Here is a 56,557-nt window from a genome sequence, read left to right as displayed (position 1 = left end):
CGGGGAATGAGACGGGGCGGCGAATGGTTGAACCACAAACCGTTTCCCCCTGAACCCGGAGAGAAGAAGGATCATGCGCGTCGAAATCTGGAGCGACATCGCTTGTCCCTGGTGCTACATCGGAAAGGCCCGTTTCGCCAAGGGCCTCGCCGAGTTCGCGCACCGCGACGAGGTGGAGGTCGTCTTCCGGTCCTTCGAACTCGACCCGGGCGGGGCGAAGGGCGTCACCACTCCCGTCGTGGAGATGCTCGCCAAGAAGTACGGCCGCACCCGCGACGAGGCGCGCGGCATGGAGGAGCACGTCGCCGCCAGCGCCCGCGCGGAGGGGCTCACCTACCGGACCGAGGGTCGCGACCACGGCAACACCTTCGACATCCACCGGCTGCTCCACCTGGCCGCCGCCCGCGGCCGGCAGGAGCAGCTGCTCGACCTCGCCTACCGGGCCAACTTCGGCGAGGAGCGCTCCGTCTTCGACCCCGAAGTTCTGATCGAGCTCGCCGTCGAGGCCGGACTCGACGGGGCCGAGGCCCGCGCCGTCCTCGCCGACGACTCCGCCTACGCCGAGGCGGTCCGGGCCGACGAGCGCGAAGCCGCCGAGCTGGGAGCGAACGCCGTGCCGTTCTTCGTCCTCGACCGCCGCTACGGGATCTCCGGCGGACAGCTGGCAGAGGTGTTCACCCGGGCCCTGGAGCAGGCGTGGGCCGGGCGCGAGGCCCTGGAACCGGCCCCCGCCGCCGAGGCCTGCGAGCCCGACGGCGCGTGCGCGGTCCCCCAGGCATAAGGACCGCTCGGGGAGAGCCGGGGGCCTCAGGGGTCTCGGGGGCCTCAGGGGTCTTGAGGTCTCAGGGGTCTCGGCGATGGACTGTGGGCGTGGTCTGGCGCACAGTTGAAGGCATGGATCTTCTGCTCGCCGAAGCGACCCGTGCCGAGTTCGCCCACTCCACCACCTACCTCAACACCGCCAATTGCGGGGTCGTCCCGCGTTCCGCCGTCGCAGCCGTACGGGAGCTGGCCGAGGCGGCGGGGGCAGGGCTCCCCACCGGCTTCGGCGACTTCGACCGCGTGAACGGGGCCCGGGCGGCCTTCGCCCGCCTGGTCGGGGTGGACACCGACCGGGTGTCCACCGGCTCGGCCGTCTCCACCCACGTCGGCCTCGTCGCCGCCTCGCTCCCGCCGGGCGCCGAAGTGCTGTGTCCCGAGGGCGAGTTCTCCTCAGTGATCAACCCCTTCGTGGCGCGCGGCGACCTCAAGGTGCGCTTCGCCCCGCTCGAAGCCGTCGCCGAGGCCGTGGGCCCCGGTACCGCTCTGGTCTCGCTGAGCGTCGTGCAGTCCGCGGACGGCCGCAAGGCCGACCTGGCGGCGGTGCGCGCCGCGGCGACCGCGCACGGGGCCCGGATGCTCGTGGACGCGACCCAGGCGGTCGGCTGGCTCCCCTTCGACGCCTCGCCGTACGAGTACACGGTCGCCGGCGGCTTCAAATGGCTGCTCGGCGTGCGCGGAGCCTCGTACCTGACGGTGTCGCCGCAGGCCCAGCACACGCTGACCCCGCTGCACGCCGGATGGGTTCCGGCGGTGGCCGAAGGGGGCGCCACCTACGGGCCGATGGCGGAACTCGCCCACGGAGCGCGGCGGTTCGACGAGTCCCCGGCCTTCCTCGCCTACCACGCGTCCGAGCCGGCGCTGGCCCTGCTGGAGCGGATCGGCATCGAGGCCGTCCACGCCCACGACACCGCCCTGGCCGCCCGCTACCGGGCCGGGCTCGCGCGCCTGGGCCACGAACCCGTCCCCGGGGACTCCGCCATCGTCTCCGTACCGGGCCTCGCCGACCGGCAGCCCGTCCTGGAGGCGGCCGGCATCGTCACATCGGCGCGCGCGGGCCTCCTGCGGGCCTCGTTCCACCTCTACAACACGGAGGCGGACGTGGACCGGCTGCTGGACGCCCTCTCCGCCTCCTGAAGCGGCGGGGCCCGTGCGTACAGTGCCGCCATGAGCGATGTGAGCGGTGTGAACCAGGCAGGCGATGTGCGCGACGGGCGCGATGTGCTGCACGTCAAGGGGCGGGTGCTGATCGGGCCCGACGAGGTGCGCGACGAGCTGTGGGTGGTCGGCGGGCGGATCTCCTACGAGCGCCCGCCCGGCGCCCGCGAGATCACCACGGTGACCGGCTGGGCCCTACCCGGACTGGTCGACGCGCACTGCCACGTGGGCCTGGACGCCCACGGCCCGGTCGACGCCGAGACCGCCGAGCGCCAGGCCCTCACCGACCGCGACGCCGGCACCCTCCTCATCCGGGACGCCGGTTCGCCCTCCGACACCCGCTGGATCGACGACCGCGAGGACCTGCCGAAGATCATCCGGGCCGGGCGGCACATCGCGCGCACCCGCCGCTACATCCGCAACTACGCCCACGAGATCGAACCCGCCGACCTCGTCGATTACGTCGGCCGCGAGGCGCTGCGCGGTGACGGCTGGGTCAAGCTCGTAGGAGACTGGATCGAACGCGAGGCCGGGGACCTCACGGCCTGCTGGCCGCGCGCCGAGGTCGAGGCGGCCATTGCCGAGGCGCATCGGCTCGGCGCCCGCGTCACCGCGCACTGCTTCGCCGAGGACTCGCTGCGCGACCTGGTCGAGGCGGGCATCGACTGCATCGAACACGCCACCGGCCTCACCGAGGACACCATCCCGCTGTTCGCGGACCGCGGGGTCGCGATCGTCCCGACGCTCGTGAACATCGCGACCTTCCCGAAGCTGGCGGCGGGCGGCGATGCGAAGTTCCCCCGCTGGTCGGCGCACATGCTGCGGCTCCACGAACGGCGCTACGACACCGTCCGCTCCGCCTACGACGCGGGCATCGACGTCTTCGTCGGCACCGACGCGGGAGGCTCCCTGCCGCACGGCCTGGTCGCGGCGGAGGTCGCGGAACTGGTCAAAGCCGGTATCCCGCCGATCGACGCCCTCTCCGCGACGACCTGGGCGGCCCGCGAGTGGCTCGGCAGGCCGGGGCTGACCGAGGGGGCGCCCGCCGACCTCGTGGTGTACGCCGCCGACCCGCGGGCCGACGTACGCGTGCTCGCGCAGCCGCTGCGGGTCGTCGTGAACGGCAGGGTCCGGGCCTGAGCCCCGCGTTGGCGCCCGGTTGACGCCGCGTGACATCGGGGACCCATCGGTCGTTGAAAGAGACCGCACGGGGCGAGCCTCCGTGAAAGGAGGGAACTCGCGTTCTTCATGGGGCGCGACGATTCGAATATGCTCCCGGAAACCACCCTTTGGGGTGAACTCGCATCAGGTTGACCCTCGTTCACCCACAGTGCGTAAAGATTCCGGAGTCGAGTCCGTCGGCGCCCGCGATGTCCCCCATCGGCGGCGCGACGGCACCCAACTCCCCGGGGGGTTCCACCACTGTGAACAGCCATACCTTCCGCAGGCCCGCGGCCGTCCTCCTCGCCACGGGAGCGATGGCCCTGCTCGCCGCTCCGCCCGCCTTCGCCACGGGAGGCGGCGCGGCCGGGGGAGAGGGCAAGGCCGGCGCCGTCGTCCTGCGCGCCGCACTGGACGTGGGCCTGCTCAACACGACCGTGCACGTCCCGCTGAAGACGACCCTGAACGAGGTCAGCGCCCCGGCGACGGCCGAGAAGACCGCGTTGACCGTCACCGTGGACGGGGCCGAGGGGAACAATCCGGTCAGCGTGCTGCGCGCTGACGTGGCCACCTCCAAGGCCACCGCCGACAAGACCCGGGCCGAGGCGGAGGCGAACCTCGCCAAGGCCTCCGTCCACGTGCCCGGACTGCCGTTGCTCTCCCTCATCGAGGTGGAGAAGGTCACTTCCAAGGCCGTCTGCGAGGCGGGCAAGAAGCCGGTGGCCAGTGCGAACGCCCTCGGGAAGGTGACCGCGCTCGGCAAGAAGGTCACGCTGTCGGCGGGCGGCCCCACCAAGATCGAGGTCCCCGGAGTGGGTCAGATCGACCTGGAGCTGTCCGGTACGGAGACCACCTCCACCACGGCCGCCGCGGCCGCGCTCCGCCTGAAGGTGGCGATCAACCCGCTGAACTTGAACGTGGCGAAGGTCGACGGTGAGATCGTGCTCGCCGAGGCGCACTGCGAGTCCCCGACGGGCGCGGCGCCGGCGTCGAACCCGCCCGCGAACCCGGACATCAAGCCCCAGGCGGCGACGGGGACGGGCTCCGGTTCCGCCGTGTCCGGCGGCACCGCCGGCAATTCCGGCACCACCGGTGCCAACCTCGCCGAGACCGGCGGCGGTTCACTGACTCCCTACGTCGCCGGCGGGGCCCTGACCCTGCTCGCCATCGGTGGGGGCGCGCTCCTGATCACCCGGCGGGGCAGGGCCTCGTAGGGCGGCCGGGAGCCCCGGGCCGCCGCCCGGCGCGCCCGCCCCGAGGAGCGCACGGAGGGGAGCGCTCAACGGGTGACGGGCGAGGACGGGCGGCGTGCCCGGCGACGCACGGGCCTGCGGGTACCGGTGGCCTGCGGGCCCCGGTGGCCGCGGGCTCGACGGCCGGCTCGGCGCGCGATGCGCTCGGCGCGCGACACGTTCGGCGCGTGGCGTGCTCAGCGGGCGGCGTGCTCCAGGCCCTGTCCACCCGCGCCACGTGACATCACGGCCTCGGTGACCTGCCGGTCGATCCGCTCGTACTCGCTCCGCTTCGCGGCCGGGAGCGAGGTGTCCGAGGCCGCGCAGGAGGCGCAGACGACGCGGAACGGCGGCCCCATGTCCGAGTACTGCGTGAGGTATTCGGCCTTCACCACCTCCCAGCGGCCCGGATGGCCCGCTGCCGGGGAGAAGGTGAAGCGGGGGATCGAGGACTGGTTGCCGCGCAGTTTGTCGGCCGGTACGAAGCTGGCGACCTGGTCGCCCATCCCGAAGACCACCCAGGTGCCGTTGATCTTCTCGTAGGGCTGCGGCACGTGGTTGTGCGTGCCGATGATCAGATCGATGTCGGGGAGTCCGTCGGCCGAGCGGGCGGCGGTCAGCGCCTGCGCCAGTGCCTTCTGCTGGTCATCGGGCGCTGTCTGCCACTCGGTGCCCCAGTGGACGCTGAGCACCACCACGTTCGCGCCCCCCGCCCGAGCGGCCCGGGCGTCGGCGATGATCCGGTCCTCGTCGATCAGATTGACGGCCCACGGCTTGCCCGGGGGAAGCGGGATGCCGTTCGTGCCGTACGTGTAGGAGAGCTGGGCGACCTTCGCCCCGCCCGCCGCGAGCAGCGCCGGGGCCTTGGCCTCCTCCGCGCTGCGGGCCGAGCCGACGTGCGGGATGCCGACCCGGTCGAGGTGGTCCAGAGTGCGGGCGAGGCCCTCGTAGCCGTCGTCCAGGGTGTGGTTCGAGGCGGTGGAACAGCTGTCGTACCCGGCGTCCCCCAGGGCGTCCGCCAACTGGTGCGGGGCCTTGAAGGTGGGATAGCCGGTGTAGGGGCCGCCCGGGCGGCCGTACGGTATCTCGTGGTGGCATATCGCCAGGTCGGCGGCGGAGACCAGGGGTTTGACCCCGGCGAGTATCTTCCGGAAGTCGTACTCTCCGGCCTTGCCCGCGTCCTGCGCCGACCGTTGGACGATCGACGGGTACGGGATGATGTCGCCGGTCGCCACCAGCGTGAACGGCTTGCCGGCGGCGGCGCCGGCGGGCGCGTCCGTCTTGTCCCGGCCCGGCTCGCCCTGGAACCGCTGCCCGGTGGCGGGCCCCCCGCCGTTGTTCAACAGCTGCGGTACGGCGTAGATCCCGCCGCCCACGACCGCCAGCACGGCCAGAGCCGTGCCCATCTTCGCGGATGAATTCATTCCCTACCCCCGGTGTCATGCACTGATGCGGGGATCCTCACTCGGCCCCGCCCCCGAGGCCAGCGTACGGAGCCGTACGGGTGACTGCACCGTCGGCGCTCCGTAAGGACCGCAGGTCGGACGGGTGTCGTGGAGGTCGGAACGGCCGGTTCGCGCTCAGCGCGCGCTCAGCTGGCGCTCGGTCCGCGCTCGGTCCGCGCTCGGTCCGCGCTCGGCTCAAGCTCAGCGCGCGGCCAGTGCGAGGGCGTGGTCCAGTGCTTGGAGCAGCCGGCCCGTCGTCGCCCGGTCGCGCACCGCCAGTCGGAGCCAGGAGTGGTCCAGCCCCGGGAAGGTGTCCCCGCGGCGGACGGCGAAGCCGAGGGCGCGCAGCCGGGTGCGGACCTCGGCCCCGCCGGCCACCCGGATCAGGACGAACGGCCCCTCCGCCACCCCGACGGCCGTCACCTCGTCGAACTCCGCGAGCCCGGCCAGCAGGTGCGCCCGGTCCACCGCGATCCGCCGGGCCGCCTCCTCCGCCTCGGCGAGCGCCGCCGGAGCCACACAGGCCTCGGCCGCCACCAGCGCCGGGGTCGACACCGGCCACAACGGCTGCGCGGCCGCCAGCTTCGCGATCACCTCGGGCTCGGCCAGCACGTAGCCGATCCGCAGCCCCGCCAGCCCCCACGTCTTGGTCAGGCTCCGCAGCACCACCAGCCCGGGCAGGTCCATCCGTCCGGCCAGGGCCTCCCGCTCGCCCGGGACCGCGTCCATGAACGCCTCGTCCACGACCAGGATCCGGCCCGGCCGGGCCAGCGCGGAGAGGCTTCCCGCGGGGTGCAGCACGGACGTCGGGTTGGTCGGATTGCCGATCACCACCAGGTCCGCGTCCTCCGGCACGGCCGCCGGGTCCAGCCGGAAGCCGTCCGACGCCCGCAGCACCACGCGCTCGACCTGGTGCCCCGCGTCCCGCAGGGCCGCTTCCGGCTCGGTGAACTGCGGATGCACCACGACCGGCCGTTCGGCTCCCAGGGCCCGGGCGATCAGTACGAAGGCCTCCGCGGCCCCGGCCGTCAACAGCACCCGTTCGACCGGCAGCTCGTGCCGGGCCGCCACCGCCGCGCGGGCGCGCCGCCCGTCGGGATATGCGGCGAGGTCCCCGAGCGAGGCGGCGATCCGCTGCTTGAGCCAGTCCGGCGGGGTGTCCGCACGTACGTTGACCGCCAGGTCCACCAGCGCGGAGCCCGCGTCGATCACCTCGGCGTCCCCGTGGTGGCGCAGGTCGTGCGCGGCGGCCGTGGCCACGGCGCAGGTCGCCGAAACCGACCGCCGCTTGGGCACGAGGAGTTCCCCGCCGCCCGCGAGGGCCGCGGCCTCCGCCACCGAGGGGGTTCCGGTGGCGGTGCGCGCCGCCTCCGAGGGGTGCGGCACGGCGATGGCGGCCAGCTGGTCGGCGGGGTAGCTCACCAAGGGCACGCCGAATCGTTCCGCCGCGCCCGTGATCCCGGCCTCGCCCGCCTTGGACTCCACCGTGGCCAGCGCCGTCACCGCCCCCACGGTCAGCCCGGCCCCGCGCAGCGTCTCCTCGACCAGGGCGCAGACCTCCGCGACGGAAACCCCCGCGCGTCCGCCGACACCGACCACCACCTGCGTCGCGTACTCGCCCACCGGGGGCCATCCCTCCGTAGTCACCGTCACCGGCCCATCACCGGCCCGTCACCGGCACATGCCCGGCCGGTCGGCCGTCAACACTCCGCCACCCGCCACTCGCGCGCGGACGTGCGCTCGGGGCGAGGAGTCTGTATTCAGGGGCGCATGGCCGTGATCGTGGCGTTGGGCGCGTTCCTGATGACCCTGGCGGGCGGATGGGCGGCGCAGCGCGTCACCGACCGCCGCCACCTCGTGCTGGGCCTGGCCGGCGGGCTGATGCTCGGCGTCGTGGGCCTCGACCTGCTCCCGGAGGCCCTCCACGCGGCGGGCGAGGAGGTGTTCGGCGTCCCGCTCGCCCTGCTGCTCTTCGTGGCCGGATTCCTGATCGCGCACGTCGTGGAACGGCTGCTGGCGGTTCGCCAGGCCGCGCACGGCGCCGAGGACGGCGCCCGCGTCCCCCAGGTCGGGCTCACCGCGGCCGCGGCCATGGTCGGCCACAGCCTCGCCGACGGGGTGGCCCTGGGTGCGGCCTTCCAGGTCGGCGGGGGGATGGGCGTGGCCGTGGCGCTGGCCGTCATCACCCACGACTTCGCCGACGGGTTCAACACGTACACGCTCACCAGCCTCTACGGGAACGACCGCCGCAAGGCCCTGATGATGCTCTTCGCGGACGCCGTCGCCCCGGTCGTGGGCGCGGCGTCCACCTTGCTGTTCACCCTTCCGGAGGAACCCCTCGGCGCGTACCTCGGCTTCTTCGGAGGAGTCCTGCTGTACCTCGCGTCCGCCGAGATCCTGCCCGAAGCGCACCACAAGCACCCCGCCCTGTCCACGCTGATGTGCACGGTGGGCGGGGTGGCCGGGATCTGGCTGGTGGTGGGCATCGCGGACTGAGCGCCGGCCGGGGACGGAGGTCACGACCGTGCTGCCGCGGCTTCCGTGAAACGGCGCGCGACGGACGGCTCCGCCGCCCAGTGCGTGTGCAGGTAGCTGGCGTGCACACCCTGCTGCACGAAGCCCTCGACCCGGCGCTCCGGGTGGGTGAACCCCCAGGCCGGGGCCGTTCCGGCGCCCGGCTCGATCACCGTCCGGTGGAACTCGTGCCCGCGCAGCCGGGTCCCGGCCCGCGCGAGCGCGCTGTCGGACACCGCCACCGCCTCGCGGTAGCCGAGGGTGAGGCGCTCCGACATCCGCGCATCGGCGTCGAGCACCCCGCACATGGGCTTCCCGTCCAGCGACCGGCCGAGGTACAGCAGCCCGGCGCACTCGGCGGCGATCGGGCCGCCGGCCGCGGCGAAGGCGGCGACGGCCGCCCGCAGCGGTTCGTTGGCGGACAGCTCGGGCGCGTACACCTCCGGGAATCCGCCGCCGATCACCAGGCCGGTGGTGCCGGGCGGGAGCGCCTCGTCCCGGAGCGGGTCGAAGGTGACGACCTCCGCTCCGGCGGCGGTGAGCAGCTCCGTGTGCTCGGCGTAGGAGAAGGTGAAAGCGGCGCCGCCGGCGACGGCGACGACCGGTGCGGCGCCGCTGCCCGGGGCTCCGTCGAGGTCCGCGGGGGCGGCGCCGTTGCCGGCGGCGCAGCCCCCGGACTCCCGCGCCTCGATCGCCGGCGGGGCTTGACGGGGCGACCACGGCTCGCAGTGCAGCGGTGGGGCCGTGCGGGCCAGGGCCATCAGGGCGTCCAGGTCGCAGCCCGCGCGGACCTGCGCGGCCAGCGCCGCCACCGAGGCCAGCGCGTCGGTGTGCCGCTCGGCCACCGGGACCAGACCCAGGTGGCGCGAGGGAGTGGCCACCTGCGGAGCCCGCCGCAGGACACCGAGGACCGGCATCCCTGCCTCCTCCAGGGCCTCCCGCAGCATCACCTCGTGCCGGTCGGAGCCGACCTTGTTCAAGATCACGCCCCCCAGCCGCACCTGCGGGTCGAAGGACGCGAAGCCGTGCACCAGCGCCGCCACCGAACGCGACTGCGAGGAGGCGTCGACCACCAGCACCACCGGCGCCCGCAGCAACTTCGCGACCTGCGCCGTGGACGCCAGTTCGCCCCGCCCCGCGGCGCCGTCGTAGAGCCCCATGACGCCTTCGACGACGGCCAGGTCACACCCGACCGCCCCGTGTGCGAACAGCGGAGCGACCAGCTCCGGCCCGCACATGAAGGCGTCGAGGTTGCGCCCCGGCCGGCCGGTGGCCAGCGCGTGGTAGCCGGGGTCGATGTAGTCGGGCCCGGCCTTGTGCGGGGACACGGCGAGGCCGCGCTCCGAAAAGGCCGCCATCAGGCCCGTGGCCACGGTGGTCTTGCCGCTGCCCGAGGAGGGAGCGGCTATGACCAGCCGGGGCACGTTGAACGGGTACGAAGTCACCACTCGATGCCCTTCTGGCCCTTCTGTCCCGTGTCCATCGGGTGCTTGACCTTGGTCATCTCGGTGACGAGGTCCGCGAACTCCACCAGCTTCTCCGGCGCGTTGCGGCCCGTGATCACCACGTGCTGCGTGCCGGGACGGCCCCGCAGCACCTCGATGACCTCGTCGACGTCGATCCAGCCCCAGTGCATCGGGTAGGCGAACTCGTCGAGCACGTACAGCTTGTGCGTCTCGGCGGCCAGATCGCGCTTGACCTGCTCCCAGCCCTCCTTGGCCGCCTGCTCGTTGTCGAGCTGCGCGTCCCGCTGGACCCAGGACCAGCCCTCGCCCATCTTGTGCCAGACGACGGAGCCGCCCTCGCCGGAGGCGCCGAGCACCTTCAGCGCGTTCTCCTCGCCGACCTTCCACTTCGCCGACTTGACGAACTGGAACACCCCGATCGGCCAGCCCTGGTTCCAGGCGCGCAGCGCCAGCCCGAAGGCCGCCGTGGACTTGCCCTTGCCGGGGCCGGTGTGGACGAAGACCAGCGGACGGTTGCGGCGCTGGCGCGTCGTGAGCCCGTCGTCCGGAACGACGGACGGCTGTCCCTGAGGCATTACGCGGCCCTCCTGTTGCTGCTGTGGGGTGAAGCGGTGGACGTCACCGCGGTACGTACGTTCTTCACGAGCCCGGCCAGCGAGTCGGCCCGCAGCCCGTCGAGCGTGACGGCGGGCCCGCCGAGGTCGCGGGCCAGTACGCCGGCCAGTCCCAGCCGGACCGGCCCGGACTCGCAGTCCACGACCACCGAGGCGACGCCCCCGGCCTGCAGCAGCCGCGCGCTGTGCCCCGCGAGCTCCCGCGGGCTGCTGTCCGTACGGCCCCCGGCGTTCCCGGCCGAGGTGGCCCGCCCGTCGGTGACGACCACGAGCAGCGGCCGGCGCGAGGGATCCCGCAGCCGCTCGATCCGCAGCACCTCGTGGGCCTTCAGCAGCCCGGCCGCCAGCGGGGTGCGGCCGCCCGTCGGCAGCTGCTCCAGCCGGGCCGCAGCCGCGTCCACCGAGGAGGTCGGCGGCAGGGCCAGGTCGGCCGTGGACCCCCGGAAGGTGATCAGACCGACCTTGTCCCGGCGCTGGTAGGCGTCCAGGAGCAGGGACAACACGGCGCCCTTGACCGCGCTCATGCGCTGCCGGGCGGCCATGGAGCCGGAGGCGTCGACGACGAAGAGGACGAGGTTGCCCTCGCGCCCCTCCCGCGCGGCCTGGCGCAGATCGTCCTTGCGGATCACGAGGCCGCGCCCGTCGCGCCCGCGCGCCTTCTGGTGCGGGGCGGCGGCCTGGATGGTGGCGGTCAGGTGCAGTTTCGTCAGGTGTCCGCGCGGGCGCTGGGCGCCGGTGGTACGGCCGTGGGAGGTACGGGCGCGGGAACGGCGGCCCGACGCGCCCTCGCCGAGGCCGGGCACGCTGAGCATCTTGGTCCGGAACGGCTCGGCGGCACCTACCGCGGCCTGCTCGGGCCCGGTGCCCTCCTGGGCGGCGGGCTGCGGGGCCTCCGGGGCTTCCGCCGGCGCCTCGCCGCTTTCGGGGGTCTCGGGGGCCTCGACCGAGGGACCCGGGTCCTGGGGTCCGCCGTCCTGCGGGGGCGTGCCGCCCGGGCCGCCGTCGGGTCCGCCGTCCCCGGGCCCGTCGTCGTCGGGGCCCTCGGGCTCCGGCTCGGGCTCCGGCTCCTCGTCGGGGAACCCGTCCAGGATCCGGTCGAGCAGGTCCTCGTCCAGTCCCGGCGCGTCGAACGGGTTGCGGCGGCGCCGGTGGGGGAGCGCCAGCAGGGCGGCCTGCCGGACGTCCTCCTTGCGCACGTCGGTCCGCCCGGCCCAGGCGGCCAGCGCGGTCGCGGTCCGGGCCATCACGATGTCGGCACGCATCCCGTCGACCTCGAACCCGGCGCAGGTCGCCGCGATCTGCAGGAGCGCGGTGTCGCCGAGCGAGACCTTCGGGAGCAGCGCCCGCGCGGCCACCACCCGGGCGCGGACCTCGTGCTCCTCCCCGGCCCAGCGGTTCGCGAAGCCCGCCGGGTCGTCCTCGTAGGCGAGCCGGCGCCGGACCACCTCGACGCGCTGGGCGGGCTCGCGGGAGGCGGCCACCTCGACGGTGAGTCCGAACCGGTCGAGGAGCTGCGGCCGCAGCTCGCCCTCCTCCGGGTTCATCGTGCCGACGAGCAGGAAGCGGGCGGCGTGCCGGACGGAGACGCCCTCGCGCTCCACGTACGAGGCGCCCATCGCGGCGGCGTCCAGCAGCACGTCCACCAAGTGGTCGTGGAGGAGGTTCACTTCGTCGACGTAGAGGATCCCGCGATGCGCGTCGGCCAGCAGGCCGGGCTCGAAGGCCTTCACCCCCTCGGCGAGGGCGCGTTCGATGTCCAGAGCACCGACCAGCCGGTCTTCGGAGGCGCCGACGGGCAGCTCCACCATGCGCGCGGGCCGCAGGGCGCCGGGCCCGGACTCGTGCGGGCCGTCCGGGCACGACGGGTCGGGCGCGGCCGGCGCGCAGGAGAACCGGCAGCCGGGAACGACGTCGACCTGCGGCAGCAGCGCCGACAGCGCGCGCACGGCGGTGGACTTGGCGGTCCCCTTCTCGCCGCGCACGAGCACCCCGCCGACCGCCGGGCTCACGGCGTTGAGGAGCAGGGCCAGGCGCAGGTCGCCCTGGCCCACCACCGCCGTGAAGGGGAAGGGGATGCTCATGTGTTGCTCACTCCTTGGAAGGTGAGGACCGTTGCCGGGTGCGGCGCCGCTGCCGGGGCTCCGCCCCGGACCCCGCGCCTCAATCGCCGGCGGGGCTTGATTCGGCTGGTGCCGTGCGCCCGGTGCGGTGGGAATGCGCGGGTCTGGGCGGAGCCCCGTTCCGGGAAGGGACGGGGCGGGGGAGAGCCCCGCAGGGCCCGGGCGCCCGTCACGGCGCGCCCGGCGGGAGGAAGGGGAGTCCTGCCGGGGCGCCGCCCTCGATCAGCCGAAGCAGCGCAACGGTGTCCGCGTGCTGCTCGATCAGGTCGCCCAGCAGGTCCAGCTGCTCCTCCCGCAGCGCGGCGAACGAGGTGTCCGGCGCCGGGACGAAACGGCGGCCGGCGGCCGCGGCCACCTCCCGCAGGAACGCCCGGCGGAAGCCGTCCGACTCCAGCGAGCCGTGCCAGTGGGTGCCCCACACCGACCCGACCCGGCAGCCGTCCAGGAAGGCCTCGCCGCCCAGCACCTCGGCCACGCCGTGGTGGATCTCGTAGCCCGCGACCTCCTCGCCCAGCGCCGAGCCCACGGGGCGGGCCAGGGTCTTCTCCCGCTCGAAGCGGACCCGTACGGGGAGCAGGCCGAGGCCGTCGACCTCGCCCGCCTTCGATTCGACCTCGTCCGAGATCCGCTCGCCCAGCGCCTGGAACCCGCCGCAGATGCCCAGCACCGGCCGCCCCTCGGCGGCCCGCCGCAGCAGCGCGTCCGCGAGCCCGCGCTCGCGCAGCCACTGGAGGGCCTTCACCGTGCCCCGGGTGCCGGGTACGACGACCAGGTCCGCGTCGGCCAGTTCCTCGGCCCGGTCCACGAACCGCACGACGACCCCCGGCTCCGCCGCGAGCGCGTCGACGTCCGTGAAGTTCGACATCAGCGGCACCGCGCACACGGCGACCCGCAGCACGTCCTCGCCCACCGGGGGCGCGACCACGGACTCGCGCACCGCTCCGCGCAGGGAGACCCGCAGGCCGTCCTCCTCGTCGATGCCCAGGCCGTGCTGGAACGGCAGCACCCCGTACGTGGCCCGGCCCGTCAGGCCGCGGAGCATCTCCATGCCGGGCTCCAGCAGCGACACGTCGCCGCGGAACTTGTTGACCACGTAGCCGGCGATCAAGGACTGGTCCTCGGGGGAGAGCAGCGCCGTCGTCCCGAAGAAGGACGCGAAGACGCCGCCGCGGTCGATGTCCCCGACCACGACCACCGGGAACCGCGCGGCCCGCGCGATCCCCATGTTCACGATGTCGGTCCGGCGCAGGTTGATCTCGGCCGGGCTTCCCGCCCCCTCGCAGATCACGGCGTCATACGTGCCCCGCAACTGCTCCAGGCAGTCCGTGACGATGCCGAGCAGCTGCTCCTGGCGCCCGCCGTGGTAGCCGCGGGCGCTCATCTCGCCCACCGGCTTGCCCAGCAGCACCACTTGACTGCTGCGGTCGCTGCCCGGCTTGAGCAGCACCGGGTTCATCAGTGCCGTCGGCTCCACGCGGGCCGCCTGGGCCTGCATCGCCTGGGCGCGCCCGATCTCGGCGCCCTCCAGCGTCACGAAGGAGTTCAGCGACATGTTCTGCGCCTTGAAGGGCGCGACCTTCACGCCCTGTCTGGCCAGCCAGCGGCAGATGCCCGCCGTGACCACGCTCTTGCCCGCGTCCGACGTGGTGCCCGCGACCAGCAGACCGCCGCCGCGCTTCGCGCCGCTCATGCGCGTCCCCCTCGTACTCGTGTCACGAGCAGCCGGGCGGCCACGCAGGCGCCGAGGGCCAGCCAGGTCACCTGCCGCGACAGCCGTACCGCACGCTCGATGTCCGCGACCTCCACCGGCCGCCCCGCCCCGCCGTTCAGTACGGCCCGGTGCTCGACCCGGCCGCCGTACGCGAGGGTGCCGCCCAGTCTGACGCCCAGCGCCCCGGCGAAGGAGGCCTCGACGGGTCCAGCGTTCGGGCTCGGGTGCGCGGCGGCGTCCGCGCGCCAGGCCCGTACGGCGCCCCGCCGGTCGGGGCCGGCCAGTACGGCGGCGACCGCCGTCAGCCGGGCTCCCGGCCAGCCGGCCAGGTCGTCGAGCCGGGCGGAGGCCCAGCCGTAGCGCAGGTAGCGGGGGGACTTGTGGCCGACCATCGCGTCCAGGGTGTTCACGGCGCGGAAGGCCAGCAGTCCGGGGACTCCGGCGACGGCGCCCCACACGAGGGCGCCGACCACCGCGTCGGAGGTGTTCTCGGCGACGGACTCCACGACGGCGCGGGCCATCTGCTGCCCGTCCAGGGCCTGCGGGTCGCGTCCGCACAGGTGGGGCAGCCGCTCCCGGGCCACCTCGGCGTCCCCGGCGGCGAGCGCGCCGCCGATGGCGCGGGCCTCCCGGCCCAGGGAGGTGCCGCCCACGACGGCCCAGGTGGCGGCGGCGGTCAGGGCGATACGGGCGGCCGCGGGCCGGGAGCGCACGGCTCGGGCGCCCAGCACTCCGACGGCGGCCGCGCCCCCGGCGCACACCAGGGTGTGCAGGAGGCCCCGGGCGCGGTCGTCGCGCCACAGGGAGCGTTCGACGGCGGTGGCGGCCCGTCCGAAGGCGGCCACGGGGTGCCCTCGGCGCGGATCCCCGAGGATCCGGTCGCCGATCAGGCCCGCCGTGGCGCCGTACGCAAAGACGCGATCGGCACGCATGGTGGCAGGTATGTCCTCACTCAGGGTCCGCGCCCTGGTTCGACGTGTCCGGCGGCGAGAGTTCCTGGCTCCCGGGACGCACGCACGGCGTGCGGTTCCGGTGACAGTGGCGGGACCGCGCCGGATTCGCACCGGACTTCCTCTCCATGCCGCCGTATTGGCTCCGGCAGTCCACCACGCACGTCGAAGGCCCGTCAACTCGCCGTTGACCTGCGGCGCGGCAGGGGCACGGGATGCGAAAAGCTCCCTCCGGGACAAACCCGGAGGGAGCCTTCACGCCCGGTCGGCCGCGGGGCGGCGGATCAGGCGACGATCAGGTAGATCCCGTAGCCCACGGCCGCCGCGATGACGGCGAAGCAGGCGTACGCGCCGCTGCGGGCGAGGGTGGCGGTGCCGCCCTGCTCGGTGGCGGTCTCGTGCTTGGACAGGCCCACCAGGCCCAGGGTGAAGAGGGTCACGAGGGCGACGGTGGCGAAGAGGCTGACCCCGAAGACGGAGCCGAGCGCTTCCCAGTCGATCTTCATACTGCCGCTTTCTGAATGTCCGGGTCTGTGTCTCTGTCTCGGTCAGACCGCGGCGGCCGGAGCCGCCGGGGTCTGCGTCGCGGCCGGGATGGTGGCCTTGAGGGCTTCGTCCGTGACCTCGGCGGTCGTTGCCGCGGCGGTGGTGGTGCCGGCGGCGGCGACGGTCGGCGGGACGGTGACCGCGGCGATCGCCGTGGTGACGACACCCGGCTCCTCGGCGCGGGCCTGCTCCACCTCGTTGACGTTGTTGTGGTCGACGACCTGGCGGCGCGAGATGAGCCAGATGGCCAGGCAGGAGCCGACCAGGAAGACCGTGACCGCGGCGATGCCGACGTCACCGATGCGCATGACCAGCTCGGCACCGGCCGAGACCAGCGCGGCGGCCGGCAGGGTCAGGCCCCAGGCGACGAACATGCGGGTCGCGGTGGACCAGCGGACCACACCGCCCTTGCGGCCCAGGCCCGCACCCATGACCGCACCGGAGCACGAGTGGGTGGTGGAGAGCGAGAAGCCCAGGTTCGAGGAGGCGAGGATGACGGACGCGGCCGAGGTCTGGGCGGCGAAGCCCTGCTGCGGGTGCAGGTCGGTCAGGCCGCTGCCCATGGTGCGGATGATGCGCCAGCCGCCCAGGTAGGTGCCCATCGCGATGGCCATACCGGCGGAGACGATGACCCAGACCGGCGGGTTCGCGTCGGGCGCGATCGCGCCGCCGGCGATGAGGGCCAGGGTGATGATGCCCATCGTCTTCTGCGCGTCGTTGGTGCCGTGCGCGAGGGAGACGAGACCGGCCGAGGCGATCTGGCCGGCGCGGTATCCCTTGGCGGAGGTCTTCTCGCCGACCTTGTTCCCCAGCTTGTACGTGACCTTGGCGGCCAGGTACGCGGCGATGCCGGCCACCAGCGGGGCGGCGATCGCGGGGATGAGGACCTTGGTGATGACGACGCTGCCGTTGACCGCGCCGATGCCGGCGGAGGCGACCGCGGCACCGATGAGGCCACCCATCAGGGCGTGCGAGGAGCTGGAGGGAAGACCGACCAGCCAGGTGACGAGGTTCCAGAGGATCGCTCCGACCAGGGCGGCGAAGATCACCTCTGGCTGGATGCCCTCCTCGTTGACGAGCCCCTTGGAGATCGTCTTGGCGACCTCCACGGACATGAACGCGCCGACGAGGTTGAGCACGGCGGACATGGCCACCGCCGTCTTGGGCTTGAGGGCGCCGGTCGAGATGGTGGTAGCCATCGCGTTGGCTGTGTCGTGGAAACCGTTCGTGAAGTCGAACACGAGAGCGGTAATGATCACGATCCCGAGGAGAAGCGTTATGTGCTCCATTTACCCAGGCTTCTGTTTGACGTCAGTGGCTCGGCGACCGTAGGCAACCTGAGTGAACAGAAGATGAACTGACTTGGGCGGAGCGGTGTACTGGCCCGGGGTGCGATCGGGCCATTCGTCCTGATTCTTACAGTGATAGCACCATTAATGCACGTCAAAGCCGGGTGAATGAACCCCTCCGCAGAGGGTTCGCCGTGCGCGCGACCCCGCTCCCCGGGCCTCGAATGAGACCTAGATCACCCCCTCCGCGCGCGTCCCTGTACCCGTCGCGGAAGGATCCGCTCCGGTGGCCCGCCCGAGGCCCCGACCCGACACTGGAGCAGTGCGTACCGCGACAGCGACGGCTGCGGCCGTCACGACGACCCTCCTCGGTGCGGGCGCGGCCGCCGTCGCCGTCGCCCGGCACGCCGCCGACGCGACCCTGCGGCCCGAACCGGGGCGCCCGCTCCCCGGCGGGCCGAAGCTCAGCGTCCACTCCACCGCTGACGGTCGGATCACACTGACCCGCTCGCTCGCCTCCCTGCGCCCCGGCACGTACGGCCTGGTCGCACCCGGCGTGCACGCCGTCGTCGGGCCCGTGGTCCCGGACGCCGACCCCGGCCCCGACGCCGTCGTGCGGCAGCTCGTCTCCGTCACCCACGGCACCCTCGACCCCGGCACCCGGGTCTCCCTCACCCCCCAGGTGTACGTCGGCAACCCGCGCACCGCCCTCGGGCTCGACCACGCCGACGTGGACGTCCCCGGGGAGCTCGGCGCCCTGCCCGCCTGGTTCGTGCCCGCCGCCCGGGACACCTGGGTGATCGCCGTGCACGGGCTCGGCAGCAGCCGGGAGCACCCGATGGTGGTCATGCCCTTCCTCAACCGCCACCAGCTCCCCGTCCTGGACCTCGGCTACCGGGGCGACCTGGGCGCCCCCTCCTCCCCGGACGGTCTCGGCCACCTCGGCGAATCGGAATGGCGCGACCTGGATGCCGCCATCCGCTACGCCCTGCGCTACGGAGCCCGCCGCGTGGTCCTGTACGGCTGGTCCACCGGCGCCACCATGGCCCTGCACGCCTTCGAGCGCTCGCCGCTCGCCCACCGGATCTCCGGGCTGGTCCTGGACTCCCCGGTACTCGACTGGCACACCACCCTGCGCGGGCTCGCCGCGGCGCGCGGCGTCCCCGGCGTGGTGCTGCCGCTGGCCGTCCGGGCCGCCGAAGGCCTCACGGGCCTGCGTGCCGACCGCCGGCCCGCGGGCGCCGACCCCGGCGCGCTGCGCGTCCCCGTACTGATCTTCCACGGCCCGGACGACGCGCTCGCCCCCTGGGGGCCCTCGCGCAGGCTCGCCGCGGCCCGCCCGGACCTCGTCGCGCTGCACACCGTGAGCGCGGCCGGGCACGGCGCGATGTGGAACGCCGACCCGGCCGGCTACGAGGAGGCCCTGCGCCGCTTCCTCACCCCCCTCATGTGAAGGGCCCGTGCACGATCGGCCGCGCGAAGTGCCGTACGAAGGGCCGGGTGAGGGGCGGTCATGTGAAGGCCCTGTGACGGACAGGGCCCCGCGGGCGGCTTGTCCCGGTCTGCACTGCGGTGAACGGCGGCAACCAAGGGTTCCGTTTGGGCTTTCGGCCAGTGACGGGCGAGACTGCTTCCGTGACGTCCCGAAAGCCTGATGAGCAGTTGGCTCGCGACTCCAGACTCCGACTCGTCTCGCCGCGTTCCGTCGCCGCGGCCCGCAAGGCGGTGACCGACCGACGCACCCGGCCCGCGCCCAGGCCCCCGGCGGGTACGCCCGCCACGGCCGACCTCGCGAACCGGGCCCGGGCCTCGCTCGCCGACGCCGTGCGCCTGACCCGCTGGGCCGAGCGCAACCTCGGGGCCGGAGACGGCGGCCGGCCCGCTCCCACGGGCGCCCTGCCCGCCGCCGACGTCGAACGCGCCGCTGCGGAACTGGGGCTGACGCACGGCCAGATCCAGGTCGGCTGGGACCGCGCACGGCTCGCCGGACTGGTCGAGGTGCACGGCGGCCACGCCCGGCCCGGCTGGCGGCTGCGCGCCTGGGACCGCGACGACACCGCCGTACTGCGCGGCTGGGTCGCCCTCTTCGACGCCTGGTCGCTGGTCCATCCCGCACCCGCCGACATCGCCCCCTCGGCCGTCGCCGAGGTCGTCGAGGCGATGCCCCAACTCCTCTCCCTGCTGCAGCTGTCCGCCGGCCCGGTGACCGTCCCGGACCTGCTCGACCTGCTCGGGCAGCGCGTCACCGAACTGCGCGACGAGCGGTGCGAGATCCCGTACGAGGTCGAGCCCGCGGTGGCGCTGACGTCCGCCGGCTCCGCCGAGGCCCGGCCCGTCCCGCTCGCCCGGCTGCTGCGCTGGGCGCTCGGCGGCCTCGCCGCCGTGGACGCCGTCACCCTCGGCCCCGCCCGGGCCGCGCTCACCCCGCTCGGCAGCTGGGCCGTCTGGGTCAAGCTGGAGCAGATCTGCGTCGCGGCGCAGAGCCCCGCCGGGAACATCGAGCAGTCCGCCGCCGCCATGCTGCACGGCTGCGCGCGGCTCACCCCCGGCCCGGCCCGCGCCGAGTACCGGGCCTGGCTCGCCGCCCGGCCCGTCGGCCACGCCGTGGCCGAGCTGCTGCAGGCCGCCCGGGGCGAGGACGCCCTGTTGCGCGGCCTCGCCTTCGAGGCGCTGCGCGTGGTCGGCGCCCCCGCCGAACCCGAGGTGCGCGCCACCGTGCGCGAGCCCGCCCTGCGCCCCTACGCCCTGCTCTGGCTCGCCGAGCACGACGGGATCGACCCCGACGAGGCGCAGGACGTCCTCACCGCCGAGGAGTCGACCTGGCTCTGGGTGGACACCGCCGCCGCCATCGCCGACCACGGCGAGGCCGAGCTGCTGGCGCGCCACCTCGACTCCGCCGTCCGGACCACCGTCCCCCGGCTGCTGGACGAGGTCCGTGCGGTCGGCCATCCGCGCACGGTGCAGGTGCTGGTCGCGCTCGCCGCGGCCCACCCCGACCCGACGCTGGCCAAGGCGGTCCGCCGGGCCGCCTTCCAGGTCCACACCGGCGGCGAGTGACTCCGTAGCGAGTGACCCCGTAGCGAGTGACTCCGTAGGAGAACGAGGGCGGGGACGGGCGTGCCGGCGGGGTCAGACCTGCGGCGCGTACGTCCCGAAGCTCCAGACGTTGCCCTCGGCGTCGCGGGCCATGTAGTCGCGGGAGCCGTAGTCCTGGTCGGTGGGCTCCATCACGATCTCCGCGCCGTGCTCCACCGCCCGCCGGTGGTGGGCGTCCACGTCGTCGACCACGACGTAGACCCCTGAGGGGCCGGCGCCCTCCATGGCCTTGTCGAAGACCCCGCCCCTGCCCGAACTGCCCAGCATCACCATGCCGTTGCCGTACGCCAGCTCGGCGTGCGTCACGGAGCCGTCCTCACCCTCGTAGACGGCGACCTGGCTGAAGCCGAAGGCCTCGGTCAACAGCCTGATGGCCGCCTTCGCGTCGCGGTAGACCAGGGTGGGACAGATGGACGGAACGCCTGCCATGACGATCACTCCCTCTCGTGACGGTGACCCGCGTCACGCCAGCATGGCAGGCGTCACCGACAGTCAGCGGAAGGTGTTGCACTGGGCCATGTCGCCCGTCCGGTAGCCCTGGTAGAACCACTGCTGCCGCTGCTCGGCCGAGCCGTGGGTCCAGGACTCCGGGGACACCCGGCCCTGGAACTTCTCCTGGATCCGGTCGTCGCCGACCGCGGCCGCCGCGTCCAGCCCGTCCCTGATGTCCGCCTCGGTCAGGGTCTTGAGCAGCGGCCGCCCGGTGGAGGCGTCCGCGACGTTCGTCGCGTTGTGCGCCCACACCCCGGCGTAGCAGTCGGCCTGCAGCTCGACCTTGACCGCGTTGCTGTTCGGCCCCTGCCGTCCGTCCTGGGCCCGCTGGAGGGTTCCGGTCAGGTTCTGGACGTGGTGCCCGTACTCGTGCGCGACGACGTAGGCCTGGGCGAAGGGGCCGCCGGTCGCGCCGAACTTCGTCCGCAGCTCGTTGAAGAAGCCCAGGTCCAGATAGACCTTCCGGTCAGCAGGACAGTAGAAGGGGCCCACCGCCGAGCTGGCGGTCCCGCACGCGGTGTTCACCCGGTTCTCGAAGAACACGGTCGTCGCCGGGCTGTACTGGCCGCCGCGCCTCGCGAACTCCTGCCTCCAGAAGGCCTGGGTGCTCCGGGTGACCGCCAGCAGCCGGCAGTCCTCGCGCGTGTTCGCGTCCCGACCCGTCTTGCATGCCTGCTGCACCTCGGTGAGCGACGAGGAGACCGGCGCCGGCTCCTGTTCCTGCTCCCCGGAGGAGAGCCCCAGCTGCTCCGGCCCCACCCCGAAGATCAGCCCGATGACCAGCGCGATGAGACCGACGATGCCGCCGCCGACGGTGGCCTTCCCGCCCGGGATGCGGCCGCCGCCGCCGCGCCTGTCCTCGACTTCGGAGCTGTCGAGTCTGGCGTCGTCGTCGAACTGCATCCCGTACCGCCCTCCACGCGTCGAACAGGTGCGGTCGCGTCTCCGCCCATGCGGCGAGTATCAACCCAATCATCCCGATCTGCGCCTCGGCCGCTCCGCGGGGCCACTGGGCCGGACGGGGGACACGGGGAGCGGCCCCCGCAGGCCCGACGACCCGGCCCGCGCCCGGAAACCAGTTGCACACCCCCGGTAGAATGTCTCTCATGGCAAATCTCCTCGCGGATTAGCGGCGTCGAAGCTTCGCGTCCTGCCCCCCTTCCGCCGTCCACACCGCCCTGGAGTATTTCCGTGATCACCGCCACCGGCCTTGAGCTGCGCGCCGGCGCCCGCGTCCTCATCGAGTCCGCCTCCTTCCGCGTCGCCAAGGGCGACCGCATCGGCCTCGTCGGCCGCAACGGAGCCGGCAAGACCACCCTCACCAAGTGCCTCGCGGGCGAGGGCCAGCCCGCCGCCGGCTCGATCGCCCGCTCGGGCGAGGTCGGCTACCTCCCGCAGGACCCGCGCACCGGAGACCTCGACGTGCTGGCCCGCGACCGGATCCTGTCCGCGCGCGGCCTCGACGTGCTGATCAAGAAGATGCGCGCCAACGAGGAGCGCATCGCCACCGGCACCGGCGGCACCCGCGACAAGGCGATGAAGCAGTACGAGCGCCAGGAGACGGAGTTCCTGACCAAGGGCGGGTACGCCGCCGAGGCGGAGGCCGCGACCATCTCGGCCGCCCTGGGCCTGCCCGACCGGGTGCTCGGTCAGCCCCTGCACACCCTCTCCGGTGGTCAGCGCCGCCGCGTCGAGCTCGCCCGGATCCTCTTCTCGGACGCCGACACCCTGCTCCTTGACGAGCCCACCAACCACCTCGACGCCGACTCGATCGTCTGGCTGCGTGACTACCTGAAGACCTACCGCGGTGGCTTCATCGTCATCTCCCACGACGTCGACCTCGTCGAGACCGTCGTCAACAAGGTCTTCTACCTGGACGCCAACCGCTCCCAGATCGACGTCTACAACATGGGCTGGAAGCTCTACCAGCAGCAGCGCGAGGCCGACGAAAAGCGCCGCAAGCGCGAGCGCCAGAACGCCGAGAAGAAGGCCGCGGCCCTGAACTCGCAGGCCGACAAGATGCGCGCCAAGGCCACCAAGACCGTCGCCGCGCAGAACATGGCCAAGCGGGCCGACCGACTGCTCGCCGGCCTGGAGGCCGTCCGCGTCAACGACAAGGTCGCCAAGCTCCGCTTCCCGGACCCGGCGCCCTGCGGCAAGACCCCGCTGACCGCCGAGGGCCTCTCGAAGTCGTACGGCTCCCTGGAGATCTTCACCGACGTCGACCTGGCCATCGACAAGGGCTCCCGCGTCGTCATCCTCGGCCTCAACGGCGCCGGCAAGACCACCTTGCTGCGCCTGCTCTCGGGCACCGAGAAGCCGGACACCGGCACCGTCGTCCCCGGCCACGGCCTCAAGCTCGGCTATTACGCCCAGGAGCACGAGACCCTGGACCCGGAGCGCACGGTCCTGGAGAACATGCGCTCCTCCGCCCCCGACCTGGACCTGGTCGCGGTGCGCAAGACCCTCGGCTCCTTCCTCTTCTCCGGGGACGACGTGGACAAGCCCGCCGGGGTGCTCTCCGGTGGCGAGAAGACCCGGCTGGCCCTGGCCACGCTGGTCGTCTCCTCGGCGAACGTGCTGCTCCTCGACGAGCCCACGAACAACCTCGACCCGGCCAGCCGCGAGGAGATCCTGGGCGCGCTGCGCACGTACAAGGGCGCGGTCATCCTCGTCACCCACGACGAGGGCGCCGTCGAGGCGCTGGAGCCGGAGCGGATCATCCTGCTCCCGGACGGCGTCGAGGACCTGTGGGGACCGGACTACCGGGACCTGGTGGCCCTCGCCTGATCTGGTTCCGGTTACGGTTCCGGTTCTGATCCAGTTCCTTATGGATCATTCGGCTCACGGGTGATCCATCATCTGAGTGAGACGGTCTCGTACCGTTGCGCGTCGCACCACGGCCCCGGTCGCACTCCTCAAGGAGTGCGACCGGGGCCGTTCGTTTTCCGGTTCCGCGTCCCTGACCTGGCGATTCTCGGCGGGGGCAGCAGAGTGTGACGGAAGTCATGCAGCGGAAGAGGAGATTCCGTTCTGCTCGGGCGTCCACCGGTCGGGAAATGCCGTCGTACCGACCTTGCTGAATGGGTGGCCAGGAAGCGTGGGAGGGGTGATCATGAGAAGTCCAGAGCGCACTTCCCATGAGGAGGCACGGGTGGCCGAGACTCTGAAGAAGGGCAGCCGGGTAACCGGCGCCGCGCGCGACAAGCTCGCGGCAGACCTGAAGAAGAAGTACGACTCCGGTGCGAGTATCCGGGCGCTGGCCGAAGAGACCGGCCGGTCCTACGGATTCGTCCATCGGATGCTCAGTGAGTCCGGGGTGTCGCTGCGTGGTCGCGGAGGCGCGACGCGTGGCAAGAAGGCCGCTACGGCCTGACCCCGGTCCCATCGGTTCCAACGTTCCAACGGCTTCAAGGTCCATCATGATCCGACGGTTCCTTCGGTGACCCCCGGTCGGCGTCCGGTCGACCGGGTGGTTACTGTGCAGTCACTTAGGCCGAGCTTGCGGCCGACTGCACACCGGAGGCACGAGAGATGGCTCTGCTCGACAAGGACGGCGTACGACTTACCGTCGACGACACGGTCGCCACGGTGACACTGACCAATCCGGCCAAGCGAAATGCCCAATCCCCCGCGCTCTGGCGGGCTTTGGCCGAGGCCGGGAGGTTGTTGCCGGGCACCGTCCGGATCGTCGTGCTGCGCGGTGAGGGCAAGTCCTTCTCCGCAGGGCTCGACCGGCAGGCGTTCACCCCCGAAGGTTTCGAGGGCGAGCCGTCCTTCCTCGATCTGGCACGCGGTTCGGACGAACTGCTCGACTCCACGATCGCCGAGTACCAGGAGGCGTTCACCTGGTGGAGGCGTAACGACATCATCTCCGTCGCCGCCGTGCAGGGGCACGCGATCGGCGCCGGCTTCCAGCTCGCGCTCGCGTGCGACCTGCGCGTGGTCGCGGACGACGTGCAGTTCGCCATGCGCGAGACCAGCCTGGGCCTGGTCCCCGACCTGGCCGGTACCCAGCCCCTGACCTCCCTGGTCGGCTACGCCCGCGCGCTGGAGATCTGCGCGACGGGTCGCTTCGTGCACGCGGAGGAGGCGGAGCGCGTCGGCCTCGCCAACCTCGTCGTCCCCGCGGACGAGCTCGACGCCGCCGTCCAGGACCTCACCACCGCCCTGCTGGCCCCGCCGCGGGACGCCGTGATCGAGACGAAGACGCTGCTGCGCTCCGCCCAGGCCCGCCCCTACGACGAGCAGCGCGCCGCCGAGCGTGCGGCCCAGGCCCGCCGCCTGCGCGACCTGGCCGGTCTCTCCGACTGAGGGCCGCTGCAACGCCGGAGCCCCGGGGATGGTCGGCCAGCCGACCGGCGTAGTCCCGGGGCGCTCGCGCGCCCGGGCGCCTAACGTGGAGCGGAGTGAGTCCACCACGCACGGAAGGGACACGCGATGACCGAATCCGCATCAGGGGGCTTCGGCAAGGAGCCCGGCGACCGGGGACGCACGAGCATCGCCGACGGGGTGGTCGAGAAGATCGCCGGGCTGGCCGCCCGCGAGGTCGTCGGCGTGCACGCCATGGGCAGCGGCAGCGGCCTCTCCCGTACCTTCGGCGCCGTCCGCGACCGGGTGCCCGGCGGCGGCAAGGCCTCGGTCAGCCGCGGGGTCAAGGCGGAGGTCGGCGAGACCCAGACGGCCCTCGACCTGGAGATCGTCGTGGACTACGGCGTCTCGATCCGCGACGTGGCGCGCGCGGTCCGGGAGAACGTCATCTCGGCGGTCGAGCGGATGACCGGCCTGGAGGTCGTCGAGGTCAACATCGCGGTGAGCGACGTCAAGCTGCCCGATGAGCCCGACGAGGAGCCGGAATCCCGTCTCCAGTAGCCGAGAGGAGCCCGCATGAGCATGGCGATCGCCGGACTCTTCGCCGGCATGGCCCTGGCGTTCGCCGGCTATTTCGGCGGTTTCGGGGCCTTCATCCTGGTGGCCGCCCTCGGCGCCATCGGTTTCGTTGCCGGGCGGTTCCTCGACGGGGACCTGGAACCGGGTGACCTGTTCCGCCGCCGTGACGACCGGCGCGGGTGAGGCGCCGATGAGCAGCCCGCCGCGCCCCGCGCCGCCCCGGGTGGCCGCCGCCGAGCGCGGTGCCACCCGCATCGCCGACCGGGTCGTCGCGAAGATCGCCGCCCAGGCCGCCCGGGAGGCGCTCGCCACGGCCCCCGGCACACCCCCGCACGCCACCGTCACCGTGCACCACGACATCGCCCGGGTCCGGGTCAGCCTGGAGCTGGACTACCCCTCCGACCTGGCCGCCCAGTGCGCGGCCGTACGCCGTCAGGTGGCCCTCCGGGTCGAGGAGTGCGCGTCGATGTCGGTGCCCGAGGTGGACATCGACATCGAGCACCTGCACTCCGGCCGCTCCCGGACCGCCTCCGGGCGGGACCGGCGGCTGCGGTGACGGCCCGCGGCTCCGGCTCCGGCCGGGCCCACCGGTTCCGCTCCGCCCGGCGGGTGCCCGCCGCGCTCACCGCCCTGGTCGTGCTCGCGGTGGCGGTCCTGTTCCTGTACGACCTGGCCGCCGTACGGTCCGGCCGGCCCGGGATGAGCTGGCGCCGCGACCTCGCCGACCAGCTCGCCGTGCACACCCCCGCGGACCTGGCGGTGCAGCTGATCGCAGCAGGCCTGGTCCTGGTCGGGCTGCTGCTCCTGCTGCTGGCACTGGCCCCCGGGCTGCGCGGGATCCTGCCGATGCGGACCCCGGACGAGCAGTCGGGCGTCCGGGCCGGGCTGGGCCGCAAGGCCGCCGCCCAGATCCTGCGGGACCGGGCCATGGAGGTGTCCGGAGTCCGGTCCGTCCGGGTCAAGGTGCGCCGGTCCCGCGTCGGGGTGCGGGCCACCTCGCACTTCCGCGAGCTGGACGACGTACGGGCCGACCTCGACGCGGTGCTCGCCGTCGGCATCCAGGAACTGGGCCTCGCGCGCCCGCCGCAGCCGCGGGTACGGGTCAGGAGGTGAGGCCATGCTCGGAACGGTGAACCGGATCCTGCTGGCGGTGGCCGGAGCGGTCCTGGTGGCTGCCGGGACCGTGGTGCTGACGGGCTCGTGGCCGCTGCACGGTCGCGACGCGCCGCTGCTGAGCGAGCAGACCAGGAACCGGTACTCGCACGCCGAAGGCTGGTGGTGGTGGGCGGTGATTGCCGCTCTCGCGGTGGGCGTCCTGCTGGCGCTGTGGTGGCTGCTGTCCCAGCTCAGGCGCCCGCGACTGCAGGCGATGGTGGTGGACACCGGGGACGGGGCCTTCGCCATGCTGCGCGGGCGCGCGCTCGAGGAGGCGGTGGCCGCGGAGGCCGGCGCCCTGGAGGGGGTCGCCGGCTGCAGGGTCGCCCTGCGCGGGCGGCGCGGGTCGCCGGCGCTGCGGGTCGCGCTGGAACTGGAACCCCACGCGGTCCCCGCCGACGCCCTGGCCGCCGTGGCCGGCCCGGTCCTGACCCACGCCCGGACCTCGGCGGGCCTCCCGGAACTCCCCGCGGAAGCCCGCCTCAAGGTCACGTCCCACCGGGCCCAGCGCGTGATGTAGCGGACGTCCTGCCGATCGTGCGGGGCTCCCGGCGGGTCAGAAGCCGTGCCGGGAGCCGCCGTCGACCGGGAGCATGACCCCCGTCAAGTACGACGCCGCCGGGGAGAGCAGGAAGGCAGCCGTGCGGCCGAACTCCTCCGGGGCGCCGTACCGGCGCAGCGGGATGCGCGACTCGTGCCCCGCCCGCGCGGCCTCCGCATCGCCGGACAGGGCGTCGAGCTCGCGGACGCGGTCGGTGTCGATGCGGGCCGGAAGCAGGCCGACCACCCGGATCCCGCGCGGGCCGAGCTCCAGCGAGAGGGACTTCGCGAAGCCGGCGAGGCCCGGACGCAGGCCGTTGGAGATGGTCAGGCCGGGAATCGGCTCGTGGACCGAGCCCGACAGGACGAAGCCGATGACCCCGCCCTCGCCCAGCTCGGCGGCGGCCGCCCGGGCGAGGCGGACCGCGCCCAGGAAGACCGCATCGAAGGCCGCCGCCCACTGCGCGTCGGTGTTGTCCGCCGCGAAGCCCGGCGCCGGGCCGCCCACGCTGATGAGGATGCCGTCGAGGCGGCCGAAGCGCTCCCGCGCGGTGGCGACGAGCCGCGCGGCCGCTTCCGGGTCGGAATTGTCGGCCGCCACACCGGCCGCGTTCGGGCCGAGCTCGGCGGCGGCGTCGGCCGCCCGCTTCTCGTCCCGGCCCGTCAGGAGCACCTTCGCACCGTCGGCGGCCAGTTCGCGGGCCGAGGCGAGGCCGAGGCCGCGCGTGGCCCCGGTGACGATGTAGACACGGTCTTTCAGTCCAAGATCCATGCCGACACGCTACGCCGTCGCCGGCTCCCGCCGAGAGGCTTCGGTCCGGGCGGCCTCTTCCTCGCGCTCGCGCTTCTCCCGCCGTACGAGGACCACCCAGCCCACCGGAACCGCGCCGGCGAACAGCCACCACTGGATGGCGTACGCCATGTGGGGGCCGATCGAGTCGTGGTCGGGGTCGGCGATGGTCTCCGGGGTGCCCTCCGCCGGGACCGGATCGGTGAGCTCCAGGTAGCCGCCGAGGACCGTCCGGCCCAGGTACTCCGCCTGCTGTGCGCTGTTGATCAGCATCACCTGGCGGTCCGGCAGGCCCTTGCGGTCCTTGATGCCGCTCCCGCCGCTGGTCTCGTCGGCCTTCAGCCGGCCGGTGACCGTGACCTCGCCCGTGGGCGCGGCCGGCACCGGCGGGTAGGCGCGCGGGTCGTCGCCGCCCGGCACCCAGCCCCGGTTGACCAGGACCACCCGGCCGTCGGAGAGGACCAGCGGGGTCAGGACGTGGAAGCCGACCTTGTCGTCGCGGTCGGTGCGCATCCGGACGACGACCTCGTGCGCGGAGTCATACGTGCCGGTCGCGGTGACCGCGCGCCAGAAGTCCGCGCGGGGGACCCGGTGTCCGGGAGAGGTGAGCTCGGTCACGGGGGCCGGCTTCGCCCGCAGGTTCGCCTCGATCAGCTGGTTCTGCGCGACCCGGTGCTCATGGCGGTGGTACTGCCAGAACCCCAGCTCGATCATCGCGGGGATGAGGGCGAGGGCCATCAGGGTGAGGAACACCCACTGCCGGGTCAGCACAAAGCGGTACACGCTCACGACGGTACCCGCAGCGCGGAGGACCCCGGCGGCCGGGTGGCCGTCCGGGGTCATGGCGTACGGAACGGGACGTCGGGACGGGGTGCCGGGACGCGGTGCCGGGAACGGCTGCGGGGACCGCCCGACCGCTCGTCGGGACGGGGCCGCGGCGCGGGGGAGTCAGACGCGGTCGACGATGCCCACCTTCCCCTCCGCCCGCGCGCAGTGCGCCCCGCAGAACCACTGGCCCGCGACCTCGACGCCCTGGCCGATGATCGATACCCGGCAGTGCTCACAGACGGGCGCCATGCGGTGGATGGCGCAGGAGAAGCAGTCGAAGACGTGCACGGCGCCCTGCGCGTGCACCTCGAAGGACATGCCGTAATCGTTTCCGCAGACCTCACAACGTGCCATGGGCCGAATGCTGCGCACGGGGAAGGAGCGGAACAAGATCCGGCGGGGTGAGTCGCCGCGCCTGCACCCGCCCGGCGCAACGGCCCGCCCTCCGGCTCAGGACTCGGCCGGGGCCACGTCCCGCAGCAGCTGGGTGAAGGCCGCCTCGTCGACGACCGGCGTGCCGAAGCCCTTCGCCTTGACCGTCTTGGAGGTCGCCGAATCGGGGTCGTTGGTCACCAGCAGGCTGGTGAGCCGCGACACGCTCGTCGCGATGTGCAGGCCCGCCTCGACCGCACGGTCCTCCAGCAGCTCCCGCTCCACCGAGGTGTCACCGGAGAAGGCGATCCGCATGCCCTGCTTCAGCGGCTTGCCGTCCTCGAAGCGCCCCGGATTGGGGTGCGGACACGGCGGCCGCTTGCGCGAGGGCCGCCAGCTGCCGCCCCGGTACGAGGCCTGGTACCCGATCCTCGGGGTGACGGCGGAATCCGACCACTCCGTCAGCGGCCGGCATTCCAGCAGCGGCAGCCGCACGCCGCCCTGCGCGGCCGCGTGCAGCGAGGGGCGGAACGCCTCCGCGAGCACCCGGGCGTCGTCGAGCGCGTGGTGGGCGCGCTGCTGGACCACGCCGAAGTGCGCGGCGAGCGACTCCAGCTTGTGGTTGGGCAGCGGCAGGTCCAGTTCCTTCGACAGGGCGATGGTGCACAGCCGCTGACGGACCGGTGCGGTCACCGCGGCCCGCGCGTACTCCCGGGCGATCATCTGCCAGTCGAAGATGGCGTTGTGCGCGACCAGTACCCGGTCCGCGAGCCGGTCGGAGAACTCCTCGGCGATGTCCTCGAAGAGCGGGGCGTCGGCGAGCATCGCGCTCGTCAGCCCGTGGATCCACACCGGTCCCGGGTCCCGCCGCGGATTGACCAGCGTGTACCAGTGGTCCTCCACGTTGCCCCGGGCGTCGAGCCGGTAGACGGCGGCGGAGACTATCCGGTCGTCGCGCGCGAGCCCGGTGGTCTCCACGTCGACGACCGCGTACCCCTGTGGGTACGCGGTCGGCCACATCGTGTCTGCGGTCGTACGGTCGTCGAGCATGGTCACAGAGGATATCGGCCCCGACTGACACCCGTGGCCGCAGCGGCGCTTCCCGGCCGTCAGCCCAGGGCGGCGACCAGGTCGCCCGCCGCTAGCTGTTCGAGGCCGCAGCCGTCAACCGGCCCCGGCAGCAGCCGGTATGCGCAGCCGCTCGCGCCGGCGGGCGCGACCTCGCCGTCCACCAGCGCGAGGAACACCGACCGGCCCGAAGCCGTGGCGCCCGCGAGGGCGTCGACCTCCGTGGAGGCCAGCACGTCGTCCGGATCGCGCAGGCCGACCACCCGGGCGGCGAAGGCCGCGGCGTCCTCGCCGGAGTCCCGGCGGTAGGTCCACAGTTCGTCGGGGTCGCTCGGCCGGGGCGTACGGCGCAGCACGGCCACCTCGCGGCAGCGCGCGGCCGCGTGCCAGCCGGCCAGCTCCCACAGGGTGGTGCGGCCGGTCGAGAAGTACTGGAACAGGTCGCGGCCGATCCGGGCCAGGTCCTCCTGGTGCGCCCACACGCTGTGGTAGCCCTCGTCGTCCGGCAGGTGGACGTCGGTCCACAGGAAGCCGCGCCGCTCCAGGTCGACGAGGAGCGGCACGTGGATCCGGGAGTTGCCGACCAGGTCGTAGCGCTGGCGCACGGTCCGCGGATCGTAGCGGGCGGTGCGGCCGGCCCGGCCGGGCAGGGCCATGAACCCGGCGAAGGCATCGGGCAACAGCTCGAAGGGGATGTTGTTGTAGCTGAAGACGACCGGCATGGCGAAGCGCACACCGGAGTCGGCCAGGGCGTCCAGGTCGATGTCCACGTACTCGCTCGCCCCGTGCGGCGCCGGCGCCGAGACGAGGTCGCCGGAGTGGACGACGGCCCGGGCGCCGTACACGAGGTTCGTGAAGTCGCACAGGCCCGCGTAGTTCCAGTCGGCGTCGAACAGCACCACCGACAGGTCCAGGTCCACGCGCTTGCGCGCCGGCTCCATCCAGTGCAGGAACATGCGCAGCACCTCGCCGTCCGGCAGTGCCTGGAAGCTGCCCTTGGGGACGGTGACCAGGGCTTTGGCCGCCGCCCGCTCGGCGGAGGGGACGTGGAGGTGGGCGAGGCGGGAGTCGAGGACCGCCACGTCGTACGGGTCGGCCGCGGCCAGCCGGCGCAGCACCTCGCCCTCGAACAGCTCGCACACCGAACGGGTCACCGCTTCGGTCAGCAGGGCCCGGTCGTCCGACACGGTGAAGGAGTGCGCGACCTGTCCGCGGGGGAAGAACACCCGCCGCGTTCCGGGGAGGTGGCGGATTCGCAGCCGGCCGAGCGCGGACAACATCGGCCCGGGCCCGACCTTCGGCAGCCGCCGTGCCAATACCTCGGCGACCTGTGGCGGCAGCGTGTCGGCCGCGTACAGCCGCAGCAGGTGGTCCAGGCGGCGGACGAGCTCACCGGGCCGTTCGGCCAGTACGGCCAGGGCCCGGTCCGGATCCCCGCCGCGCAGGGCCTCCTCGGCGCGCCCCAGCCAGGTGGCCGCCCGGACCCGCGGGCCGTCGATCCGTACCGCGTGCGGGTACGCGGCCGCGGTGGCGAGCAGCGCGGCGCCGAGGGCGGTGCCGGTGGTGTCGGTGCCCCGGAGCACGGCGAAGGCGAGCGCGGCGCGCGGGTGGCGGGCGTACTGCTCGAACGGGTGCAGGATCTCGGCGGCCCGCTTCCACAGGTCCGCGTGGCGCAGGACGTCCTCGACGAGGAGCGCGGGATCGAGGCCGTCCAGGACGGCCAGCAGGTCGCGCCGCAGCGGGCGCGGCAGGGAGCGCAGGCGCGGGGGTTCCAGGAGGTCGGCCTCGCCGCCGGACCACACGGCGAGCAGCCGCAGCACGTCGGTGGCGGTGGTGAGCCGCTTGGGCAGCAGGGCCCGTACGGTCTCCCGCGTACGGCGTTCGCGCAGCAAGGTGCCCAGCACCAGGGCCTTGGTCTCCCGCACCGGTACGTCGTCCGGGAGCCAGTCGAGCCCGGCCGGCACGTGGGCGAGGAGCACCCGGGTCTCCTCCTTGTCCTGCGGGGAGAGCGGGGTGCGGCGGGCGAGCAGCTTCCCGAGGGCGGTGACGGAGTCGGCCGCGCGGTCGGTGCCGAAGGACAGCAGCCGCAGCGGGCCGCCTCCGGAAGGGACCTCCCCCGGGTGCGGGGACGGCCGGATGAAGGGATCGGCGGCGTCGAGACGGCGGTGGCAGATCGGGCAGCCGGTGTAGTCGGCGCCGTCCCAGCAGGTCCGACAGACCAGGTGGGCGCAGGGGGCGACGGGGTGGACGCCGCCGACGGTCCCGCACAACACGCACGGCTGGTCCGGCCACTGCAGGAGCAGGGTCAGGACGCGGTCGATCCACAACGCGTGGGTGTCGTCGGGCACCGAGGCCGGGAACGAGCGGAACAGCGGCATGTGGGTGCGGTCCGCTCCCAGCAGGATGTCGATGTCCCGGATCAACTGCGCGCCCGCGGCGGCGAGTCCGGTGGGTCCGAGCCAGGCGAGCGCCGAACGCAGCGGGACCGTCAGGGCGTAGCCCCGGTCGAGCAGTTCGGCCTCCAGGGCCGTCAGGCCCTCGGACGTCGACGGGTCGCCCGGGCGCGGCCCGGCCTGGTCGACGTAGACGGTGTGCAGACGGCGCAACAGGACGGTCGACAGTTCGGGCAAAAGGGGGAGTCCTCCGGAACCGGAAAGAAGAGGGTGGGCGGGGACGGAGAGGGGACGCGCTACGGGTCGTCGTAGGAAGGTGAGAAGGAAGCACGTCGCGGAGCCGCCCCCGCGCCGCAGATACAACCACGGGCCCGGGAGCGCGCCAAGCGATTTATCGCGGCGGGGCCGCGTCGGCCGCCGGGTGCGGTGCGAGCAGGGCGTGCACCAGGGCCCGTACGGACAGCAGGAACAGTCGGTCCGGGTCCGCCGGGCGGGCCAGGGCGCGGGCGAGGGCCGGGTCGTGGGGGGCCGCGGCCGGGTCCCAGAGCTCGCTCTCGGCCGGGGACTGCGCGGGGGCGCGTTCGCGGTTGCGTTCGACGAGCAGGTACCCGACCACCTGGAACTGCACGGCGCGGACCGCGTCCGCCGCCCGGGCGCCGCGCAGCCCGGCGGCGTGCACCTCGTGGACGAGTGCCTGCTGGGCGGGCAGGAACATCCGCTCGGTGAGCCCGCGCTCGTGGACCATCGCGATCAGGTGCGGCCGGGTCCGCAGTTCGCGGCGCAGGATCCGGGCCACCGCCAGGATCCGGTCGGCGGGGGTGCGGCCGGTGGGCCGGATCGCGCCCATCTCCTCCACGGTCCGCTGGACGAGGGCGTCGAGCAGCGATTCGCGGTTGCCGACGTGCCAGTAGATGGACGTCACGGCGGTGCCCAGTTCGGCGGCGAGCCCCCGCATGGTGAGCGCGGCCGGACCGTGCTGCATGACCAGGGAGGCGGCGGCGTCCAGCACCTCGTCACGGGTGAGCGTGGTTCTGGCCACGGCGTCCACCACCAATCTGTTGGACCGTCAATTCTGGTGCGTGCAGGGGGCTTTACCCTTCATCGGCAGCGGTGTAACTGTGTTACAGAATCGACTCCCCCCGAGCCGAGGGATGGTGCGAGACATGGCACGCGTACGGTACGGAGCGCGGACCGAGGCCGAGATCGCGGCGTCGCGCGAGAAGAGTTCGAAGCTCCCCGACATCTGGTCCACCGGCGTCGTAGCCGTCTGGGAGAGCGACCCCGACGTGGTCGCGGCGGTCCTGCCGCCGCCGCTCAAACCGGCCGACCGACCCTTGGTGCGGGCCAACATCAGCAAGGTCGACCTGCCCGGCTACCCGCTCGGCGCCGGCTCGGTGGCCGTCGCCGCCCAGCACGGCGGGGTCGAGGGCTGGTACCCCCTGGTCATGCCGATGACCCTGGAGCGGGCCCTGACCGGCGGCCGCGAGGTCTTCGGCGAGCCGAAGAAGCTCGGCGAGGTCACCGTGGAGCGCGACGGCCTCGTCGTACGGGCCGCACTCGCCCGGCACGGGATCGCCTTCGTCGAGGTGCGCGGGGCCGTGGACCGCGCGCTGCCGCTGCCCGAGCCCACCCAGAAGATCGACTTCTACTTCAAGTTCCTGCCCGCCGTCGACGGTTCCGGCTTCGACGTGGACCCGGTGCTCGTGCACTGCACGCGCAACGAGAAGGTCCGCAAACTGGAGCACGTCACCGGGGACGTCGTGCTGCGCGAGTCGATGTTCGACCCGGTCGCCGACCTTCCCGTCCGCCGGATCGTGGAGATCACCATCGGCGAGAAGACCACCGACCAGAAGGGCCGCGTCGTCGAACGGGTCAGCGCCCAGGCCCTGCTCCCGTACGTCCACCAGCGCTACGACGACCCCATGCAGATCCTCGACGGACCGCCCGAAGGGAGCCTGTGAGATGCGGCTCGAACCGGGACAGGTGGCCGTCGTCACCGGCGCGGCCAGTGGCATCGGCCTCGCCATGGCCCGCCGCTTCGCCACCGAGGGACTGAAGGTGGTCCTCGCCGACGTCGAGGAGGCCGCCCTGCACAAGGCCGCCGACGAACTCGTCGCGGACGGGGCACAGGTCCTCGCCAGGGTGGTCGACGTCAGCGACCGCGACTCCGTGATCGCGCTGGCCGACGCCGCCTACGAGACCTTCGGCGCCGTGCACGTGCTCTGCAACAACGCGGGCGTCGGCTCCGGCGCCGAGGGCCGGATGTGGGAGCACGAGCCCAACGACTGGAAGTGGGCCTTCTCCGTCAACGTGTGGGGGGTCTTCCACGGCATCCAGGCCTTCGTCCCCCGCATGATCGCCGCCGGCGGCCCCGGCCACGTCGTCAACACCTCCTCCGGCGACGGCGGCATCGCCCCGCTGCCCACCGCGTCCGTGTACGCCGTCACCAAGGCGGCCGTGGTCACCATGACCGAGTCGCTCTACGCCCACCTCAAGGCGGAGGGCGCCGCCGTCGGGGCCTCCGTCCTCTTCCCCGGACCGCACATGCTGCGCACCGGGCTGTGGGAGTCACACCGCAACCGGCCCGAGCGCTACGCGAAGGAACGCCCGCGCAAGGCTCCGTACCGCAACCTCGACCAGTACGAGGCGGCGATGCGCGAGGCCGGCCACGAGGTGCGGTTCACCCCGGTCGAGGAGGTTGCCGAGCACGTCGTCGACGGCATCCGCGCCGACCGCTTCTGGATGCTCCCGCCCGGCGAGCACAGCGACCGGCAGATCCGCGCCCGGTCGCAGTCGATGCTCGACCGGACCAACCCCGGCTACCTGGAAAGCTTCATCCTCGACTGAGGGGCGTCTGTGGTGAGTACGAACGAAGACCGGCCCGGAAACCCGACCGAAGGCCGGACCGAAGACCCGTACCTGATCATCTCCTCCGACTGCCACGCCGGCCTGCCCACCGAGCAGTACCGGCCCTACCTGGACTCCCGCTTCCACCCCCAGTTCGACGAGTTCCTCGGCGAACGCGACGCCCGCCGGGCGGAGGCCACCCGCCTCGGCGTCCGCAACGAGGCCTTCGCCGAGAAGTGGTTCCACGACCACGAGGAAGGCCTCAAGGGCGGCTGGGACACCGGGCAGCGGCTCAAGGAACTCGACGGCGACGGCGTGGCCGCCGAAGTCGTCTTCCCCGACGCGGACGCCGTCGACAGCCAGACCGCAGCCCCCTTCGGCGTCGGCCTCGGCCTCTCCGGCGACCAGGACCCCGAGCTCGGCATGGCGGGCGCGCAGGCGCACAACCGCTGGCTCGCGGAGTTCGTCGGGCAGCACCCCGAGCGGCACTGCGGGGTCGCCCTGCTCCCCATCACGGGCGAACCGGAGAAGGTCGTCGCCGAGATCCACCGGGCCAAGGAGTCCGGGCTGGGCGCGCTGATGATCCCCGCGATGTGGGTGGACAAGGCGCCGTACCACGACCGCCGCTACGACCCCGTCTGGGCCGCGGCCGCCGAGACCCGGATGCCGATCGTCACCCACTCCGGTTCCTCGCCGCGCCACGAGTACGGCGACCACCTGGGCATCTTCGTCTCCGAGGTCACCTGGTGGCCCGCCCGACCGCTGTGGTTCCTGCTCTGGTCGGGGGTCTTCGAACGCCACCCCGGCCTGAAGTTCGGCGTCGCCGAGGCGGGCTGCTGGTGGCTGCCCAACCAGCTGTGGTTCATGGACCGGCTCTACCTCGGCGCGCACGGCGGCAAGAAGCTCTCGCCGTTCGAGGAGCTGAAGCGGCCGCCCAGCGAGTACCTGGACCGTCAGGTGTTCATCTGCGCGACGAACACCAAGCGCCGGGAGCTCGCGCAGCGGTACGAGATCGGTGTGGACAACATCCTGTGGGGCTCGGACTTCCCGCACCCCGAGGGCACCTGGCCGAACACCCGGGCCTGGCTGAAGAACACCTTCCACGACATTCCGGTCGTCGAGGCCCGCCGGATGGTCGGGCTCGCGGCGGCCGAGGTCTTCGGCTTCGACACCGCGGAGCTGGCCCCGATCGCCCGCCGGATCGGCCCCACCCCGGCGGAACTGGGCCAGTCCCCGGACCAGGCGGCGGTGGAGGCCTCCTGGGCCCGCTCCCGCGAGGTGGGCCGCCACTGGCTCACCGACCACGACTTCCCGGTCCTGGGGGTTTCGCAGTGACGGGCGACGACCGCTACACGGTGATCTCGGCGGACTGCCACGCCGGCGCCGACCTGCTGGACTACAAGCCGTACCTGGCCAAGCGCCACCACGAGGACTTCGACGCCTGGGCCGCCACGTACGTGAACCCGTACGAGGACCTCCTCGCGGACACCGCCGACCGCAACTGGAACTCGGCGCGCCGCCTCGCCGAACTCGAGGCGGACGGCATCGTCGCGGAAGTCCTCTTCCCGAACACGATCCCGCCGTTCTTCCCCAAGGCCTCCCTGATGGCCCAGCCCCCGACGGCCGCCGAGTACGAGCTGCGCTGGGCGGGGCTGCAGGCCCACAACCGCTGGCTGGCGGACTTCTGCGCGGACGCGCCGGGGCGGCGGGCGGGGGTCGCGCAGATCCTGCTGAACGACGTGGACGCGGCGGTCGGCGAGATCCGCCGGGCGCGGGCGGCCGGCTTGACGGGCGGCATCCTGCTGCCGGGCGTGCCGCCCGGCTCCACCGTTCCCGAGCTGTACTCCGCCGCCTACGACCCCATCTGGGCGGTGTGCGACGAGCTGGACGTCCCGGTCAACCACCACGGCGGATCGGCCTCACCACCGCTCGGCGACGAACCGGCGGCCCGGGCCGTCTTCATGGTGGAGACGACCTGGTTCTCGCACCGCGCCCTGTGGCACCTCGTCTTCGGCGGGGCCTTCCGCCGCCACCCGGGCCTCAAGCTGGTCCTGACGGAGCAGGGCTCCGGGTGGATCCCCGGCGTGCTGGAGATGCTGGACTACTACCACGGCCGCCTGGTCGCGGCATCGGCCACGGCCGAATCCAAGTTCGGGGCGGGCCTCGCGGAGTCGATGGGCCGGGGCCCGAGCGAGGTCTGGCGGGACAACTGCTTCGTGGGAGCGAGCTTCATGCGCCCCCACGAGGTCCCGCTGCGGGAGCGGATCGGCCTCGACAAGATCATGTGGGGCAGCGACTACCCGCACGACGAGGGCACCACCCCCTTCTCCCGCGAAGGCCTCCGCATCGCCTACGCGGGCCTGCCGCGCGAGGAGGTCGCCGCGATGGTCGGCGGCAACGCGGCCCGCGTGTACGGCTTCGACCTCGCCCTGCTGGACGCGGTCGCCGCCAAGCACGGCCCGCTGGTCTCGGAGATCGCGAAGCCCCTGACGGAGATCCCACCGGGAGCCACCAGCCCGGCCTTCGCCCGGGGGAGCTCGGTCCGGGTCTGGTGACACCGGCTCCCGCCGGGGCGGCACGTTAGAAGAACGTGATCCGCTCCGGTGGGATCCGCTCTATCCCCGTGAACGAGGTCTGCCGGTCGAGTTCCAGGCGCAAGTGGTCCGCCCTCGCCAAGGGTGAGACGTCCACGGTCCCGGCGCATTCGGCGAGGCGCAGCCGGGTGAGCGTCGGAAGGTCCAGCAGGGGCTCCAGGCCACCACCATCGAGCCCGCAGCGCAGCAACATCAATTCCTCCAGATGCCGGTACGGCAGCAGGTGGCCGAGGTCGACCAGCGTGGTGAACCGGATCTGCAGGGAGGTCAGACCGGTGAGCGGCCACCCTGCCACGAGCTGTACGTACTGGATGTCGCCCGAGACCGTGAGCGAGGTCAGCGCGGGCCAGCGCTCGAGTCCGTCGAGGGAGACTCCACGGGCGCCCTGCCACAAGGTCAGTTTCGTCAGTTCCGGCGCGGCGGGGATGTCCGCGAGACGTCGTTCCTTGGGCTCGAAACCGATGACCAGTGAGCGGAGCCCTGCGACTCTGCCGAGCGGGGCCAGGGACATTCCCTCCGGCACGTAGCCGAACGACAGGCTGTTCACGGGTAGTCCGCCCACCGGCTCGATGCCCTCCAGATCGGGGCAGTCGAAGACCCCGAGATGCCGCAGGGCGTCGTGGCCCGCCAGCGCCGACAGATCCCGCAGTTCGGGATTTCCCTGAAGCACCAGCCACTCCAGGTCCCGCCGGGTGCTGATCACGGCGGGTATGCGTCCGGTCCAGCTGAGGTGAACACGGCGGATGTGGGGAAGCCCCGCGTACGCCGTCAGTTGCTCGGGGGTCCGGATGTGCAGATGTGCCTCGCCGGGGGAAGCGTTGGCCAGCACTGATTCCGCGTAGGCGGTGGTTTCGAAGCGCCCCCACGACTCGGAGACCTCGTGCGCCACCTCGTACCGGTGGTCCTGACCGAAGCCGGCGATCACCTGGAGCGCCCGGTCCCCGCCCACCAGCGCGGCCGTCCGGATGCATGAGGCAGCCTCGCCCCCGCTCAGACCGTCGGGACCCGGCAACAGCTCCAACACCATCTCCCCGGCTTTGGCCAGGTCCTCTGCCTGTTCCGGAGTTCGTGGAGGCAGCAGCTTCGCGGTCCTGGCCTGCACTTCGCCATGGATCTCCGGGTCCAGCTCGGGAGCGTGGTCCAGGCAGGCCGCGGCCAGGAGTACCAGCCGGTGGCGATAGGCCTTGACCTTCTCGGAGCGCCGGAGCAACTGGCGTAGCAGGCGGGCGCGTTCATCGGGGCGGGCATGGCCCACGGCCATCCGGACGACGTCGTCCCAGGCGTCCTCGTGCGCGTGTCCCACCAGCACGCCGAAGTCCCGGGCCTCCACGGCGGCCTTGGCGCCGAGGTAGTCCCGGAAGGTTCGGTGCACGAACTGGACCGAGCCGGGTACGGGCTCGATCAGCAGGCCGCTGCGGATCAAGAGGTGGTTGAACACCTGCTGTGCGCTGCTTCCCTGGGCCCGGACTTGGGGCATGGCATCGAGCCATCTGTCCACCATCGCCACGACCTCGTCGTGGTCCGCCTCCAGATGCTCGTTGCGGATCAACCAGTAGGCGAGCCGCTGGAGCAGCAGTGTCTGCTCGTCCCGGGACAGGTAGACCCCCTCGACCCCGGTGATCTCGCGCTCGTTGTCACGGCGGACGAGAAGCATGTCGAGCGCGGCATCGTAGAGCTCCTTGCGGGCGCGCGGGAGGTGCATGTGCCGATCCCGGTTGAGCGCACAGAGCAGTGCGCACATCAAGGGGTTGGTCGCCAGCCGTCCCAGGTCGCGGCGTGTACTCACGGCCCGTACGAGGGACTGTTCGTACCGGTCGAGGTGAGCCAGCTCCTCGGCGGAGTGGCAGTCAGTTCGCGCCGCGTCGTGCCAGTGGGTGATGAACGCCTTGGTGCCCCGACGCTCCATCGGTAGGAGGGAGCTCCGTGAGAAGCCGTGGCCCGACAACCAGTCCTCCCTTACCGCCGAAGGCCGGGTCGTCACGACGTACCGGGCGTCCGGATACGCTCCGACCAACGACCACAGCCAGGCCTCCGTCTGGTTGCGCAGGTGCTGCGGAACCTCGTCCACGCCGTCGACGAGGACGAGTGCCCGCCCGCTGCGCATGAGGGCCGATGCCCAGCCCGGGGGTGCCTCGCCATGCAACGGGACTCCCGTCGCCTGTAGGAAGTACTCCGGCATCGGCGGCGGTTCCTGGGACCTGATGAGGGAGCGCAGACGCAGGACGAACGGCACCGACCGGTTCAGTTCGTCGAGCTCCGGACCGAAGGTCCGCCGGGCGGCGTTGAGCGCGAGCCATTGGACCAGGGTGCTCTTGCCGGATCCGGCCGGTCCGCGTAGGAGGAGCCGCGGAGCGTCCCGCAGCGTGTGCTGCACATCGGTCGAGGTCCTGTGGGACCCCAGCGCTTCCTGGGGGGACTCCTCACCGCTGACCGACAGGCTGATGTACGCCACGTCCAGCGGCCATTCCTGGCGGGAGCGGCTGAGGGTGAGGCCGAAGAGCTGGAGGCGGCCGTGGGCGCGGGCCACGTACTGCGCGTACCGCTCCTCGAAGGCGTACGCCGCTCCGGCCCCGGTGGAGCCCAGTCGGTCCAATGAGCGCACCAGCTCGCCCGTCCGCCGGACCAGTTCCACCTCCGCACGGGCGCCGAAGCCCGGCAGGGTCGTCACGTACTCCACCGCGTGGGTGCAGCACAGCCGGACCAGCCGGCCGTACAGGGCCTCCGCCGCCGGGCTCAGGCCCGCCGGCGGGTCGGGGAGGGTCGCCGCCAGGGCCGTCGGGTCGAGGTCCGCCGCGAAGAGGGACTCCGGGTCCAGGGGGCCGAGCGCCGCGAAGGCGTCGCCGACCGCGTCCAGCGCCGCCAGGCGTTCGTGCTCCGGCAGCCGGGCCGCCGCCTCGCCGAGGCGCTCCGCCAGGGCTTCGGCCAGGCGCCGCAGCTCCGCGTCGCCGAGTTCCGCCGGAGGCTTGCGCCAGCGCGGGGCCGGCCGTGTCGGGTCGGCCACCAGGCCCGCTCCCGGGGCCCGGGCCAGGAGGGACTTCACCAGCGTCCCCGCCGCCGTCCCCGCCGCCCGTAAGAGAAGCGTCTCCAAGCCCGTCATGCCCCGCCCTCCCCTTGGTCCGGACATCATCGCGTGAACCGCCGGTAACCCCGATGGATACCGATCGGTAACAACCCCTAGCGGCACCCCCGAGAGCGCCTCTATGGTGCGGGACATGCCGAACCTGCCCGATGTCGTGCTGTGGTCCATACCTGCCTTCGTGCTGCTCACCGTCATCGAGGTGGTGAGTTACCGGCTCCATCCCGACGAGGACGCCGCCGGCTACGACGCCAAGGACGCCGCCACGAGCATCACCATGGGGCTCGGCAGCATCGGCTTCGACCTGCTCTGGAAGATCCCGGTCGTCGCCGTCTTCACCGCGGTCTACGAACTGACCCCGCTGCGCGTGCCGTTCCTGTGGTGGACCGCCCTGCTGATGCTGCTCGCCCAGGACTTCCTCTACTACTGGCAGCACCGTCTCCACCACGTCATCCGCATCCTGTGGGCCTGCCACGTGGTCCACCACAGCAGCCGGCGGTTCAACCTCACCACCGCCCTGCGCCAGCCCTGGACCAGCGCGACCACCTGGTGGTTCTACCTGCCCATGGTGGCCCTCGGCGTGCATCCGGCGGCGATCCCCTTCTGCTACGGGATCAACCTGCTCTACCAGTTCTGGGTCCACACCGAGCGCATCGGGAAGCTGCCGCGGCCCTACGAGTACGTCTTCAACACCCCCTCCCACCACCGGGTCCACCACGCCTCGCAGGGCGGCTACCTCGACCGCAACTACGGCGGCATCCTGATCGTCTGGGACCGGATGTTCGGCTCCTGGGTGGGCGAGACGGACAAGCCCGTCTACGGGCTCACCAAGAACATCGGCACCTTCAACCCGCTGCGCGTGGCCACCCACGAGTACGCGGCCATCGCCCGGGACGTGCGCGCCGCCGGGAGCTGGCGCCAGCGGGCCGGACACGTCTTCCGCGGCCCCGGCTGGCAGCCCGCATCCGCATCCGCATCCGCATCCGCACCCACAACCGCATCCGCTCCGGCCACCGGTGCCGCCACCGACCCCGCCGCCCCGGCCGTACAGGAGACCACCGCGTGAGCACCGCCGAGTCCCCGGGCCGACCCGCCCCCGCCTGGGCCGCGGCCCCGACGCCGGCCGGTCGGTCGCGCCTCGGCCACATCGCCCTCCTGGCCTTCGCCGTGGCCGCCGCCGTCGACCTCGGCTCGCTCCTCGCCGGCTGGCACCTCGGGCACGTCGTCGCCAAGCCGCTGCTGATGCCGCTGCTGGTGACCCACATGGCCACCCGCGGCGCCCCCCGGCTGCTGCTCGCCGCCCTGCTGTTCGGCTGGGGCGGCGACCTGGCCCTGCTCTTCGACGCCGAGCCCGCCTTCCTCGTGGGCATGGGCTCCTTCGCCGTCGGGCACGTCTGCTACCTCGTCCTCTTCGGCAAGCGGCCCGCGAACCCGCTGGTCGGGGGTGCGTACGCGCTCGCCCTCCTCGGCACCGTCGCCCTGCTGTGGTCCGATCTGCCGCCCGACCTGCGGATCCCCGTGGCCGGCTACAGCCTGCTGCTCACCGCGATGGCGTTCCGTTCCAGCGCCCTCGGCCTGCGGGCCGGGATCGGGGGCGGGCTGTTCCTGCTCTCCGACACCCTCATCGCCACCGGCGTCGCCGAATGGCCCCAGCTGCCCCGCCCGGACTTCTGGATCATGGCCACGTACCTGGCCGCCCAGTACCTGCTGGCCACTGGCGCGACCTCCCGGGAAGCAGGCGTACGGTAGGACGGTTCCACAGTCGTACAAGACTGAACGATTTCGAACCGGAGGACTGCATCACCATGCGCGCCACCGTCATCCACGCCCCGCACGACATACGCGTGGAGGAGGTGCCCGACGCTGCGATCCAGCGCCCCGAGGACGCCGTCGTTCGCGTCCTGCGTGCCTGTATCTGCGGTAGCGACCTGTGGGCCTACCGTGGCGAGGCCGCGCGTCAGCCCGGCCAGCGCATCGGCCACGAGTTCCTGGGCGTCGTCGAGGAGACCGGCTCCGCCGTGTCCGGCCTGCGGGCCGGCGACCTCGTCGTCGCGCCCTTCATGTGGTCGGACGGCACCTGCGAGTACTGCTCCGAGGGCCTCTTCACCTCCTGCGAGCACGGCGGCTTCTGGGGCTCGGTCGGCCACGACGGGGGCCAGGGCGAGGCCGTCCGCGTCCCGCACGCCGACGGCACCCTGGTGAAGCTGCCCGCCGAGGCCGTTTCCGACGACCACCTGCTGACCGGGCTGCTCGCGCTGTCCGACGTCATGGGCACCGGCCACCACGCCGCGCTGGGCGCGGGCGTGCGCGAGGGCTCCACGGTCGCCGTCGTCGGCGACGGCGCGGTCGGCCTGTGTGGCGTCCTCGCCGCCAAGCGCCTGGGCGCCGAGCGGATCATCGCCCTGGGCCGCCACACCGTACGTACGGACATCGCCAAGCTCTTCGGGGCCACCGACGTCGTCGCCGAGCGCGGCGAGGCCGCCGAGGCGGCCGTGCGCGAGCTCCTCGGCGGCCGGGGCGCGCACGCGGTCATCGAGGCGGTCGGCACCGAACAGTCGATGCGCACCGCCGTGAACATCACCCGCGACGGCGGGGCCATCGGCTACGTCGGCGTCCCGCACGGCAGCGGCACCGGCCTCGACCTCGGTGTCATGTTCGACCGCAACATCACCCTGCGCGGCGGTGTGGCCCCGGTCCGCGCGTACATCCCGGAGCTGCTGGAGGACGTGCTCAGCGGCGCGATCGACCCGGCGCCCGTCTTCGACCGGGCGGTGTCCCTGGACGAGGTCCCGGACGGCTACCGGGCGATGGACGACCGCAGCGCGCTCAAGGTGATGATCAAGCCCTGATCCACCGCCGGGTGCGAGCGCGGCCGGGCCGGGCGGGGTGATCCCCGCCCGGCCCGGCCGTTCGTCCGCCGGGTCGGACTACTTCACGGCCTTGAGCGCGTCGATCACGCCGTAGCCGTAGTAGCCGGTCTGGCCCCACTTGGCCCGGCAGGTGGTGGCGTCGATCAGGGTGCCCGTGGCGTCGTATATCTGCGTCGGGCAGGCAGCCTTGGTGGACTGGGCCTTCAGCATCGCCTGGAGCTGCGAGGGCGTGGCCGACGGGTGGGCGCTCTTGAGGAGCGCCGCGACGCCGGCGACGTGCGGGGCGGCCATCGAGGTGCCCTGCTTGTAGCCGTAGCCCCCGCCCGGGACGGTCGACAGCACGCGTCCGTTGGAGTCCGGGGTGTCCGGGACCTGCCACTTGTCACCACCGGGGGCGGCGACGTCCACGACCCCGAGGCCGTAGCTGGAGTAGTACGAGCGCAGGCCCTTGTCGCCGGTCGCGGAGACGGTGACCACGCCCGGCAGCTGCGCGGGCAGGTCCAGGCAGACCTTCGGGTCGATGGTGCGGGTGACCGGGGTGGTGTCGTTCGGGCTGGTCGTGTCCTCCAGGGAGGCCGCGGCCAGGTCCTGGTTGGAGTTGCCGGCCGAGGCGATGTGCAGCGTGCCCTTGCGCTCGGCGTACTTGGTGGCCCGGCCGATGGCCTCCACCAGCGCCTTCTGGTCGTCGTCCGACTTGCAGTTGAAGAGCCAGGGGTCGACGTAGTAGCTGTTGTTGGTCACCTCGATCCCCGTCTCGGCGGCGAACATGAAGCCGCAGACGACCGCTTCGGTGTAGAAGAGGCTGGTCCCGGGCTCGCTCACCTTGATCGCGGCGATCTGCACGCCCGGCGCGACACCGCTGACGCCGATGCCGTTGCGCGCGGCCCCGATGGTGCCGGCCACGTGCGTGCCGTGGTCGCTGCCGTCGGGGTACGGGCGCCAGGCGCCCTCGGTGGTGTCGGCGACGCCGCCCACGCAGTTGGCCGACTGGCCCTTGGAGAAGTTCGGGGCGAGATCGGGGTGGGTGTCGTCGACCCCCGTGTCGATGATGCCCACGGTGACGTTCCGACTGCCATCGTTGATCTTGTGAGCCTTGTCGGCCTTGATCGTCCGCAGGTCCCACTGGTTGGGCTCCAGCGGCTCCTGACCCTCCTGGGCCGCTGCCGCAGCCTTGGCGGCGTCCGCCGCGCTCAGCTGCTGGGTCGCGCCCTCGTCGGTGGTCCGCGCCGCCGTCATCGGGGCCGTCCGGGTGGCGCCGACCGACACGAACAGGCCGCGCTGGGCGCGCAGCTGCTTGGCGAAGTCCGGGTCCTGGGAGTGTGCGACCACGACCCCGATCTGCTCGTAGGCCGTCACCACCGTGCCGCCGGCCCGCTCGATCGCCTTCTTCGCCGCCTTCACCGTGGCGTACGCGTTCAGGTTGGCCACGTACGACAACTTGGGGCTGGAGGCGTCGGCCTTCGCGGCCGTCGCCGTGTCGGCCGCAGCGGCCAGCGGGGCGGCCGAGGCCGAGATCGCGGGCAGGAAGGCGAGCGAGGCGGTGAGCGCCAGGCCGACGGGTACGGCGAGAGCACGGCTGCGCTTCTTGGGCGCACGCGACCCCAGCTGATCCATGGGTTCTCCAGGTCATCTTCGAAAAAGCCGCCCGGACGCGGTCACGTCGGGCGGGTTCATGACAAGTGAACCTAGCGTCGCCGTTCCCCTCTCCGCCATCAGTTCGAGAAATCAATTCCCCAAGAATCAATCGGTGTTGAACCGTCCCGACGCGCCGTCCGTGCCGTTGACAGGGGGGCTCGGCACCACCGTCCCCCCACACGGAGGTTGTTTTGTCCGTCGTCCCCACCGCACCCGCGTCACAAGGAGATCCCCCCGTGACCACCGAAGCAGCGCCGCCGCCCGGCAGCGCGGGAACGCCCACGGCGGTCCCCACGGCAGCTGACTACGCGAGCGTCCAGCAGAGCGCGGACTTCGCCGAACTGCGCAGCTCCTACCGCTCCTTCGCCTTCCCGCTCACCGTGGCCTTCATCGCCTGGTACCTGCTCTACGTCCTGCTGTCCAACTACGCGGGCGGCTTCATGGGGACCAAGCTCTTCGGCAACATCAACGTCGCCCTCGTGCTCGGCCTCGCCCAGTTCGCGACGACCTTCCTGATCGCCTGGCTCTACGCACGGCACGCCGCCGCGAAGCTCGACCCCAAGGCCGAGGCCATCAAGGCGCGGATGGAGGCCGCCGAATGAGCGGCGCGCACCACCTGACGACGCTCGCCGCGGGAGCCTCCGAGCACCGTCCGCTGATCATCACCTTGTTCGGACTGTTCGTCGTCGCCACCCTGATCATCACGGTCTGGGCCGGCCGCCAGACCCGGGGCGCCGCCGACTTCTACGCGGGCGGCCGCCAGTTCACCGGCTTCCAGAACGGCCTCGCCATCTCCGGCGACTACATGTCCGCCGCGTCCTTCCTCGGCATCGCCGGAGCCATCGCCCTCTTTGGCTACGACGGCTTCCTCTACTCGATCGGCTTCCTCGTCGCCTGGCTGGTCGCCCTGCTGCTCGTCGCCGAGCCGCTGCGCAACTCCGGCCGCTACACGATGGGCGACGTCCTCGCGTACCGGATGCGCCAGCGGCCCGTCCGCACCGCCGCCGGCACCTCCACCATCGTGGTCTCGATCTTCTACCTGCTCGCCCAGATGGCCGGCGCCGGCGTGCTCGTCTCCCTGCTCCTGGGCATCACCAGCGACGGCGGCAAGGTGGCCGTCGTCGCGCTGGTCGGCGTACTGATGATCGTCTACGTGACCATCGGCGGGATGAAGGGCACCACCTGGGTCCAGATGATCAAGGCGGTGCTGCTGATCGCGGGGGCCCTGCTGATCACCTTCCTGGTGCTGCTGAAGTTCCACTTCAACATCTCCGACCTGCTGGGCAAGGCCGCCGAGAACAGCGGACAGGGGGTGAAGTTCCTCGAACCCGGTCTCAAGTACGGCAAGGACTCGACCTCGAAGCTGGACTTCCTCTCGCTCGGCCTCGCCCTCGTCCTCGGCACCGCGGGGCTTCCGCACATCCTGATCCGCTTCTACACCGTGCCCACGGCCAAGGCCGCCCGCAAGTCCGTGAACTGGGCCATCGGCATCATCGGCGCGTTCTACCTGATGACCATCGCCCTCGGCTTCGGTGCCGCGGCCCTGCTGAAGAGGGCCGACATCCTGGCCTCGAACAAGGCCGGCAACACCGCCGCACCCCTGCTGGCCCAGGCCGTCGGCGGCGGCCCCGACTCCACCGGCGGCGCCATCCTGCTCGCCGTGATTTCCGCGGTCGCCTTCGCCACCATCCTGGCCGTCGTCGCGGGCCTCACCCTCGCCTCCTCCTCGTCCTTCGCGCACGACCTGTACGTCAACGTGATCCGCAAGGGCAAGGCCACCGAGAAGGAGGAGATGCGCGCGGCCCGCTGGTCCACCGTCGTCATCGGAGCGGTCGCCATCGGCCTCGGCGCGCTGGCCCGCGACCTGAACGTGGCCGGCCTGGTCGCGCTCGCCTTCGCGGTCGCCGCCTCCGCGAACCTGCCGACGATCCTCTACAGCCTCTTCTGGAAGCGCTTCACCACCCAGGGCGCGCTCTGGTCCATCTACGGCGGACTGGTGTCGGCGGTTGGCCTGGTGCTGTTCTCCCCGGTGGTGTCCGGAAAGCCCACCTCCATGTTCAAGGAAGCGGACTTCTTCTGGTTCCCGCTGGAGAACCCGGGGATCATCTCGATCCCCCTCGGCTTCCTGCTGGGCTGGCTGGGAACCGTCCTCTCCAAAGAGAAGGCCGACCCCCAGAAGTTCGCCGAGCTGGAGGTGCGTTCCCTCACCGGAACCGGGGCGCACTGACATCGTCCGAACACCCAGCGTGGCCGCGTCGTAGATCCCTACGACGCGGCCACGTCACGTCTCGTTCATTCAGGCACCTCTGGATGACACAGGCGTCACGTAGTCTCGAAATAGAACGCGTGAAGTAGATCCGATGTCCGCGCGTACCTCTACTTCCGGACAGGGGAGGGGGCCCACAGTGCTTCTCGATACCTACGGCCGCGTGGCCACTGACCTGCGCGTCTCACTGACGGACCGGTGCAATCTGCGGTGCACCTACTGCATGCCCGAAGAGGGGCTGCAGTGGCTCGGCAAGTCGGACCTGCTCAGTGATGACGAGATCGTCCGGTTGATCCGCATCGCGGTCACGCAGCTGGGGATCACCGAGGTCCGGTTCACCGGCGGCGAGCCGCTGCTGCGACCCGGCCTGGTCGGCATCGTCGAGCGGTGCGCCGCCCTGGAGCCCCGCCCCAAGATGTCCCTGACCACCAACGGTATCGGCCTGAAGCGCACCGCGCAGGCCCTGAAGTCCGCCGGCCTGGACCGGGTGAACGTCTCGCTGGACACCCTGCGCCCCGACGTCTTCAAGACCCTCACCCGCCGCGACCGGCACAAGGACGTCATCGACGGCATGGCCGCGGCGCGCGAGGCCGGCCTCACCCCCGTCAAGGTCAATGCCGTGCTCATGCCCGGCCTCAACGACGACGAGGCCCCCGACCTGCTGGCCTGGGCCGTGGAGAACGAGTACGAGCTCCGCTTCATCGAGCAGATGCCGCTCGACGCCCAGCACGGCTGGAAGCGCGACGGCATGATCACCGCCGGGGACATCCTGGAGTCCCTGCGCACCCGCTTCACGCTCACCGAGGAAGGCGCCGCCGAGCGCGGCTCCGCCCCGGCCGAGCGCTGGGTGGTCGACGGGGGCCCGGCCACCGTCGGTGTCATCGCCTCGGTCACCCGCCCGTTCTGCAGCGCCTGCGACCGTACGCGGCTCACGGCCGACGGCCAGGTGCGCACGTGCCTGTTCGCGACCGAGGAGTCGGACCTGCGCGCGGCCCTGCGCTCGGGCGCCCCGGACGAGGAGATCGCCCGGCTGTGGAAGGTCGCCATGTGGGGCAAGAAGGCGGGGTCCGGCCTCGACGACCCGTCCTTCCTGCAGCCCGACCGCCCGATGTCCGCGATCGGCGGCTGACCCGGGTCCCGGGACCGCAGTCCCGGACCAGGTCAGGGCGGGTCAGGTGAGGTCACGTCAGGGCGGTTCAGCGCTGGCGTTCCGAGCCCTCCGGCTGTACCCACTCGTCCAGTTTCACGACGTCCTTGAGGAAACCGCGGACCCCCAGGAACTGGGAGAGGTGTTCGCGGTGCTCCTCGCACGCCAGCCAGGTCTTGCGCCGCTCCGGCGCGTGCAGCGTCGGATTGTTCCACGCCAGGACCCATGCGGCCGCGTCGCGACAGCCCTTGGCGGAGCAGATGGGGTTCTCGTCGGGGCCGGAGGCGTTGGAGGAAGTCACAGGCCCACATTAGAACGGAATGGCGACGCCGAGCAGCCACGGGGGGAGCTGCCCGGCGTCGGTCCGTCGCTCCGACGGGGGATGCGGAGCGCGTGAGCAGTATGTCACGCAGGACCCGCTGGAGTGCACAGGAACTTCACGATTGATCTGAGCTTTTCCTGAGGTTTCCAGGGTCGAGCGCCGGCCGCACGGGGGCCGGGACGAAGTGCGAGGGCAGCGAGGGCGTCGACTCCCGTCCGGCATTGGCAATGACCACGGCCACGTAGGGGAGCAGGGCTCCCGCCACGAGCGTCACGATGGCCACCGGGCGCTGTACGTTCCACAACAGTACGGTCGCGATGACCGACAGGGTCCTGATCCCCATCGAGATCACGTATCGCCGCTGGCGGCCCCGCACGTCCTCGGCGAGACCCATCCGTGCGCCGGTGATCCGGAAGACCTCGGCCCCGTTCCGCTTCTGCCGCTTCGTCCGCTCCACGCTCCACCACCCGATCGCCCTCCGGGCGCTCTCGACCCGGTCCCTTCCACGGTACGCCCGTCCCCGGGCCGGGAGGCGAGGGGGGACCCCCGTACGACGCCGTCCGAAATGCGCCGTACGCCGGATGGGTCGACACTGGGCGCACGTGCGCACAACGCGCCGGGAGGAGGCTCGACATGGGTTGGTTGTGGGCGATCATCGTCGGTTTCGTGCTGGGGCTGATAGCCAAGGCCATCCTGCCGGGCAAGCAGCACCAGCCCCTGTGGCTGACCACCCTGTTCGGCATCGTCGGTGCCGTCATCGGCAATGCGGTGGCCACGTGGATCGGTGTGGGTGAGACCGCGGGCATCGACTGGACCAGGCACCTGCTGCAGATCGCGGGAGCGGTCCTCGTGGTCGCGCTCGGCGAGATGGCGTACGGAGCGATCAAGGGCAAGCGGCAGACGACGTGACCCACCGCGGGTCATGACGGAGGGGCCGGCCGGACCACATGGTCCGAACCGGCCCCTCCGCCGTGGTCCGCCGCGCTCCGCAGTGCTCGCCGCTCGGTCGTGCCCTGCGGCGCGCCGGTCGGGTCAGGCGCCGGTGACCTCCACCGCGGCCAGGTTCTTCTTGCCGCGGCGCAGCACCAGCCAGCGCCCGTGGAGCAGGTCCTCCTTGGCGGGGACCGCGTCCTCGGCGGTGACCTTCGCGTTGTTCACGTAGGCACCGCCCTCCTTCACGGTCCGGCGGCCGGCCGACTTGCTCGCGACCAGGCCGGTCTCCGCGAGCAGGTCCACCACGAGGCCGGGTTCCGGCACCTGGACGTGCGGCAGCTCGGACAGGGCCGCGGCCAGCGTGGCCTCGTCCAGCTCCGCCAGGTCGCCCTGACCGAACAGTGCCTTCGACGCGGCGATCACGGCGGCGCACTGGTCGGCGCCGTGCACGAGCGTGGTCAGCTCCTCGGCCAGCGCCCGCTGGGCGGCGCGCGCCTGCGGCCGCTCGGCGGTCTGTGCCTCCAGCTCCTCCAGCTCCTCGCGGGACTTGAAGGACAGGATCCGCATGTAGGTGGAGATGTCCCGGTCGTCCACGTTCAGCCAGAACTGGTAGAACGCGTACGGCGTGGTCATCTCCGGGTCGAGCCACACGGCGCCGCTCTCGGACTTGCCGAACTTGGTGCCGTCCGCCTTGACCATCAGCGGAGTCGCCAGCGCGTGCACGACCGCGCCCGGCTCGACCCGGTGGATCAGGTCGAGCCCGGCCGTCAGGTTGCCCCACTGGTCGGAGCCGCCCTGCTGGAGCACGCAGCCGTAGCGCCGGTACAGCTCCAGGAAGTCCATGCCCTGGAGCAGCTGGTAGCTGAACTCGGTGTAGCTGATGCCCTGGTCGGAGTCGAGCCGCTTGGCGACCGAGTCCTTCGTCAGCATCTTGTTGACGCGGAAGTGCTTGCCGATGTCCCGCAGGAACTCGATGGCGGACATGCCCGCCGTCCAGTCCAGGTTGTTCACCATGAGCGCCGCGTTCTCGCCCTCGAAGGACAGGAACGGTTCGATCTGGGTGCGCAGCCGGGTCACCCAGTTCGCGACGGTCTCCGGGTCGTTCAGGGTCCGCTCGGCCGTCGGTCGCGGGTCGCCGATCTGCCCCGTGGCCCCGCCGACCAGCGCCAGCGGCCGGTTGCCGGCCTGCTGGAGCCGGCGCACGGTGAGCACCTGGACCAGGTGCCCCACGTGCAGCGAGGCCGCGGTCGGGTCGAAACCGCAATAGAAGGTGACCGGACCGTCCGCGAAGGCCTTGCGCAGCGCTTCTTCGTCGGTGGACTGGGCGAAGAGCCCGCGCCACTTCAGTTCGTCGACGATGTCAGTCACGGTCGTGACTCTCCTTGAGAGATGGAGTGAGTAGGGATGAGGATGAGGGGTCTACCCGCACATTCTAGGTGGTCAGACGCCCTTGCTCACCGAGCTCATGTTGAAGTCCGGGATGCGCAGGGCCGGCATCGCGGCACGGGTGAACCAGTCGCTCCACTCGCGCGGCAGGGTCTTCTCGGTCCGGCCGGCCTCCGAGGCCCGCGACAGCAGGTCCACGGGGGACTCGTTGAACCGGAAGTTGTTGACCTCGCCGACCACCTGCCCGTTCTCCACCAGGTAGACGCCGTCCCGGGTCAGGCCGGTGAGCAGCAACGTCGCCGGGTCCACCTCGCGGATGTACCAGAGGCAGGTCAGCAGCAGGCCCCGCTCGGTGGCCGCGACCATCTCGTCGAGGGACTTCTCGCCGCCCGCGTCCAGGATCAGGTTCCCGAAGCCGGGGGAGAGCTGCATTCCGGTCAGGCCCGCCGTGTGCCGGGTCGTGCTCAGCCGGTTCAGGTGACCGTCCGCGATCCACTCGGTCGCCGGGACCGGCAGGCCGTTGTCGAACACCGAGGCGTCGTCGCCGGAGCTGTGCGCGATCACGAACGGCGCGGACTCCAGGCCCGGCGCGTTCGGGTCGCTGCGCAGGGTGAGCGGCAGCCCGGACAGCTTCTCGCCGAGCCGCGTGCCGCCGCCGGGCTTGGAGAAGACCGTACGGCCCTCCACCGCGTCCCGGGCCGCCGCCGACCACATCTGGTAGATCAGCAGGTCGGCCACGGCGGTCGGCGGCAGCAGGGTCTCGTACCGGCCCGCGGGCAGGTCGATCTTCCGCTCCGCCCAGCCGAGGCGCACGGCGAGCTCCGCGTCCAGCGCGGTCGGGTCCACGTCCTTGAAGTCCCGGGTGGAGCGGCCCGCCCAGGCGGAGCGCTGCCGGTCCGGGGACTTCGCGTTCAGCTCCAGGGTGCCGTTCGGCTGGTCGTGGCGCAGCCGCAGGCCCGTCGAGGTGCCCACGTACGTGGAGACCAGCTCGTGGTGGGCGAAGCCGTACAGCTCCCGGCCGCCCTCACGGGCCCGGGCGAAGGCCTCGCCGAGGGCCGGGGCGAAGTCCGCGAAGACCGCCGAACTCGTCTCGGCCGGGGCGTCGGTGAAGTCCGGCGAGGCCGGGATCCCGGCGACCAGCTGCTGGGCGTCCTCGGCCGGGCCCGCCCCGCGGGCGGCCGCCTCGGCGGCCCGGACCAGCGGCTCCAGGTCGTCCGCGGTCACGGCGGAGCGCGAGACGACCCCCGAGGCCGTGCCCTCCTTCCCGTCGACCGTGGCGATGATCGTCAGGGTCCGGCCGCGGGTCACGCCGTTCGTCGTCAGGGCGTTGCCCGCCCAGCGGAGATTGGCGCTCGACCCCTCGTCCGCGATGACGACGCAACCGTCGGCCGTGGACAGCTCCAGGGCCCGCTCGACGACCTCGTGGGGCTTGGTGATGCGAATCGACGAGCTCATCGCCCGGCCTCCTGCGTGGTGTTCAGGATGTTCACGTCGCGGAACAGCGCGGACGGGCAGCCGTGCGAGACCGCCGCCACCTGGCCCGGCTGGGCCTTGCCGCAGTTGAAGGCGCCGCCCAGGACGTAGGTCTGCGGGCCGCCGACCTTCTCCATCGAGCCCCAGAAATCGGTGGTGGTGGCCTGGTAGGCGACGTCGCGCAGCTGCCCCGCCAGCTTGCCGTTCTCGATCCGGAAGAACCGCTGCCCGGTGAACTGGAAGTTGTAGCGCTGCATGTCGATCGACCACGAGCGGTCGCCGACCACGTAGATCCCGCGCTCCACCCCGCCGATCAGGTCCTCGGTCGAGAGCCCGCCCGGATCCGGCTGGAGGGAGACGTTCGCCATCCGCTGGACCGGCACGTGCCCGGGGGAATCGGCGAAGGCGCAGCCGTTGGAGCGCCCGAGGCCGGTCAGCTTCGCGATCCGCCGGTCCAGCTGGTAGCCGACCAGGGTGCCGTCCTTGACCAGGTCCCAGCTCTGCGCCTGGACGCCCTCGTCGTCGAAGCCGACGGTGGCCAGACCGTGCTCGGCGGTGCGGTCGCCCGTCACGTTCATGATCGGGGAGCCGTACTTGAGCTTGCCCAGCTGGTCGAAGGTGGCGAAGGAGGTCCCCGCGTACGCCGCCTCGTAGCCCAGCGCCCGGTCCAGCTCGGTAGCGTGGCCGATGGACTCGTGGATGGTGAGCCACAGGTTGGACGGGTCCACCACCAGGTCGTAGCGGCCGGCCTCGACGCTCGGCGCCCGCATCTTCTCGGCGAGCAGGCCGGGGATCTGCTCCAGCTCGGAGTTCCAGTCCCAGCCGGTGCCGGTCAGGTACTCCCAGCCGCGCCCCGCCGGCGGGGCGATGGTGCGCATCGAGTCGAACTCGCCGGTTCCGCCGTTCACGGCGACCGCGGTGAGCTGCGGGTGGATCCGGACCCGCTGCTGCGTGGTCGAGGTGCCCGCGGTGTCGGCGTAGAACTTGTTCTCGTGGACGGCGAGCAGCGAGGCGTCCACGTGGGCCACCCCGTCGGCCGCCAGCAGGCGCGAGCTCCAGTCGGCGAGCAGCGCGGCCTTCTCGGCGTCCGGCACGTCGAAGGGGTTCACGTCGTAGGCGGAGATCCACGTCCGGTCGGCGTGCACCGGCTCGTCGGCGAGCTCCACGCGCTCGTCCGACCCCGCGGCCTTGATCACCTGGGCGGACAGCTTCGCCATGGCCACGGCCTGCGAGGCCACCTTGGCGGCGGCGTCCATGGTCAGGTCCACACCGGAGGCGAATCCCCAGCTGCCCCCGTGCACGACCCGGACCGCGTACCCGAGATCGGTGGTGTCGGAGCCACCGGACGGCTTGGCGTCCCGCAGGCGCCAGGAGGCGCTGCGGATCCGTTCCAGCCGGAAGTCGGCATGCTCGGCGCCCAGCGCGCGGGCCCGGGCGAGCGCCGCATCGGCGAGCGCCCGCAGGGGCAGCGCGGTGAAGACCGCGTCGATGGAATGGGGCACGGAAGTCCTCCCGTGGTCGGGGCCGGTCGCCCCGATCATGTCGCGATCGGGGGCTTCGTGCCTACATCTTTCTGTAGGGATTCGACAGAGCCGGTCGCAAGGCCCTGTCGGGGGTCGATTCCCCGTACGAGCGGTGCGACCTATAGGTTTTTGGTATTCAGACCGCTAGCGAAAGGGTGATCCGTTGAGCCGCTCGGTTCTCGTCACCGGAGGAAACCGGGGCATCGGCCTCGCCATCGCCCAAGCCTTCGCGGAGGCCGGCGACAAGGTCGCGATCACGTACCGGTCGGGTGAGCCGCCGGAGGCGCTCACCTCCCTCGGTGTCCTAGCGGTGCGCTGCGACATCACCGTCTCCGAGCAGGTGGAGCAGGTCTACAAGGAGATCGAGGACGCGCACGGCGCGGTCGAGGTCCTCGTGGCCAATGCCGGCATCACCAAGGACACGCTGCTGATGCGCATGTCCGAAGAGGACTTCACCTCCGTCCTCGACACCAACCTCACCGGCACGTTCCGGGTGGTCAAGCGCGCGAACCGGGGCATGCTCCGGGCCAAGAAGGGCCGCGTCGTCCTGATCTCCTCGGTCGTCGGCCTCCTGGGCTCGGCCGGCCAGGCCAACTACGCCGCCTCCAAGGCCGCGCTGGTGGGCTTCGCCCGCTCCCTCGCCCGCGAGCTGGGTTCCCGCAACATCACCTTCAACGTCGTCGCCCCCGGTTTCGTGGACACCGACATGACGAAGGTGCTCACCGACGAGCAGCGCGCGGGCATCGTGGGCCAGGTGCCGCTCGGCCGTTACGCGCAGCCCGAGGAGATCGCGGCAGCCGTTCGCTTCCTGGCGTCCGACGACGCCGCGTACATCACCGGAGCCGTCATTCCCGTTGACGGCGGATTGGGCATGGGTCACTGATCACCATGAGCGGAATTCTCGAGGGCAAGCGCATCCTCATCACGGGTGTGCTGATGGAGTCGTCCATCGCCTTCCACACGGCCCGGCTGGCTCAGGAGCAGGGCGCAGAGGTCATCCTCACCGCGTGGCCGCGGCCGTCGCTGACCGAGCGCATCGCGAAGAAGCTGCCGAAGCCGGTCAAGGTGATCGAGCTCGACGTCACCAACGACGAGCACCTGGCCCGCCTGGAGAGCCTCGTCCGCGACGAGCTCGGCGGCCTCGACGGCGTCGTCCACTCCATCGGCTTCGCGCCGCAGGACGCCCTCGGCGGCAACTTCCTGAACACCCCGTTCGAGTCGGTGGCCACCGCCATGCACGTCTCGGCGTTCTCGCTGAAGTCGCTGGCCATGGCCTGCAAGCCGCTGTTCCCGGCGGAGGGCGCGGCCATCGTCGGCCTCACCTTCGACGCGCAGTTCGCCTGGCCGCAGTACGACTGGATGGGCCCGGCCAAGGCCGCCCTGGAGGCCACCAGCCGTTACCTCGCCCGCGACCTGGGCAAGGAGAACATCCGCTGCAACCTGGTCTCGGCCGGTCCGATCGGCTCCATGGCCGCGAAGTCCATCCCGGGGTTCGGCGAGCTGGCCGAGGTCTGGAACACCCGCTCCATGCTGAACTGGGACATGAGCGACCCGGAGCCGGCCGGCAAGGGCGTCGTCGCCCTGCTCTCGGACTGGTTCCCGAAGACCACCGGCGAGATCGTCCACGTGGACGGCGGCCTGCACGCGATGGGCGCCTGATCCTCGATCGGCCCTCCCCGTCCGCACGGCGGCGGCCGCGCTTCCCTTCCGGGAGGCGCGGCCGCCGCCGTTTGCGCACTCCGCGGGGGGGGTGTCTCTATGTCCTTCGTCAAGGACGTGGTGCCGGGTATGCGGGCGTTTGGGGTGGTCATGCGGCGAGGGTGATGGTGGGGGTTC

The 56,557-nt window shown here is 72.4% G+C and carries 53 protein-coding genes and 1 riboswitch (1 of these 54 cut by a window edge); of the genes, 29 read left to right on the top strand and 24 right to left on the bottom strand.

What is annotated here, in order from left to right:
* The 5 genes from ACIQK6_RS13260 to ACIQK6_RS13240 all read left to right on the top strand — a co-directional run.
* On the top strand, positions 1–10 hold the 3' portion of the coding sequence (locus tag ACIQK6_RS13260; RefSeq protein WP_402694802.1) for a GNAT family N-acetyltransferase. Its footprint begins 491 nt before the window's first position; only the last 10 of its 501 coding nucleotides appear in the window; the start codon falls outside the window, past its left edge; it ends in the stop codon at positions 8–10.
* Positions 11–73: 63 nt separating this feature from the next.
* Positions 74–781: a DsbA family oxidoreductase gene (locus ACIQK6_RS13255; protein ID WP_402694801.1), complete on the top strand. Its 708-nt coding sequence runs from the start codon at positions 74–76 to the stop codon at positions 779–781.
* Positions 782–894: 113 nt separating this feature from the next.
* Positions 895–1,956: an aminotransferase class V-fold PLP-dependent enzyme gene (locus ACIQK6_RS13250; RefSeq protein ID WP_329103372.1), complete on the top strand. Its 1,062-nt coding sequence runs from the start codon at positions 895–897 to the stop codon at positions 1,954–1,956.
* Positions 1,957–1,986: 30 nt separating this feature from the next.
* Complete coding sequence (locus tag ACIQK6_RS13245; protein WP_402694800.1) at positions 1,987–3,117, top strand: amidohydrolase family protein; 1,131 nt, start codon at positions 1,987–1,989, stop codon at positions 3,115–3,117.
* Between the two features lie 284 nt (positions 3,118–3,401).
* Positions 3,402–4,352 (top strand): SCO1860 family LAETG-anchored protein, encoded by a 951-nt coding sequence (locus ACIQK6_RS13240; RefSeq protein ID WP_329103377.1) that lies wholly within the window; start codon positions 3,402–3,404, stop codon positions 4,350–4,352.
* 215 nt (positions 4,353–4,567) lie between these two features.
* On the opposite strand, the gene ACIQK6_RS13235 is transcribed toward ACIQK6_RS13240, so the two are convergent.
* Entirely contained in the window at positions 4,568–5,794 is a 1,227-nt protein-coding gene (locus ACIQK6_RS13235; RefSeq protein ID WP_329103379.1) for a CapA family protein, read from the bottom strand.
* Positions 5,795–6,016: 222 nt separating this feature from the next.
* Positions 6,017–7,438, bottom strand: a complete 1,422-nt coding sequence (gene cobC / locus ACIQK6_RS13230; protein WP_329103381.1) for an Rv2231c family pyridoxal phosphate-dependent protein CobC — start codon at positions 7,436–7,438, stop codon at positions 6,017–6,019.
* A gap of 147 nt (positions 7,439–7,585) precedes the next feature.
* Between cobC and ACIQK6_RS13225 the strand changes: the two genes are divergently transcribed.
* Positions 7,586–8,311 (top strand): ZIP family metal transporter, encoded by a 726-nt coding sequence (locus ACIQK6_RS13225; RefSeq protein ID WP_329103383.1) that lies wholly within the window; start codon positions 7,586–7,588, stop codon positions 8,309–8,311.
* A gap of 20 nt (positions 8,312–8,331) precedes the next feature.
* Here the strand turns inward: ACIQK6_RS13225 and ACIQK6_RS13220 are convergent, their stop codons facing one another.
* The 7 genes from ACIQK6_RS13220 to ACIQK6_RS13190 all read right to left on the bottom strand — a co-directional run bounded on the left by ACIQK6_RS13220 (position 8,332) and on the right by ACIQK6_RS13190 (position 17,025).
* Positions 8,332–9,777: a cobyrinate a,c-diamide synthase gene (locus ACIQK6_RS13220; RefSeq protein ID WP_329103384.1), complete on the bottom strand. Its 1,446-nt coding sequence runs from the start codon at positions 9,775–9,777 to the stop codon at positions 8,332–8,334.
* The gene (gene cobO / locus ACIQK6_RS13215) at positions 9,771–10,370 is read right to left on the bottom strand and encodes a cob(I)yrinic acid a,c-diamide adenosyltransferase (RefSeq protein ID WP_030386572.1); all 600 of its coding nucleotides are present in this window, start codon (positions 10,368–10,370) and stop codon (positions 9,771–9,773) included. The genes ACIQK6_RS13220 and cobO overlap by 7 nt, the downstream gene beginning before the upstream one ends.
* Positions 10,370–12,490: a putative cobaltochelatase gene (locus ACIQK6_RS13210; RefSeq protein WP_329103386.1), complete on the bottom strand. Its 2,121-nt coding sequence runs from the start codon at positions 12,488–12,490 to the stop codon at positions 10,370–10,372. The genes cobO and ACIQK6_RS13210 overlap by 1 nt, the downstream gene beginning before the upstream one ends.
* A 208-nt stretch (positions 12,491–12,698) precedes the next feature.
* Positions 12,699–14,219, bottom strand: coding sequence for a cobyric acid synthase (locus tag ACIQK6_RS13205; RefSeq protein ID WP_329103388.1), 1,521 nt, complete (start codon positions 14,217–14,219; stop codon positions 12,699–12,701).
* Positions 14,216–15,172 carry a cobalamin biosynthesis protein gene (locus ACIQK6_RS13200; protein ID WP_329103390.1) on the bottom strand — a complete coding sequence of 319 codons (957 nt, stop codon included), beginning with the start codon at positions 15,170–15,172 and terminating at the stop codon, positions 14,216–14,218. Before ACIQK6_RS13200 ends, ACIQK6_RS13205 begins: the two co-directional genes overlap by 4 nt.
* 35 nt (positions 15,173–15,207) lie before the next feature.
* Positions 15,208–15,355: riboswitch (cobalamin riboswitch) on the bottom strand.
* Between the two features lie 119 nt (positions 15,356–15,474).
* Entirely contained in the window at positions 15,475–15,696 is a 222-nt protein-coding gene (locus tag ACIQK6_RS13195) for a hypothetical protein (RefSeq protein ID WP_327386129.1), read from the bottom strand.
* A 42-nt stretch (positions 15,697–15,738) separates the two neighbouring features.
* A complete protein-coding gene (locus tag ACIQK6_RS13190; RefSeq protein ID WP_402694799.1) occupies positions 15,739–17,025 on the bottom strand; it encodes an anion permease in 1,287 nt (428 codons plus the stop codon).
* Between the two features lie 322 nt (positions 17,026–17,347).
* Here ACIQK6_RS13190 and ACIQK6_RS13185 point away from each other — a divergent pair, with 322 nt between their 5' ends.
* Positions 17,348–18,478: an alpha/beta fold hydrolase gene (locus ACIQK6_RS13185; RefSeq protein WP_329103392.1), complete on the top strand. Its 1,131-nt coding sequence runs from the start codon at positions 17,348–17,350 to the stop codon at positions 18,476–18,478.
* Between the two features lie 182 nt (positions 18,479–18,660).
* The gene (locus tag ACIQK6_RS13180; RefSeq protein WP_402694798.1) at positions 18,661–20,082 is read left to right on the top strand and encodes a hypothetical protein; all 1,422 of its coding nucleotides are present in this window, start codon (positions 18,661–18,663) and stop codon (positions 20,080–20,082) included.
* Positions 20,083–20,154: 72 nt separating this feature from the next.
* On the opposite strand, the gene ACIQK6_RS13175 is transcribed toward ACIQK6_RS13180, so the two are convergent.
* Positions 20,155–20,550 carry a VOC family protein gene (locus ACIQK6_RS13175; RefSeq protein ID WP_189735839.1) on the bottom strand — a complete coding sequence of 132 codons (396 nt, stop codon included), beginning with the start codon at positions 20,548–20,550 and terminating at the stop codon, positions 20,155–20,157.
* Positions 20,551–20,613: 63 nt separating this feature from the next.
* On the bottom strand, positions 20,614–21,516 hold the full coding sequence (locus tag ACIQK6_RS13170) for a neutral zinc metallopeptidase (RefSeq protein ID WP_329103394.1): 903 nt from the start codon (positions 21,514–21,516) through the stop codon (positions 20,614–20,616).
* Between the two features lie 288 nt (positions 21,517–21,804).
* Between ACIQK6_RS13170 and ACIQK6_RS13165 the strand changes: the two genes are divergently transcribed.
* The 8 genes from ACIQK6_RS13165 (at position 21,805) to amaP (ending at position 27,178) form a co-directional block, all read left to right on the top strand.
* Entirely contained in the window at positions 21,805–23,403 is a 1,599-nt protein-coding gene (locus ACIQK6_RS13165) for an ABC-F family ATP-binding cassette domain-containing protein (protein WP_329103396.1), read from the top strand.
* A 364-nt stretch (positions 23,404–23,767) separates the two neighbouring features.
* Positions 23,768–23,989 (top strand): helix-turn-helix domain-containing protein, encoded by a 222-nt coding sequence (locus ACIQK6_RS13160; RefSeq protein WP_030010789.1) that lies wholly within the window; start codon positions 23,768–23,770, stop codon positions 23,987–23,989.
* Positions 23,990–24,147: 158 nt separating this feature from the next.
* Entirely contained in the window at positions 24,148–24,927 is a 780-nt protein-coding gene (locus tag ACIQK6_RS13155) for an enoyl-CoA hydratase/isomerase family protein (protein WP_033220610.1), read from the top strand.
* Positions 24,928–25,053: 126 nt separating this feature from the next.
* The gene (locus tag ACIQK6_RS13150; protein WP_329103399.1) at positions 25,054–25,485 is read left to right on the top strand and encodes an Asp23/Gls24 family envelope stress response protein; all 432 of its coding nucleotides are present in this window, start codon (positions 25,054–25,056) and stop codon (positions 25,483–25,485) included.
* A gap of 15 nt (positions 25,486–25,500) precedes the next feature.
* On the top strand, positions 25,501–25,686 hold the full coding sequence (locus tag ACIQK6_RS13145) for a hypothetical protein (protein ID WP_329103401.1): 186 nt from the start codon (positions 25,501–25,503) through the stop codon (positions 25,684–25,686).
* A gap of 7 nt (positions 25,687–25,693) precedes the next feature.
* Positions 25,694–26,059: a hypothetical protein gene (locus ACIQK6_RS13140; RefSeq protein WP_329103403.1), complete on the top strand. Its 366-nt coding sequence runs from the start codon at positions 25,694–25,696 to the stop codon at positions 26,057–26,059.
* Positions 25,960–26,616, top strand: a complete 657-nt coding sequence (locus ACIQK6_RS13135; protein ID WP_402694797.1) for a DUF6286 domain-containing protein — start codon at positions 25,960–25,962, stop codon at positions 26,614–26,616. The genes ACIQK6_RS13140 and ACIQK6_RS13135 overlap by 100 nt, the downstream gene beginning before the upstream one ends.
* Before the next feature lie 4 nt (positions 26,617–26,620).
* Positions 26,621–27,178: an alkaline shock response membrane anchor protein AmaP gene (amaP, locus tag ACIQK6_RS13130; RefSeq protein WP_402694796.1), complete on the top strand. Its 558-nt coding sequence runs from the start codon at positions 26,621–26,623 to the stop codon at positions 27,176–27,178.
* Between the two features lie 36 nt (positions 27,179–27,214).
* Here amaP and ACIQK6_RS13125 read toward each other — a convergent pair whose 3' ends face one another.
* The 6 genes from ACIQK6_RS13125 to ACIQK6_RS13100 form a co-directional block, all read right to left on the bottom strand.
* Positions 27,215–27,970, bottom strand: coding sequence for an SDR family oxidoreductase (locus tag ACIQK6_RS13125; RefSeq protein WP_329103408.1), 756 nt, complete (start codon positions 27,968–27,970; stop codon positions 27,215–27,217).
* Positions 27,971–27,979: 9 nt separating this feature from the next.
* Positions 27,980–28,771, bottom strand: a complete 792-nt coding sequence (locus ACIQK6_RS13120) for an SURF1 family protein (protein WP_329103409.1) — start codon at positions 28,769–28,771, stop codon at positions 27,980–27,982.
* A 165-nt stretch (positions 28,772–28,936) separates the two neighbouring features.
* Positions 28,937–29,170 (bottom strand): hypothetical protein, encoded by a 234-nt coding sequence (locus ACIQK6_RS13115; protein ID WP_030009585.1) that lies wholly within the window; start codon positions 29,168–29,170, stop codon positions 28,937–28,939.
* 96 nt (positions 29,171–29,266) lie between these two features.
* Positions 29,267–30,244 carry a DEDDh family exonuclease gene (locus tag ACIQK6_RS13110; protein WP_329103410.1) on the bottom strand — a complete coding sequence of 326 codons (978 nt, stop codon included), beginning with the start codon at positions 30,242–30,244 and terminating at the stop codon, positions 29,267–29,269.
* A 53-nt stretch (positions 30,245–30,297) separates the two neighbouring features.
* On the bottom strand, positions 30,298–32,886 hold the full coding sequence (locus tag ACIQK6_RS13105; protein WP_402694795.1) for an MXAN_6230/SCO0854 family RING domain-containing protein: 2,589 nt from the start codon (positions 32,884–32,886) through the stop codon (positions 30,298–30,300).
* A 154-nt stretch (positions 32,887–33,040) separates the two neighbouring features.
* Positions 33,041–33,688 (bottom strand): helix-turn-helix domain-containing protein, encoded by a 648-nt coding sequence (locus tag ACIQK6_RS13100; RefSeq protein ID WP_329103413.1) that lies wholly within the window; start codon positions 33,686–33,688, stop codon positions 33,041–33,043.
* Positions 33,689–33,812: 124 nt separating this feature from the next.
* Here ACIQK6_RS13100 and ACIQK6_RS13095 point away from each other — a divergent pair, with 124 nt between their 5' ends.
* Genes ACIQK6_RS13095 through ACIQK6_RS13080 form a run of 4 tightly spaced genes read left to right on the top strand, consistent with a single transcriptional unit; the run spans position 33,813 to position 38,051 of the window.
* Positions 33,813–34,610 (top strand): acetoacetate decarboxylase family protein, encoded by a 798-nt coding sequence (locus tag ACIQK6_RS13095; protein WP_402694794.1) that lies wholly within the window; start codon positions 33,813–33,815, stop codon positions 34,608–34,610.
* A 1-nt stretch (position 34,611) separates the two neighbouring features.
* Positions 34,612–35,496 (top strand): SDR family NAD(P)-dependent oxidoreductase, encoded by an 885-nt coding sequence (locus ACIQK6_RS13090; RefSeq protein ID WP_329103416.1) that lies wholly within the window; start codon positions 34,612–34,614, stop codon positions 35,494–35,496.
* 12 nt (positions 35,497–35,508) lie between these two features.
* Positions 35,509–36,831, top strand: a complete 1,323-nt coding sequence (locus ACIQK6_RS13085) for an amidohydrolase family protein (RefSeq protein ID WP_402694793.1) — start codon at positions 35,509–35,511, stop codon at positions 36,829–36,831.
* Entirely contained in the window at positions 36,828–38,051 is a 1,224-nt protein-coding gene (locus tag ACIQK6_RS13080) for an amidohydrolase family protein (RefSeq protein WP_329103421.1), read from the top strand. Before ACIQK6_RS13085 ends, ACIQK6_RS13080 begins: the two co-directional genes overlap by 4 nt.
* A gap of 25 nt (positions 38,052–38,076) precedes the next feature.
* Here ACIQK6_RS13080 and ACIQK6_RS13075 read toward each other — a convergent pair whose 3' ends face one another.
* Entirely contained in the window at positions 38,077–41,187 is a 3,111-nt protein-coding gene (locus ACIQK6_RS13075; RefSeq protein WP_402694792.1) for an NACHT domain-containing protein, read from the bottom strand.
* A 115-nt stretch (positions 41,188–41,302) separates the two neighbouring features.
* Between ACIQK6_RS13075 and ACIQK6_RS13070 the strand changes: the two genes are divergently transcribed.
* Genes ACIQK6_RS13070 through ACIQK6_RS13060 form a run of 3 tightly spaced genes read left to right on the top strand, consistent with a single transcriptional unit; the run spans position 41,303 to position 44,015 of the window.
* On the top strand, positions 41,303–42,232 hold the full coding sequence (locus tag ACIQK6_RS13070) for a sterol desaturase family protein (protein WP_402694791.1): 930 nt from the start codon (positions 41,303–41,305) through the stop codon (positions 42,230–42,232).
* A complete protein-coding gene (locus ACIQK6_RS13065; RefSeq protein WP_402694790.1) occupies positions 42,229–42,915 on the top strand; it encodes a lysoplasmalogenase in 687 nt (228 codons plus the stop codon). Before ACIQK6_RS13070 ends, ACIQK6_RS13065 begins: the two co-directional genes overlap by 4 nt.
* 56 nt (positions 42,916–42,971) lie before the next feature.
* Positions 42,972–44,015: a zinc-dependent alcohol dehydrogenase family protein gene (locus ACIQK6_RS13060; protein WP_266598059.1), complete on the top strand. Its 1,044-nt coding sequence runs from the start codon at positions 42,972–42,974 to the stop codon at positions 44,013–44,015.
* A gap of 78 nt (positions 44,016–44,093) precedes the next feature.
* Here ACIQK6_RS13060 and ACIQK6_RS13055 read toward each other — a convergent pair whose 3' ends face one another.
* A complete protein-coding gene (locus tag ACIQK6_RS13055) occupies positions 44,094–45,650 on the bottom strand; it encodes a S8 family serine peptidase (protein ID WP_329103428.1) in 1,557 nt (518 codons plus the stop codon).
* 257 nt (positions 45,651–45,907) lie between these two features.
* Between ACIQK6_RS13055 and ACIQK6_RS13050 the strand changes: the two genes are divergently transcribed.
* The 3 genes from ACIQK6_RS13050 to moaA all read left to right on the top strand — a co-directional run bounded on the left by ACIQK6_RS13050 (position 45,908) and on the right by moaA (position 49,066).
* Positions 45,908–46,273 carry a DUF485 domain-containing protein gene (locus ACIQK6_RS13050; protein ID WP_329103430.1) on the top strand — a complete coding sequence of 122 codons (366 nt, stop codon included), beginning with the start codon at positions 45,908–45,910 and terminating at the stop codon, positions 46,271–46,273.
* The gene (locus tag ACIQK6_RS13045) at positions 46,270–47,898 is read left to right on the top strand and encodes a cation acetate symporter (RefSeq protein ID WP_329103432.1); all 1,629 of its coding nucleotides are present in this window, start codon (positions 46,270–46,272) and stop codon (positions 47,896–47,898) included. The genes ACIQK6_RS13050 and ACIQK6_RS13045 overlap by 4 nt, the downstream gene beginning before the upstream one ends.
* A 178-nt stretch (positions 47,899–48,076) precedes the next feature.
* Positions 48,077–49,066 (top strand): GTP 3',8-cyclase MoaA, encoded by a 990-nt coding sequence (gene moaA, locus ACIQK6_RS13040; protein WP_329103434.1) that lies wholly within the window; start codon positions 48,077–48,079, stop codon positions 49,064–49,066.
* 67 nt (positions 49,067–49,133) lie between these two features.
* Here the strand turns inward: moaA and ACIQK6_RS13035 are convergent, their stop codons facing one another.
* On the bottom strand, positions 49,134–49,385 hold the full coding sequence (locus ACIQK6_RS13035; RefSeq protein ID WP_329103436.1) for a hypothetical protein: 252 nt from the start codon (positions 49,383–49,385) through the stop codon (positions 49,134–49,136).
* A gap of 136 nt (positions 49,386–49,521) precedes the next feature.
* Positions 49,522–49,863 (bottom strand): DUF3099 domain-containing protein, encoded by a 342-nt coding sequence (locus ACIQK6_RS13030; RefSeq protein WP_329103437.1) that lies wholly within the window; start codon positions 49,861–49,863, stop codon positions 49,522–49,524.
* A gap of 176 nt (positions 49,864–50,039) precedes the next feature.
* Here ACIQK6_RS13030 and ACIQK6_RS13025 point away from each other — a divergent pair, with 176 nt between their 5' ends.
* The gene (locus ACIQK6_RS13025) at positions 50,040–50,315 is read left to right on the top strand and encodes a GlsB/YeaQ/YmgE family stress response membrane protein (protein WP_329103439.1); all 276 of its coding nucleotides are present in this window, start codon (positions 50,040–50,042) and stop codon (positions 50,313–50,315) included.
* 123 nt (positions 50,316–50,438) lie between these two features.
* Here ACIQK6_RS13025 and tyrS read toward each other — a convergent pair whose 3' ends face one another.
* The 3 genes from tyrS to ACIQK6_RS13010 form a co-directional block, all read right to left on the bottom strand.
* Positions 50,439–51,707 (bottom strand): tyrosine--tRNA ligase, encoded by a 1,269-nt coding sequence (tyrS, locus tag ACIQK6_RS13020; protein ID WP_329103441.1) that lies wholly within the window; start codon positions 51,705–51,707, stop codon positions 50,439–50,441.
* Positions 51,708–51,779: 72 nt separating this feature from the next.
* Entirely contained in the window at positions 51,780–53,180 is a 1,401-nt protein-coding gene (locus ACIQK6_RS13015; RefSeq protein ID WP_329103443.1) for a metallopeptidase TldD-related protein, read from the bottom strand.
* Positions 53,177–54,739, bottom strand: coding sequence for a TldD/PmbA family protein (locus ACIQK6_RS13010; RefSeq protein WP_402694789.1), 1,563 nt, complete (start codon positions 54,737–54,739; stop codon positions 53,177–53,179). The genes ACIQK6_RS13015 and ACIQK6_RS13010 overlap by 4 nt, the downstream gene beginning before the upstream one ends.
* Positions 54,740–54,884: 145 nt before the next feature.
* On the opposite strand from ACIQK6_RS13010, the gene fabG reads away from it, so the two are divergent.
* The gene (gene fabG, locus ACIQK6_RS13005; protein WP_402694788.1) at positions 54,885–55,604 is read left to right on the top strand and encodes a 3-oxoacyl-[acyl-carrier-protein] reductase; all 720 of its coding nucleotides are present in this window, start codon (positions 54,885–54,887) and stop codon (positions 55,602–55,604) included.
* A gap of 5 nt (positions 55,605–55,609) precedes the next feature.
* Positions 55,610–56,380, top strand: coding sequence for an enoyl-ACP reductase FabI (fabI, locus tag ACIQK6_RS13000; RefSeq protein WP_402694787.1), 771 nt, complete (start codon positions 55,610–55,612; stop codon positions 56,378–56,380).
* The last annotated feature ends 177 nt before the right edge of the window (positions 56,381–56,557 follow it).

It is taken from the genome of Streptomyces sp. NPDC091682 (assembly GCF_044756625.1).
Classification (GTDB): domain Bacteria; phylum Actinomycetota; class Actinomycetes; order Streptomycetales; family Streptomycetaceae; genus Streptomyces.
This window is presented reverse-complemented; position numbering and strand designations above follow the sequence as displayed.

Coding starts and splice junctions, on each gene's coding strand:
- cobO (WP_030386572.1), bottom strand. CDS start 10,370: ATGCCTCAGGGACAGCCGTCCGTCGTTCCGGACGACGGGCTCACGACG.
- ACIQK6_RS13205 (WP_329103388.1), bottom strand. CDS start 14,219: ATGAGCGGCGCGAAGCGCGGCGGCGGTCTGCTGGTCGCGGGCACCACG.
- ACIQK6_RS13090 (WP_329103416.1), top strand. CDS start 34,612: ATGCGGCTCGAACCGGGACAGGTGGCCGTCGTCACCGGCGCGGCCAGT.
- ACIQK6_RS13190 (WP_402694799.1), bottom strand. CDS start 17,025: ATGGAGCACATAACGCTTCTCCTCGGGATCGTGATCATTACCGCTCTC.
- ACIQK6_RS13155 (WP_033220610.1), top strand. CDS start 24,148: ATGGCTCTGCTCGACAAGGACGGCGTACGACTTACCGTCGACGACACG.
- ACIQK6_RS13140 (WP_329103403.1), top strand. CDS start 25,694: ATGAGCAGCCCGCCGCGCCCCGCGCCGCCCCGGGTGGCCGCCGCCGAG.
- ACIQK6_RS13070 (WP_402694791.1), top strand. CDS start 41,303: ATGCCGAACCTGCCCGATGTCGTGCTGTGGTCCATACCTGCCTTCGTG.
- ACIQK6_RS13250 (WP_329103372.1), top strand. CDS start 895: ATGGATCTTCTGCTCGCCGAAGCGACCCGTGCCGAGTTCGCCCACTCC.
- ACIQK6_RS13095 (WP_402694794.1), top strand. CDS start 33,813: ATGGCACGCGTACGGTACGGAGCGCGGACCGAGGCCGAGATCGCGGCG.
- fabI (WP_402694787.1), top strand. CDS start 55,610: ATGAGCGGAATTCTCGAGGGCAAGCGCATCCTCATCACGGGTGTGCTG.
- ACIQK6_RS13060 (WP_266598059.1), top strand. CDS start 42,972: ATGCGCGCCACCGTCATCCACGCCCCGCACGACATACGCGTGGAGGAG.
- ACIQK6_RS13200 (WP_329103390.1), bottom strand. CDS start 15,172: ATGCGTGCCGATCGCGTCTTTGCGTACGGCGCCACGGCGGGCCTGATC.
- ACIQK6_RS13015 (WP_329103443.1), bottom strand. CDS start 53,180: ATGAGCTCGTCGATTCGCATCACCAAGCCCCACGAGGTCGTCGAGCGG.
- ACIQK6_RS13195 (WP_327386129.1), bottom strand. CDS start 15,696: ATGAAGATCGACTGGGAAGCGCTCGGCTCCGTCTTCGGGGTCAGCCTC.
- ACIQK6_RS13125 (WP_329103408.1), bottom strand. CDS start 27,970: ATGGATCTTGGACTGAAAGACCGTGTCTACATCGTCACCGGGGCCACG.
- ACIQK6_RS13145 (WP_329103401.1), top strand. CDS start 25,501: ATGAGCATGGCGATCGCCGGACTCTTCGCCGGCATGGCCCTGGCGTTC.
- ACIQK6_RS13255 (WP_402694801.1), top strand. CDS start 74: ATGCGCGTCGAAATCTGGAGCGACATCGCTTGTCCCTGGTGCTACATC.
- ACIQK6_RS13055 (WP_329103428.1), bottom strand. CDS start 45,650: ATGGATCAGCTGGGGTCGCGTGCGCCCAAGAAGCGCAGCCGTGCTCTC.
- ACIQK6_RS13115 (WP_030009585.1), bottom strand. CDS start 29,170: ATGGCACGTTGTGAGGTCTGCGGAAACGATTACGGCATGTCCTTCGAG.
- ACIQK6_RS13235 (WP_329103379.1), bottom strand. CDS start 5,794: ATGAATTCATCCGCGAAGATGGGCACGGCTCTGGCCGTGCTGGCGGTC.
- ACIQK6_RS13025 (WP_329103439.1), top strand. CDS start 50,040: ATGGGTTGGTTGTGGGCGATCATCGTCGGTTTCGTGCTGGGGCTGATA.
- ACIQK6_RS13245 (WP_402694800.1), top strand. CDS start 1,987: ATGAGCGATGTGAGCGGTGTGAACCAGGCAGGCGATGTGCGCGACGGG.
- ACIQK6_RS13170 (WP_329103394.1), bottom strand. CDS start 21,516: ATGCAGTTCGACGACGACGCCAGACTCGACAGCTCCGAAGTCGAGGAC.
- ACIQK6_RS13225 (WP_329103383.1), top strand. CDS start 7,586: ATGGCCGTGATCGTGGCGTTGGGCGCGTTCCTGATGACCCTGGCGGGC.
- ACIQK6_RS13075 (WP_402694792.1), bottom strand. CDS start 41,187: ATGACGGGCTTGGAGACGCTTCTCTTACGGGCGGCGGGGACGGCGGCG.
- ACIQK6_RS13045 (WP_329103432.1), top strand. CDS start 46,270: ATGAGCGGCGCGCACCACCTGACGACGCTCGCCGCGGGAGCCTCCGAG.
- ACIQK6_RS13210 (WP_329103386.1), bottom strand. CDS start 12,490: ATGAGCATCCCCTTCCCCTTCACGGCGGTGGTGGGCCAGGGCGACCTG.
- ACIQK6_RS13175 (WP_189735839.1), bottom strand. CDS start 20,550: ATGGCAGGCGTTCCGTCCATCTGTCCCACCCTGGTCTACCGCGACGCG.
- amaP (WP_402694796.1), top strand. CDS start 26,621: ATGCTCGGAACGGTGAACCGGATCCTGCTGGCGGTGGCCGGAGCGGTC.
- ACIQK6_RS13010 (WP_402694789.1), bottom strand. CDS start 54,739: ATGATCGGGGCGACCGGCCCCGACCACGGGAGGACTTCCGTGCCCCAT.
- ACIQK6_RS13150 (WP_329103399.1), top strand. CDS start 25,054: ATGACCGAATCCGCATCAGGGGGCTTCGGCAAGGAGCCCGGCGACCGG.